58 protein-coding genes and 3 pseudogenes are annotated in these 56745 nt (G+C 63.5%); 26 read left to right on the forward strand and 35 right to left on the reverse strand.

The features are described from left to right. Positions 1-518, reverse strand: a 518-nt coding sequence (locus tag AX703_RS25545) for a MarR family winged helix-turn-helix transcriptional regulator (RefSeq protein ID WP_062348306.1), incomplete at its 3' end; no start/stop codon positions are given. A gap of 104 nt (positions 519-622) precedes the next feature. Here AX703_RS25545 and AX703_RS25550 point away from each other — a divergent pair. The 4 genes and pseudogenes from AX703_RS25550 to AX703_RS25565 form a co-directional block, all read left to right on the forward strand. Continuing rightward, positions 623-1099, forward strand: a complete 477-nt coding sequence (locus tag AX703_RS25550; RefSeq protein ID WP_010339850.1) for a YkgB family protein — start codon at positions 623-625, stop codon at positions 1097-1099. 133 nt (positions 1100-1232) lie between these two features. Then, positions 1233-1817 (forward strand): recombinase family protein, encoded by a 585-nt coding sequence (locus AX703_RS25555; protein WP_010339849.1) that lies wholly within the window; start codon positions 1233-1235, stop codon positions 1815-1817. A gap of 4 nt (positions 1818-1821) precedes the next feature. Continuing rightward, positions 1822-4800 carry a Tn3-like element ISMpo10 family transposase gene (locus tag AX703_RS25560; RefSeq protein ID WP_012449407.1) on the forward strand — a complete coding sequence of 993 codons (2979 nt, stop codon included), beginning with the start codon at positions 1822-1824 and terminating at the stop codon, positions 4798-4800. Between the two features lie 33 nt (positions 4801-4833). Continuing rightward, positions 4834-5886 (forward strand): annotated as a pseudogene (locus AX703_RS25565) (hypothetical protein); the annotation flags it as partial. A gap of 3 nt (positions 5887-5889) precedes the next feature. Here AX703_RS25565 and AX703_RS25570 read toward each other — a convergent pair. Further along, a complete protein-coding gene (locus AX703_RS25570; protein WP_054362420.1) occupies positions 5890-6159 on the reverse strand; it encodes a hypothetical protein in 270 nt (89 codons plus the stop codon). Positions 6160-6393: 234 nt separating this feature from the next. On the opposite strand from AX703_RS25570, the gene AX703_RS25575 reads away from it, so the two are divergent. The 3 genes from AX703_RS25575 to AX703_RS25585 all read left to right on the forward strand — a co-directional run bounded on the left by AX703_RS25575 (position 6394) and on the right by AX703_RS25585 (position 7469). Further along, positions 6394-6645: a hypothetical protein gene (locus AX703_RS25575; RefSeq protein ID WP_058539788.1), complete on the forward strand. Its 252-nt coding sequence runs from the start codon at positions 6394-6396 to the stop codon at positions 6643-6645. 82 nt (positions 6646-6727) lie between these two features. Further along, positions 6728-7114: a hypothetical protein gene (locus tag AX703_RS25580; protein ID WP_200912148.1), complete on the forward strand. Its 387-nt coding sequence runs from the start codon at positions 6728-6730 to the stop codon at positions 7112-7114. A 121-nt stretch (positions 7115-7235) separates the two neighbouring features. Next, positions 7236-7469 (forward strand): hypothetical protein, encoded by a 234-nt coding sequence (locus tag AX703_RS25585; protein WP_054362423.1) that lies wholly within the window; start codon positions 7236-7238, stop codon positions 7467-7469. Here the strand turns inward: AX703_RS25585 and AX703_RS25590 are convergent. Then, positions 7466-7792 carry a hypothetical protein gene (locus AX703_RS25590; protein ID WP_054362424.1) on the reverse strand — a complete coding sequence of 109 codons (327 nt, stop codon included), beginning with the start codon at positions 7790-7792 and terminating at the stop codon, positions 7466-7468. The genes AX703_RS25585 and AX703_RS25590 overlap by 4 nt on opposite strands. Continuing rightward, positions 7789-8475, reverse strand: coding sequence for a ParA family protein (locus tag AX703_RS25595; RefSeq protein WP_054362425.1), 687 nt, complete (start codon positions 8473-8475; stop codon positions 7789-7791). Before AX703_RS25595 ends, AX703_RS25590 begins: the two co-directional genes overlap by 4 nt. Before the next feature lie 358 nt (positions 8476-8833). On the opposite strand from AX703_RS25595, the gene AX703_RS25600 reads away from it, so the two are divergent. The 7 genes from AX703_RS25600 to cynS all read left to right on the forward strand — a co-directional run bounded on the left by AX703_RS25600 (position 8834) and on the right by cynS (position 16111). Then, the gene (locus AX703_RS25600; RefSeq protein WP_058803405.1) at positions 8834-9700 is read left to right on the forward strand and encodes a toprim domain-containing protein; all 867 of its coding nucleotides are present in this window, start codon (positions 8834-8836) and stop codon (positions 9698-9700) included. Positions 9701-9735: 35 nt separating this feature from the next. Next, entirely contained in the window at positions 9736-12192 is a 2457-nt protein-coding gene (locus AX703_RS25605; protein WP_058803406.1) for a strawberry notch-like NTP hydrolase domain-containing protein, read from the forward strand. Between the two features lies 1 nt (position 12193). After that, positions 12194-13027: an SDR family oxidoreductase gene (locus AX703_RS25610; RefSeq protein WP_231728248.1), complete on the forward strand. Its 834-nt coding sequence runs from the start codon at positions 12194-12196 to the stop codon at positions 13025-13027. A 161-nt stretch (positions 13028-13188) separates the two neighbouring features. Further along, positions 13189-14136, forward strand: coding sequence for a LysR family transcriptional regulator (locus AX703_RS25615; protein WP_054362428.1), 948 nt, complete (start codon positions 13189-13191; stop codon positions 14134-14136). A gap of 27 nt (positions 14137-14163) precedes the next feature. Next, positions 14164-14754 (forward strand): TetR/AcrR family transcriptional regulator, encoded by a 591-nt coding sequence (locus AX703_RS25620; RefSeq protein WP_054362429.1) that lies wholly within the window; start codon positions 14164-14166, stop codon positions 14752-14754. A gap of 83 nt (positions 14755-14837) precedes the next feature. Next, a complete protein-coding gene (locus AX703_RS25625) occupies positions 14838-15536 on the forward strand; it encodes a cysteine hydrolase family protein (RefSeq protein WP_054362430.1) in 699 nt (232 codons plus the stop codon). An 89-nt stretch (positions 15537-15625) separates the two neighbouring features. Next, on the forward strand, positions 15626-16111 hold the full coding sequence (gene cynS, locus AX703_RS25630; protein ID WP_054362431.1) for a cyanase: 486 nt from the start codon (positions 15626-15628) through the stop codon (positions 16109-16111). A 35-nt stretch (positions 16112-16146) separates the two neighbouring features. Here the strand turns inward: cynS and AX703_RS25635 are convergent, their stop codons facing one another. The 24 genes and pseudogenes from AX703_RS25635 to AX703_RS25750 form a co-directional block, all read right to left on the reverse strand. After that, entirely contained in the window at positions 16147-16380 is a 234-nt protein-coding gene (locus AX703_RS25635) for a DUF2274 domain-containing protein (protein ID WP_054362432.1), read from the reverse strand. A gap of 1 nt (position 16381) precedes the next feature. Continuing rightward, positions 16382-17515, reverse strand: a complete 1134-nt coding sequence (locus tag AX703_RS25640; protein WP_196490234.1) for a TrbI/VirB10 family protein — start codon at positions 17513-17515, stop codon at positions 16382-16384. A gap of 71 nt (positions 17516-17586) precedes the next feature. Next, the gene (trbG, locus tag AX703_RS25645) at positions 17587-18615 is read right to left on the reverse strand and encodes a P-type conjugative transfer protein TrbG (protein ID WP_196490233.1); all 1029 of its coding nucleotides are present in this window, start codon (positions 18613-18615) and stop codon (positions 17587-17589) included. After that, positions 18612-19295, reverse strand: a complete 684-nt coding sequence (gene trbF, locus AX703_RS25650) for a conjugal transfer protein TrbF (protein ID WP_054362435.1) — start codon at positions 19293-19295, stop codon at positions 18612-18614. The genes trbG and trbF overlap by 4 nt, the downstream gene beginning before the upstream one ends. Then, a pseudogene (gene trbL, locus AX703_RS25655) lies at positions 19295-20650 on the reverse strand (P-type conjugative transfer protein TrbL). The gene trbF and the pseudogene trbL overlap by 1 nt, the downstream one beginning before the upstream one ends. Before the next feature lie 4 nt (positions 20651-20654). Then, positions 20655-21026 carry a putative entry exclusion protein TrbK-alt gene (gene trbK-alt, locus AX703_RS25660; protein ID WP_054362437.1) on the reverse strand — a complete coding sequence of 124 codons (372 nt, stop codon included), beginning with the start codon at positions 21024-21026 and terminating at the stop codon, positions 20655-20657. Between the two features lie 10 nt (positions 21027-21036). Next, entirely contained in the window at positions 21037-21801 is a 765-nt protein-coding gene (gene trbJ, locus AX703_RS25665; RefSeq protein WP_054362438.1) for a P-type conjugative transfer protein TrbJ, read from the reverse strand. After that, a complete protein-coding gene (trbE, locus tag AX703_RS25670) occupies positions 21798-24236 on the reverse strand; it encodes a conjugal transfer protein TrbE (protein WP_062348310.1) in 2439 nt (812 codons plus the stop codon). Before trbE ends, trbJ begins: the two co-directional genes overlap by 4 nt. 8 nt (positions 24237-24244) lie before the next feature. Further along, entirely contained in the window at positions 24245-24526 is a 282-nt protein-coding gene (locus AX703_RS25675) for a VirB3 family type IV secretion system protein (RefSeq protein WP_058457578.1), read from the reverse strand. Then, positions 24526-24858: a TrbC/VirB2 family protein gene (locus tag AX703_RS25680; RefSeq protein WP_058457579.1), complete on the reverse strand. Its 333-nt coding sequence runs from the start codon at positions 24856-24858 to the stop codon at positions 24526-24528. Before AX703_RS25680 ends, AX703_RS25675 begins: the two co-directional genes overlap by 1 nt. Then, the gene (gene trbB / locus AX703_RS25685; RefSeq protein ID WP_058457580.1) at positions 24855-25838 is read right to left on the reverse strand and encodes a P-type conjugative transfer ATPase TrbB; all 984 of its coding nucleotides are present in this window, start codon (positions 25836-25838) and stop codon (positions 24855-24857) included. The genes AX703_RS25680 and trbB overlap by 4 nt, the downstream gene beginning before the upstream one ends. Positions 25839-26007: 169 nt before the next feature. After that, positions 26008-26442 carry a ribbon-helix-helix protein, CopG family gene (locus AX703_RS25690; RefSeq protein ID WP_058457581.1) on the reverse strand — a complete coding sequence of 145 codons (435 nt, stop codon included), beginning with the start codon at positions 26440-26442 and terminating at the stop codon, positions 26008-26010. Positions 26443-26449: 7 nt separating this feature from the next. After that, positions 26450-28441 carry a conjugal transfer protein TraG gene (locus tag AX703_RS25695; RefSeq protein ID WP_058457582.1) on the reverse strand — a complete coding sequence of 664 codons (1992 nt, stop codon included), beginning with the start codon at positions 28439-28441 and terminating at the stop codon, positions 26450-26452. A gap of 137 nt (positions 28442-28578) precedes the next feature. Further along, positions 28579-29319 (reverse strand): SDR family oxidoreductase, encoded by a 741-nt coding sequence (locus AX703_RS25700; RefSeq protein WP_156416661.1) that lies wholly within the window; start codon positions 29317-29319, stop codon positions 28579-28581. Positions 29320-29385: 66 nt separating this feature from the next. Beyond that, positions 29386-29922: a TetR/AcrR family transcriptional regulator gene (locus tag AX703_RS25705; RefSeq protein ID WP_197410198.1), complete on the reverse strand. Its 537-nt coding sequence runs from the start codon at positions 29920-29922 to the stop codon at positions 29386-29388. Between the two features lie 125 nt (positions 29923-30047). After that, a complete protein-coding gene (locus AX703_RS25710) occupies positions 30048-31784 on the reverse strand; it encodes a VirD2 family relaxase/mobilization nuclease (RefSeq protein ID WP_058457584.1) in 1737 nt (578 codons plus the stop codon). 244 nt (positions 31785-32028) lie between these two features. Further along, entirely contained in the window at positions 32029-32808 is a 780-nt protein-coding gene (locus AX703_RS25715; RefSeq protein WP_058457585.1) for a lytic transglycosylase domain-containing protein, read from the reverse strand. 3 nt (positions 32809-32811) lie between these two features. Then, positions 32812-33147, reverse strand: a complete 336-nt coding sequence (locus tag AX703_RS25720) for a DUF736 domain-containing protein (RefSeq protein ID WP_058457586.1) — start codon at positions 33145-33147, stop codon at positions 32812-32814. Positions 33148-33182: 35 nt separating this feature from the next. Continuing rightward, positions 33183-33728 (reverse strand): S26 family signal peptidase, encoded by a 546-nt coding sequence (locus AX703_RS25725; RefSeq protein WP_058457587.1) that lies wholly within the window; start codon positions 33726-33728, stop codon positions 33183-33185. Then, positions 33725-34246, reverse strand: coding sequence for a DUF2840 domain-containing protein (locus AX703_RS25730; protein ID WP_058457588.1), 522 nt, complete (start codon positions 34244-34246; stop codon positions 33725-33727). Before AX703_RS25730 ends, AX703_RS25725 begins: the two co-directional genes overlap by 4 nt. After that, positions 34243-34497 (reverse strand): hypothetical protein, encoded by a 255-nt coding sequence (locus AX703_RS25735; RefSeq protein ID WP_058457589.1) that lies wholly within the window; start codon positions 34495-34497, stop codon positions 34243-34245. Before AX703_RS25735 ends, AX703_RS25730 begins: the two co-directional genes overlap by 4 nt. Then, a complete protein-coding gene (parA, locus tag AX703_RS25740) occupies positions 34494-35132 on the reverse strand; it encodes a ParA family partition ATPase (protein WP_058457590.1) in 639 nt (212 codons plus the stop codon). The genes AX703_RS25735 and parA overlap by 4 nt, the downstream gene beginning before the upstream one ends. A gap of 208 nt (positions 35133-35340) precedes the next feature. Further along, entirely contained in the window at positions 35341-36225 is an 885-nt protein-coding gene (locus AX703_RS25745; RefSeq protein ID WP_058457591.1) for a replication initiator protein A, read from the reverse strand. Positions 36226-36236: 11 nt separating this feature from the next. Then, positions 36237-36518 carry an AlpA family transcriptional regulator gene (locus AX703_RS25750; protein ID WP_058457592.1) on the reverse strand — a complete coding sequence of 94 codons (282 nt, stop codon included), beginning with the start codon at positions 36516-36518 and terminating at the stop codon, positions 36237-36239. A gap of 366 nt (positions 36519-36884) precedes the next feature. Between AX703_RS25750 and AX703_RS25755 the strand changes: the two genes are divergently transcribed. Both AX703_RS25755 and AX703_RS25760 read left to right on the forward strand, forming a co-directional pair. Then, on the forward strand, positions 36885-37460 hold the full coding sequence (locus tag AX703_RS25755; RefSeq protein WP_062348312.1) for a TetR/AcrR family transcriptional regulator: 576 nt from the start codon (positions 36885-36887) through the stop codon (positions 37458-37460). Positions 37461-37719: 259 nt separating this feature from the next. Further along, positions 37720-38646 carry an alpha/beta fold hydrolase gene (locus tag AX703_RS25760; protein WP_231735709.1) on the forward strand — a complete coding sequence of 309 codons (927 nt, stop codon included), beginning with the start codon at positions 37720-37722 and terminating at the stop codon, positions 38644-38646. 115 nt (positions 38647-38761) lie between these two features. Here the strand turns inward: AX703_RS25760 and AX703_RS25765 are convergent, their stop codons facing one another. The 4 genes from AX703_RS25765 to AX703_RS25780 all read right to left on the reverse strand — a co-directional run bounded on the left by AX703_RS25765 (position 38762) and on the right by AX703_RS25780 (position 44016). Further along, a complete protein-coding gene (locus tag AX703_RS25765) occupies positions 38762-41731 on the reverse strand; it encodes a Tn3 family transposase (RefSeq protein WP_014072601.1) in 2970 nt (989 codons plus the stop codon). A 91-nt stretch (positions 41732-41822) separates the two neighbouring features. Beyond that, on the reverse strand, positions 41823-43241 hold the full coding sequence (merA, locus tag AX703_RS25770; protein WP_004213247.1) for a mercury(II) reductase: 1419 nt from the start codon (positions 43239-43241) through the stop codon (positions 41823-41825). A gap of 37 nt (positions 43242-43278) precedes the next feature. Continuing rightward, on the reverse strand, positions 43279-43608 hold the full coding sequence (locus tag AX703_RS27055; protein ID WP_004213249.1) for a heavy-metal-associated domain-containing protein: 330 nt from the start codon (positions 43606-43608) through the stop codon (positions 43279-43281). A 12-nt stretch (positions 43609-43620) separates the two neighbouring features. Beyond that, positions 43621-44016 (reverse strand): mercuric transporter MerT family protein, encoded by a 396-nt coding sequence (locus AX703_RS25780; RefSeq protein ID WP_014072602.1) that lies wholly within the window; start codon positions 44014-44016, stop codon positions 43621-43623. Positions 44017-44092: 76 nt separating this feature from the next. Here AX703_RS25780 and AX703_RS25785 point away from each other — a divergent pair, with 76 nt between their 5' ends. The 3 genes from AX703_RS25785 (at position 44093) to AX703_RS27685 (ending at position 45904) form a co-directional block, all read left to right on the forward strand. Further along, positions 44093-44515: a helix-turn-helix domain-containing protein gene (locus AX703_RS25785; protein ID WP_062348314.1), complete on the forward strand. Its 423-nt coding sequence runs from the start codon at positions 44093-44095 to the stop codon at positions 44513-44515. Positions 44516-44683: 168 nt separating this feature from the next. Next, positions 44684-45244 carry a recombinase family protein gene (locus AX703_RS25790; protein ID WP_062348316.1) on the forward strand — a complete coding sequence of 187 codons (561 nt, stop codon included), beginning with the start codon at positions 44684-44686 and terminating at the stop codon, positions 45242-45244. 465 nt (positions 45245-45709) lie between these two features. After that, positions 45710-45904: a hypothetical protein gene (locus tag AX703_RS27685; protein WP_156452221.1), complete on the forward strand. Its 195-nt coding sequence runs from the start codon at positions 45710-45712 to the stop codon at positions 45902-45904. A 54-nt stretch (positions 45905-45958) separates the two neighbouring features. Here AX703_RS27685 and AX703_RS27060 read toward each other — a convergent pair whose 3' ends face one another. Beyond that, complete coding sequence (locus tag AX703_RS27060; RefSeq protein WP_082734814.1) at positions 45959-46375, reverse strand: MerR family transcriptional regulator; 417 nt, start codon at positions 46373-46375, stop codon at positions 45959-45961. Positions 46376-46415: 40 nt separating this feature from the next. Here AX703_RS27060 and AX703_RS25795 point away from each other — a divergent pair, with 40 nt between their 5' ends. Next, positions 46416-46874, forward strand: coding sequence for an IS5 family transposase (locus AX703_RS25795; RefSeq protein ID WP_197423842.1), 459 nt, complete (start codon positions 46416-46418; stop codon positions 46872-46874). Positions 46875-47062: 188 nt separating this feature from the next. Here AX703_RS25795 and AX703_RS25800 read toward each other — a convergent pair whose 3' ends face one another. Then, on the reverse strand, positions 47063-48439 hold the full coding sequence (locus AX703_RS25800; RefSeq protein WP_231735710.1) for an MBL fold metallo-hydrolase RNA specificity domain-containing protein: 1377 nt from the start codon (positions 48437-48439) through the stop codon (positions 47063-47065). A 429-nt stretch (positions 48440-48868) separates the two neighbouring features. On the opposite strand from AX703_RS25800, the gene AX703_RS25805 reads away from it, so the two are divergent. Further along, positions 48869-49573, forward strand: coding sequence for an LOG family protein (locus AX703_RS25805; protein WP_197423843.1), 705 nt, complete (start codon positions 48869-48871; stop codon positions 49571-49573). Positions 49574-49795: 222 nt separating this feature from the next. Here the strand turns inward: AX703_RS25805 and AX703_RS25810 are convergent. Beyond that, positions 49796-49990: pseudogene (locus tag AX703_RS25810) on the reverse strand (Tn3 family transposase); the annotation flags it as partial. 175 nt (positions 49991-50165) lie between these two features. Here AX703_RS25810 and AX703_RS25815 point away from each other — a divergent pair. From AX703_RS25815 to AX703_RS29035, 5 genes are all read left to right on the forward strand, one after another. Next, positions 50166-51548 carry an NAD-dependent succinate-semialdehyde dehydrogenase gene (locus AX703_RS25815; protein WP_062348335.1) on the forward strand — a complete coding sequence of 461 codons (1383 nt, stop codon included), beginning with the start codon at positions 50166-50168 and terminating at the stop codon, positions 51546-51548. A gap of 75 nt (positions 51549-51623) precedes the next feature. After that, positions 51624-52655, forward strand: a complete 1032-nt coding sequence (gene adhP / locus AX703_RS25820) for an alcohol dehydrogenase AdhP (RefSeq protein WP_062348321.1) — start codon at positions 51624-51626, stop codon at positions 52653-52655. A gap of 5 nt (positions 52656-52660) precedes the next feature. Further along, complete coding sequence (locus AX703_RS25825) at positions 52661-54607, forward strand: copper resistance system multicopper oxidase (protein WP_062348324.1); 1947 nt, start codon at positions 52661-52663, stop codon at positions 54605-54607. 34 nt (positions 54608-54641) lie between these two features. Continuing rightward, on the forward strand, positions 54642-55496 hold the full coding sequence (locus AX703_RS25830) for a copper resistance protein B (RefSeq protein ID WP_062348326.1): 855 nt from the start codon (positions 54642-54644) through the stop codon (positions 55494-55496). A gap of 87 nt (positions 55497-55583) precedes the next feature. Continuing rightward, complete coding sequence (locus tag AX703_RS29035; RefSeq protein ID WP_082734816.1) at positions 55584-55895, forward strand: DUF2933 domain-containing protein; 312 nt, start codon at positions 55584-55586, stop codon at positions 55893-55895. Positions 55896-56745 lie beyond the last annotated feature (850 nt).

Genomic DNA, 56745 nt, shown 5'->3' on the forward strand with positions numbered 1-56745 from the left:
GACCATGCAGCCCGGTGACCACACCCCAAATTACACCTCATTGACGGACGTGACCAGAGCCGGCATATCGTCAGCGCCGAGACAGCGTCGTCAGACATCTGCGCAAGTATTGTCTCGGCAATACGTTCCAGCACGAGGCGGTCAGCATTCGAGACATGGCTAAGGATTTCGGATAAAGTCTCGTTTCTTCGTTGCAGGATCGCAGATAGGCGAGTCTCGCCTGCCTCAGTGAGCATCAGCGCTACTGCACGACGGTCCCGTAGCGCTTTGGATCGAACGGCGAACCCGGCTGCAACCAATCGATCGACAAGCCGCACCGTCCCCGCGTGGGACAAGCCTAGCACCCGTCCTAATTCGTCGATCGAAAGACCGGTCGCGTGACCGATGACGACGATCGCCGCGGTGGTTTCGCCACCGCCGGGTATCGTCGGGTCGAATGCCGCCTTCTTAATTCGATCGGTGATGCCCACTGCGAGGGCGCCGAACAGATTGACGAGCCGGTCCGAGAGTACGTTCAAAGGGTTGCCTCATTCATTGACGGCGTATAGTGTATGCGCAGCGCATATATCACGCCTGTCTAAGCATGAAGGCAGGTCATGCGCCATGATGAAAGCGAGGCACCATGTTTTCGACATTACACATAGCTGAAAAGACGACCGGCTCTCGCGGGTCTCTCGCGTTGCTGCGCTGGGCGCTGGTGGTCATCTTTCTCTGGTTCGGTTGCATGAAATTCACGAGCTATGAAGCGATGGGCATCGCGCCATTGATGAAGAACAGTCCGATCATGAGCTGGATTCCGGCCGTTTTTGGGGTGCAGGGTGGAAGCTATTTTATAGGCACCGTCGAGCTCGCGACGGCCGCTGCGCTGATTATCGGTGCTTTCAACAAGACGGCCTCCGCTCTCGGCGCGGCGATGTCATGCCTGACTTATGCCGTGACACTGACGTTTTTCCTGAGCACGCCTGGCGTCGCCGAGCCGACCGCTGGCGGGTTCCCGGCGATTTCGGCCGGAACCGGACAGTTCCTGTTGAAGGACCTGGTGCTTCTTGCGGCATCAGCGTGCCTTCTACTTGCGTCCATACGGACAGCAGACGCGTGACGGCAAACAGGTGATAGGCGACGCTCCGGACCTGCGCTTTTGCCGAACCATACCCGCCTCAGCCCATAACGATCGACAAACCCTGTCGCTTTGATAGGGTGTTCGAAAACATGCTTTCGAGGGTTTGTCGTACATGCTGGTCGGATATATGCGGGTGTCAACGACCGATGACCGCCAAACGGTCGATCTCCAGCGGGACGCGCTCGTCGCAACCGGGGTCGATCATCGGCATCTCCATACCGACAAGGCATCCGGCGCGCGCGACGACCGACCAGGCCTGAAAGCCTGCCTCGACTATCTGAACGCGGGCGACACACTGATCGTGTGGAAGCTCGACCGGCTCGGACGCTCGCTGCCGCACCTGCTGACGATCGTCACCGATCTGAAGGCGCGCGGCATCGCGTTCCGGTCGCTGACCGAGCAGATGGATACGACCACGCCGCACGGCGAATTGCTGTTCTCGCTGTTCGGTGCATTGGCACAATATGAGCGTGCGCTCACGCGCGAACGGGTGATGGCGGGACTGGCTGCTGCCAAACGCCGGGGACGCCAAGGTGGCCGCCCGCCGATGATCGACGCCGAAACGCTCGAGCGGATCACCGCCGCGCTGGATGGCGGGGCCAGCAAGGCGTCCGTCTGCCGGACCTTCAAGGTGCCGCGTTCGACCCTTCTCGGCACGCTTGCCCGGATCGGCTGGACCGCACCGGCCAAGGTCTAAGCCGATGCCGCGTCGCGCCGTCCTGTCGGACGAGCAACGCGCGGCGTTGCTCGCGCTTCCCGACGACGAAACCCTGCTCGTCCAGCACTGGACATTGAGCCGGGACGACTTGGCCATCATCGTCCGCCGGAGGCGACCGCATAACCGGCTGGGTTTCGCGATCCAGCTTTGCGCGCTGCGCTATCCTGGCCGTTTCCTGCGACCCGGTGAACTGATCCCTGATACGCCGCTCGCGTTCGTCGCAGAGCAATTGCAGGTCGGACCCGAGGTGCTGGCCGACTACGCGACGCGCGGCCCGACCCGGTACGAACAGCTCGATGCACTGCGCGATGCATTCGGCTTCATGCCGCTCAGTCGGCCGCTGCGAACGACGTTGCAGGAATGGCTCCTGCCGATCGCGCTGACGACGACCAGCGGGGCTAGGCTGGCGCGCGTGATGCTGGATGAGTGCCGGCGACGGCGCATCATTGTGCCGGGCATCAGTTCGGTCGAGCGGATGGTCGCACAGGCGTTGCTCGATGCCGAACGCCATGTCGCCGAGCATCTGACCCGAGGACTCGATGCTCGACAGCGCCGGCTGCTCGATGCGCTTCTCCTGCCCCACACAGGCACGAACTTGAGCGATCTGGCCTGGGTGCGGCAGTCACCCGGCAAGCCCGGCCGAAAGACATTCGCCGCCATCATCGAGCGACTGACACTGCTTCGGGCCATCGGGATCGATCCGGATATCGCCGTAGGCGTCCATCCCGAGCGCCTCCGACGCCTGTGCCAGGAAGGCGTGCGGCTGACCGCGCAACATGTTCGGACGCTGCAAGCGACGCGGCGTCGCGCCACATTGGTGGCGACCATCCTCGAAACCATCGTTACCCTCACCGACGATGCGGTGCTGATGTTCGATCGCCTGCTTGGGCAGATGTTCCGGCGCGAACAGAACAGCGCGGACACGACACTCAAGCGCAACCGGCGCACCATCAACGGCAAAATCCGGCTGCTTGCCCAACTCGGCGCTGCCTTGCTCGCCGCCAAGATATCAGGTGGCGATATCGGCGCTGCGGTCGAGGCAGCGATCGGATGGAATGATCTCGGCCGCGAGGTCGATGAAGCCCGCAAGCTGATCCGCCCCGATTCGGTCGATCCCGTCGCGGTCGCCGCGACCAATTACCCCGTCCTCCGACAGGTCGGTCCCTCGTTCATCGCCTCGTTCACATTCGGGGCGGTGCCAGCCTGCCATGCGCTCGCGCGAGCGGTCGCGATCATGCGCGACCTTCATTTTGGTCATCTGCGCAAATTGCCTGCAGGCACGCCAGTCGGCTTCATCCGGCAAGCTTGGCGTCGGGCGATCGGCACCGGCATTCCCGATCGCAGGATCTATGAATTGTGCGTGCTGGTCGAGCTTCGCGACCGGCTTCGCGCCGGCGACATGTGGGTCGAGGGAAGCCGACGCTATCGTGCTGTCGAGCAGCAACTCATTCCTGCCCCCGTATTCGCCAACATGCGCGCGGCCGGCCCCTTGCCGATACCGGCACCGGATACGGCCGATATCTGGCTGGCCGAACGACGCGCCCGCCTCGCCCGTCGATTGGCCGAGGTCGAGCGAAAGGCGGAGACGGACGCGCTGGAAGACGTGCAGCTCAGCTTGGGCAGGCTGCGGATTTCGCCCTTGAAGGCGATTACTCCCGAGGAATCCGATACCGCCCTTGCGCCGCTCTATGCGCATCTGCCCGCGATCCGCATCACCGACCTTCTTGCCGAAGTCGATCGATGGACCGGGTTCAGCCAGTGCTTCACGCATCTGCAAAGTGGCCGTGCCGCGGATGAACCACGTGCGATCCTCACGGCGGTGCTCGCCGATGCCACCAATCTGGGCCATACGCGCATGGCGGAAGCCTGCAATCTCGTGACCCAGCGCCAACTCGGTTGGCTCGCCTCGTGGCATCTGCGCGAGGAAACCTACGGTCGCGCGCTCGCCCGGCTTGTCGACGCCCAACACACCGCGCCGCTGGCCGCGCTGTTCGGGTCCGGCACCTCGTCCAGCTCAGACGGTCAGAACTTTCCGCTCGACCGCCGCGCCCAGGCAACCGGCGCAGTCAATCCGCACAAGGGGACAGAGCCGGCTGTCTCCTTTTACAGCCACGTCTCGGATCGCTACGCGCCGTTCCATTCCACAGTTATCTCCGCTTCGGCGAGCGAGGCGGCACAGGTGCTCGACGGGCTGCTCCACCACGGCGCCGATCTGCACATCGAAGAGCATCACGTCGATGGCGGGGGCGTCTCCGACCATGTGTTCGCGCTATGTCATCTGCTTGGGTTCCGGTTCGCGCCGCGTATCCCGAATATCGCCGCACGCCGTTTGCACCTGTTTAACGGCATCGAACCCGGCCCCGATATTGCGCCGCTGGTCGCGGGCCGCATCGACGAAGGTCTGATCGAGGCACACTGGGACGACGTGCTGCGACTGGGAACCTCGATCCGCACAGGCGTCGTCAGCGCCTCGATCATGCTGGAACGGCTCGGCTCCTATCCACGCGCCAACGGCCTGGCACTGGCGTTGCGCGAGATCGGTCGCGTCGAGCGTACCCTGTTCACGCTCGACTGGATCGAGCAGCCCGAACAGCGTCGCCGCGCCACCCGCGAACTCAACAAGGGAGAAGCGGAAAATGCCCTGAAACGCGCCATCTTCTTCCATCGCATCGGCCGTATCCGCGATCATGCGCTGCAAGCCCAAAGCCATCGGGCGAGCGCGCTGAACCTCGTCGCCGGTGCCATCGTCCTGTGGAACACGACCTACCTGCAAGCCGCCCGGATGCATCTCGCCAACCTCGGCCGGCCGGTCCCGCCGGACCTGCTGCAACACCTATCACCGCTCGGTTGGCAGCATATCAATCTCACCGGCGATTACCTCTGGACCGATCCCGATGCGCCATCCACCGCGCTCAGACCGCTTCGCCAGATGCGCGCCGTCGAAGGCACGGCAAAACCTTAGCGTATATCTGGGTCCGTTCTGTGTACCGACCCCTATCTGCGGAGATTGACGAGCACCAAGCGGCCGGAGCACCGCGAGGACTGCCCCTTCTTCCGCGACCAGGTCACGCACCGCATCACCGAGATCCGCTCTCGCGAGACGCCTGCTGATCCACCCACCGGCTATTTCGAGGTGCTGCGCCCAGCCCCGGAGAAACTGGCGCAGAGGCCCGAGGAAGATGCCAGCGACGATCGCACCCGCCATGCCTCCGTTCCGCGCCTAGCGCGGCTCCTGTGGCGCCTGATCGACGCTGCCGGCACCAACAAGGTGGCCCCCGTCGCGCACGAATACGAAACCGCCTCGATCAAGCTGGAGTTCGAGGCGCTCGGCAGAGCCTCGACCAAGATCGAGATCGCGCCGGGCATCGAGCTCGGCCGAGCGTTCTGGACCCACGCAAATGCGCTTCACAGCCGTAGAGCCTACGCCATGCTGCGCCAGCTCGCGAAATCGTGGCCGAGCGGACACGCGCCACAGGGCTTCATGGCGCTGTTCTCGCCACACGTCCGGGGCCACGTCGTCGACGTCCCCGGGGCCGAGGCGATCCACGTCGCCAACCGCGTGCAGTCGCCCTCCGTGCGCGGCAACCTCATCAAGGGGCCGTTCTTGGTGATGATCGTCGCGGGCGAGTATCCCGAGGCGCACGGCTACGCACCGCTTCGCGCCTACGCTCAACCAATCTTCTCCGGTCAGCGCTTCATCCCGGTCGACTCCGAGTTCGAACGGTCGGTCCTTCGCGAGCTGTTCAAGGCCCGCCGGCTACTGGACGCCGGGGGAGTGGATCTCGCGATCGAGAAGCCCGTCTTTGACCGCCTCACGACCCAGGGCTCATGCCGACCCGACTTCCTCCTCGAGGCACGCTCGCGCCTGACTGGCGAGATCAAACAGCTCGTGGTCGAAGCGATGGGCTTCAGCGACGACGACTACCTGACGTCCAAGGCGACGACGCATCCGCGTATGCGGCTCCTTGGACCACTCCTGACGATCGAGCCCACGGATGTCGAGAAGGACCGCGTGGGCGATCTGATCGCGAGTGCTCTCGATCTCTGAGGCTCAGTTCCAGCTCAGGCTCATGCCGAACGAGACCACGATCCCGAGCGTCACAGGGGTCGACAGAAGGTAGAGCTTCTGCCAGCGCCACCAGGTCTTCGGCAGGAACAGCACGGCGCCACGCACGGACCGCATCTCCTCCCAGGACCGCTCGCGATACAGACGGATTCCGGCGACCGAGACGGAGAGGACCATCGCGATCGCGCAGCACAGCCCCGTGGCGGTGTAGAGTGCTATCCAGTTGATCAACTCGACTTGGGTCAGGTGCGCCATGATCAGCCTCGTAGCCCGCCTCGGGTGATTAATGTCTCCGACCCTTGGCCGGTTCCGAACGGACCCTATCTGTTTACAACAGCATGGTGAGGATATGCTTAACCCCCCACCGCAACGAAAGTGACGCAAGTTCCTCGCATACCGCAAGCTAATGGTCGATAAACGGCTTCGCACGTCCTGCCGATCGGATCGCCGACCCACGTCCGCACGCCGAGCTGCCGAGGCGGTTTGTTGATGAACCCCGGCGTCGTCGTCCTCGTCATCATCTTCGAGGGCGTTCGGAAGGTCACGCTCCACGCGACCGAAGCGCAGGCGTGGCGGCAGCTGATGGAGTTCGTAGACCGACGCTGGGAACGCCGGTTCGGCCGAGCCCCCTCCCCTATCGAGCCCGAGGCGCGCGCGGACCAGTTCTTCCGCAACAACAGCGACGATCTCTACGCCATCATCGACGCCGACCTTTCCGAGCTGCAGGAGGCGCTCAGCTGACGCCGTTCTTCGCTTGGCCTGACGCACCATCCCGTCGTACAATCTAGGCGAGCGGGAGCCTCCTATGTTCGAGTGCCTTATCTTGGGCGACAGCACCGGCGTCGGTGCCGGTCAGGCGATCAACCGGCGCTATGCCCAGCAATGCGACGTGCAGGCCGTCGAGCGTGCTACAGCGGCGCAGATCCTCACCTGGAGGAAAACGGGCAAAGACTATGGCGCCTGTGTTTTCGCCATGGGATCAAACGACCCGGCCGGCGCCGCCCTCGCGACCAAACTCACGAAGATCCGCACCAGCCTCTGCTTTCGCCGAGTCATTTGGCTGCTGCCTTATGCAAGACCCCAGGCTTATACTGTCAGCTCGGTTGCCGCTCGCTTCGGGGACGAGACGGTCGACTTGAACCGTTTTGAGACGCGGGACCGGATACATCCGCGCAACTATTCGCAAGTAGCATCGGTTCTTCTGCGCTGAGCGCAGAATCATAAAAGAGGTGAGAGGGATCGAGAGGATCGGGCAAGCGGGAGTTGCGTCCCGCGGCCCCTGCCCTCACCCGCCGAGGCTCCGGTCCCGGCGCAGCTCGCAGGAGCTTGCGATGTCGCTACACCTCTTGATGATCACCTTCGGCGACAAAGACGAACTGTCGGTCCACCCGGACCACGGCTCCGCATGGGCGGCGCTGCTGGGGTTCGTGGACGATCGCTGGTCAGCCTTGCTCGGAAGCACAGAGGCACCCGATGACGAGAACGCGCGCGTCGACGCCTTCTTCGCACTTCCGGACGCCTTCTACCTGATCGGCGAAGTGGTGGCGTCGCTGCCCGCCGCCTAGCGTTCCTCTCCCTCAGCCAGGTCCATCAGCTTCTCGATGGCCTGCCAGTAAGGCAGCCGCTCCCGGTCGCAGTATTCGACGAAGCGCCCCATCACGCTCACCGGGCCTTTGACGCTGACCTGGTGGAGCTGCTCGCCCGCATAAGCCGACTTCTGCCGGCGCGGCAATGCCGCAGGCGCGGACGGCTTGGAGAACCCGTGTTCGCGCCCGATGTCATCTACCGCAGCCGCGTCTCGGCGCTGATCCGTTCGGCTGCGTTCAGCCCGGGTGTTCGGCCGGATGTCCGAGAGATCGTCCAGCCCAAGTTTGATGCCGTTGCTCATGCCGTCTGCTCCACGACAGCGTTCTGCCGTCTGATTTCCGTCACGACCTCCTGCACGAAGGCGGTGGCATTGATGCGCGCCTTGTCCAGCCCGGTCGCCTGATCGTCGCCGAGGCTCCAGAGCGAGCGGTAGTGTGTGAACATCGCGCGAAACCCCGCGCGATCGTTCAGAGCGGTCTCGAAGGTCGGGATACCCGCGCCCCGAAACTGCGACCTGATTTCCTTCTCGTCGCGCGTCGCGATCGCAGGGTTCACGCGCGTAAACAGCATGCGATACGGGATCTCGCGGCGAAGCGCCCTCCCCTCATCCACCACCAGCTTGATCGCCCGGCTCGCCTGTCGTGCGTCGACCGGCGACGCCTGCAGCGGGATGATGACCAAGTCGGTCCGCGAAATCGCGCGAGACATGGCCAAGTTCGCGGTTCCTTCCAGATCGACGATGACGAACTGGCTGGAGGCTGCCGCCTCCTCGATCTCGTCGATGATCGCGTTGTCTGACGGGAGTGTCCGGCACTCGAATCCAGGATCAGACGTCTCGCTCGCCCACGTCTCAAGCGTTCGGTTCGGGTCGCCGTCGATGACAGTCACCGAGGCCCCGGCTTGGCTGAGACCGCTGGCGAGCACCAACGCCGACGTGCTCTTACCTACCCCGCCCTTGGGGCTTGCAAAGCTGATTACTGGCATGCTCCAGCCTTCCTCGTCATCGCTGCGCTACACTGGCGCAGCCTTCACACGACAGGCGGGGAGATTGCCCGCCCTGACTACGCCATGCCAGACCACACATCGCTTGGCAACGCTATACATGGCAGGGCATGGATAGGATACGCTACTAAGGCGTACTAAATGCTACGCAGGGCTATGCCACCCCAGCCACCGCATGGCAGCGCTACGCTAGAATATGGTAGCCACCGCTATGCACCGCTCGGGCATGCCGAGCATTCCGAGCGGTTCAGCTGCGATGCTTAGGCCTTCTCTTGGTACCATAGTCTACCACTGGCCGGAGCGAGGGGAGGGGGTGCAGAATAGCGAAGGAGCAGAAAAGATGCCCTATACCGCATTGAAACCAAGCCAGGAACTCGTCGACATCGTCGGCTCGCTCGGTGGAGTTTGGCACGGCTATGTTGCGACATGCCGATGCCCAGCCCACGTCGATCGGACCCCGAGCCTGTCGCTACGCCAGGGAGATCGCGGCATCCTCGTGACGTGCTTTGCGGGCTGCGAGGCAGAGGACGTCCTGCGCGAGATTCGTCGCATCCCGGTGACGAGGCGTTTCGAGCCCCCGAAGGCCGACATACGCCGCGGAACCGGGAACGTCGAACGTCTCTGGGAACAGGCCCGCGACGTCATGCAGACGCTCGGCGAGCGCTACTTGCAGCGACGCCACATCGTCGCAGGACCGGCCGATCTCCGCTTCCATCCGCGATGCCCGCTCGGACCCAAGGGACGTACCGTTTTCAAGCCCGCCCTATTGGTCGGCGTGAGGGAGGGACATCGGCTCGTCGCCTTCCAGCGCATCTTCCTCGACCCGGCAACCGCGGACTACGAGTGCAAGGTCATGCTTGGACAACCGGGGCAGGGGGCGTGGCAGGGACGACCGCTGCAAGGTGACACGCTCGCGATCGCGGAGGGGTTCGAGACGGCCGCGGCCTTCACGATCCTGCATGGCGTGCCCTGCTGGGCGACCCTCGGCGCTCGACGGTTCGATCATCTCGGCCTGCCGTCGGCGCTCGCCAATCTTCTACTCGCACAGGATAACGATCCGGAGGGCGAAGCCGCTGCCGTACGCGCAGAGGCTCACTATGCACGTCCCCGGCTCAACATCCGGCGAGCGCCACCACCAGGGCGCATCAAGGACTGGGCGATCGTCCTCGATCGCGAGCAGGAAAGGGGAGGGGGGTCGAGTGGATGATGCTGCCGTTTGGGCGGCCGATCCAGGAGACCCCCATGACCGACCTATTCTCGACGGCCGAGAACGCCGACCGAAGCGCCGCGCTCCTGCTGCAGGATCGACTCCGCGCCGGCGACAGCATCACGCGGGCCGCCCTCAATGAGGCCATGACGAAGGCCTATGGCGGCACCGACGCGCAGGGATGCTGGACCCAGCGCGAGAGCTTCGAGGTGCTGGAGCACGCGCTCGCCGTCCACCTGCGGACGGTCCCCCACGCGCTCCACGCCTTGCCCGATGTTGCCCACGCCATCCGGCTCATGGCGGCGCTACCCACCCAGACTGTCCGGAGCGAGGAGCAGCTCGAATGGCAGCAGTTCTCGACACCGGCAGACATCGCCGCTCTGGCCGTGCTCCTGGCGAACGCACAGGAAGGCGACGTCGTCCTCGAACCCAGCGCCGGCAACGGCCTGCTCGTCGCGCAGCTGCGCCAGGACGTCACGCTTCAGCTGAACGAACTCGACCCGGCTCGACGGGCACGGCTCGCCCACAGCTTTCCCGGCGCGCCGATCACCGGCTACGACGGCGCAGCGCTGACGTCGCTGATGGCATCGTCCGAGCGTCCCACGCTGGTCCTGATGAACCCGCCGTTCTCGCGCTCGCTCGGCCGCGGCGCCGACGACTTCGCGGCCGTGCGCCACCTACAGGCAGCCTTGCGCCGCCTGCGCACCGGAGGACGGCTTGTCGCGATCATGCCCGACTGGTTCGGCCCCAGCGCGCGTCTGCGTGACCTGTTCGACTCCACGCTGCGCGATGTCGCGGTCCGAACCTCGATCCGCCTCGAAAAGTGCTACACGAAGCACGGCACCTCGATCGCGGTCCGCCTCTACGTCATCGACAAGGCACCGGGCACGACGATCCCCTCGACGATCCAGCGCTCGTCGGTCGCCGAGATCCTCGACGCGGTGACGATCGTCGACCGGCTGAAGCCGAAAACGGACGTGCCAATGGCTCCTGTCCGGAAGACCGGCACGACCTCACTGTTCCGTGCCGTGAAGAGCACGCGCCCTGCCGAACCGCGCGCCTATCATGCCCCCGTCCGCAACGAGGTTCTCCCCGTCGATTTCACGCCGCTGGAAACCCCGGCGCCGCTTCTCGGACAGACGGGCGTCTACCTGCCCTATCGGCCGAGCCGCCTCGTGTTCACCACCGCCGGCGAGCATCCGACCGCACTGGTCGAGTCCGTGGCCATGGGCTCGATCCCCGCGCCAATCCCCCATCATGTCCCGCGCTTGCCCGAGCGGACGGTTGCCGAGCGTCTGCTGTCGGCCTCGCAGCTCGAAACAGTCGTCTACGCCGGCGATGCTTGGACCCAGATGATCCCGGGCCGGTTCCGCCCGAGCAAGGAGGGCGTCGGACTGGACCTGTCCGAGGACGGCCGCGAGTATCGCAAGGGTTTCTTCTTGGGCGACGGGACCGGGGCGGGGAAGGGCCGGCAGATCGCCGCCTGCATCCTCGACAACTGGCTGCAGGGCCGCCGCCGCCACATCTGGATCACCAAGAACGAGCCCCTCCTCGAGGATGCCCGACGGGACTGGACCGCGCTGGGCGGCATGACGGCTGACATCCAGCCCCTTACCAGCTGGAAGATCGACGAGGTGGTCAAGCTCGACCAGGGCGTGATCTTCGTCACCTATCCGGCGCTCCGCTCTGCTCGGGGTGATCACACCCGGCTCAAGCAGCTCATCGATTGGGCACGCGAAGACTTCGACGGTGTCATCGCCTTCGACGAGGCACACGAAATGGGCGGCGTCGCAGGCGGGGAGGGCGCTCTCGGCGCGAAAAAGGGTTCCCAGCAGGGCATCTGCGGGGTGCTGCTCCAGAATAACCTGCCCGGCGCGCGCGTGCTCTACGCCTCGGCGACCGGAGCCTCCGACGTCAACAATCTCGCCTACGCCGTCCGGCTCGGCCTCTGGGGACCGGAGACCGCCTTCGCCGACCGCGAGCAGTTCATCAGCGGCATCCGCAAGGGCGGGATCGCCGCCATGGAGCTCGTCGCTCGCGACCTCAAGGCGACCGGCCTCTACATGGCGCGCGCGCTCAGCTTCGCCGGCGTCGAGTACGACATCCTCAAGCATGCGCTGACACCCGACCAGATCAGGATCTACGACACCTATGCGGATGCCTGGGGCATCATCCACCGCAACATGGAACAGGCGCTGGAGCTGACCGCCGTCGTCGACTCCCTCGAGAACGCGACGCTCAACAGCGGCGCCAAGGCGTCCGCCCGCTCGCGCTTCGAGTCGACCAAGCAGCGCTTCTTCGGCCAGGTCCTTCTCAGCCTGAAGATGCCGACCGTCATCGCCGCGGTCGAGGAACACCTCGCCGATGGCAAATCGGTGGTGCTGCAGCTCGTCACGACCGCGGAATCGATCCTCAACCGTCGCCTCGGGGAGCTCAGCCCCGACGAGCGGGCAGACCTCGAAATCGACCTGTCGCCACGCGAATATGTCTAATGTGGAGCTCCACATTATACTGATTACCGGAACTTCCTCAGGCTATGGGAAGGCGACCGCACAGCTCTTTCTCGATCAAGGTTGGAACGTCGTTGCGACAATGCGGGCGCCTGACGAAAGCGTGTTCGACAAGCCCGGGGACCGGCTGAAAGTCCTGCCGCTGGATGTGACCAGCGCTGAAAGCATTTCTAAGGCTCTCGCCGATGCCGTCGCCGCCTTTGGACGGATTGATGTGCTGGTCAACAACGCGGGCATCGGCTTGCTTTCCGCGTTCGAGTTTACGCCTGACACCGTAATTCGGGAGATGTTTGAAACAAACACTTTCGGGGTGATGGCGGTCTGCCGAGCGGCAATCCCGCATATGCGCCAGCATGCGGGTGGTGTGATAATCAATGTGACCTCCAGCACGGCGATCGCCCCGATGCCGTTCGTTGCCGTGTATACGGCCAGCAAGTGTGCTGTTGAAGGGTTCACTGAGGCGCTTTCGTATGAATTGGGCCTGGTTGGCATCCGGGCGCGGATCGTAGAACCAGGCCTTGCACCAACGACCAATTTCAGAACGAACAGCGCCAATCGCATTGAGGGACTGACACCACCGCCATACGACGCCTTTGCGCAACGCTATTTCGCCAAGTTGCAAGACTATCCAACCGCGTTCACGAGTGTGAGCGAAGTCTCCGAGGCTGTTTTCGCTGCTGCGACGGAGGAGGGCGATCGGCTGCGCTTTCCGGCGGGCCCCGATACCGCGTTGTTCGCACAATTGCGATGGATGACCTCGGAGGAACATTATTTGGCACAGATGCGGGCGATGTTCGGGCCTGATCTTTCTGAGTAGTGTTTTCTCTATGCGAGTGTCGCTTCTCCACGAGCATCGTAGCCGCATAATTGGCGCCGTCCCGCGGTTCGCGGCGGCGGAAATGCGCAGTCATTCCCTGTTGCGCAGGTCGCGGCTGAGCGTCGGCCGGCCACTGCATCGGCGGGCAGGCGGAGGGGGACATGCCTGACTTGGCTCTTGACCTCCGCTTTCTCCGCTACGCGATTCTGGTTGCGGAACACGGAAGTTTCCGCCGTGCGGCCGATGCGATGAATCTCTCGCAGTCGACGGTCAGCCGTCGAATTCAGTTGCTCGAACGCAGGGTGGGCGTGCCGCTCTTCGAACGCAGCAGGAGCGGAGTGCGGCCGACGCCAGCCGGCGAGCGCTTCATACGGGAGGCTGCATTTGGCGCTGAACACATTCGCCAAGCTGTCAGCAGCCTAAGCATGGAGAAACGAGGCCAGATTGGGGAGTTGAAAATCGGGCTGATGGCCTCGCTCGCCAGCGGTTTCTTGGCCGACGTGCTCGAGGCGTTCCATTTCCGGTTTCCGAACATCGATATAAAGATCGAAGAGGCGACGGCGCAGGCGACTGCCGCCGGCGTGCTAAGCGGTCGGCTCGACGCGGCATTCATTCCCGGCGAGCCGCGTCTTCCCGGTTGCCAGGCGATGCATCTCTGGGGTGAACCTCTATACGTCGCAGTTTCAAAGCACCATTCCATGGCGGCACGCGTCGGCGTCAATTGGGAGGATCTCCGCGACGAGACATTCCTTGTCGCAGCGGACGTTCACGGGCCTGAGGTCGAGGCGATCATCGTGCGGCAGCTTTCCGGTTTGGGTTTTCATCCGCGGATCTCGGTGCAGCGGGTTGGCCGCGAGAACCTCCTCAACATGGTGGGCATGGGATTCGGCGTGACCTTGGCTGCGACCTCCACTCAGGGCGCCTCCTATCCCGCGGTCATCTTCGTTCCGCTTGCCGAAGGGGGCGAGGTGTTCAACTCAAGCGTTGTTTGGTCGACAAACAACGTCAATCCCGCGCTTAAGCGTCTGCTGGACCTTAGCGCATCGATCGCAAAAACGCACCAGCGGCGGTCCTCAACGGTCCTAGAGGCCATTCAACGGTTGACATAACGAGATGACTGGTCATTTATTAACGTCATGCCACGTCCACCGAATCCAGAAGTTCGTTCGCGCCTCATCGAAAAAGGCGCAGAAATCATCCATCGCCTTGGCTTCAACGGCTGTGGCGTGCAGGATATTACTGCCGCTGCCGGAGTTCCGAAGGGATCGTTTTACAATTACTTCGAAAGCAAGGATGCGTTCGCGGCAGCGATACTCGATGAATACTGGCGCGCAATCGAATCCAATTACGTGTCCATCCTGGAAGACGATTTCGTTAGCCCGTTAAAGCGCGTCGAGAGACACTTTTCGGAGTTGATTGAGTATCATGAGCGACAGAAATTCACGTTTGGCTGTCTGATCGGCAATCTCGCGCTTGAGCTTGCGGCGCAGAGCTCGATTGCACGATCAAAGCTGAAAGCTCTCCTGAGGACTTGGACAGCCGCCCTTGCAAAGTGCCTGTCGGCCGCGAGCGAAGCGGGAGAGCTTCCCCTCGCGCGCGAACCCCAGGACCTTGCGGCGACGCTCATCGAGGCCTTCGAGGGCGCGGTGATGGTGGCCAAGGTCGAGCAAAGCGGAAGAGCTCTGAGGCGATTTGGCACTGTTGCCCTGCCTCGGCTCCTCGCGTGAAAATCGTGTCGTATTAATAGACGACCAGTCACTTTAATACGTCGCCAGCAGATGGCGCCTTCCTCTTCTGAAAGGAGAAGATCATGACTGAACTCTACGCAGATCCCGAAAATCCGGTGCTTCCAAAAAGCACGTTTCAGCTCGACCTGAAGCGAGCTGCCCTCGTGGTGATCGATCCGCAGAACGACTTCTTACATCCCAGCGGTGTGAGCTGGCCGTTCTTCGGCGAGAGCGTTGTCGAGAACAACACCGTGTCGCACATCGGCCAACTGTTCGAAGCCGCGAAGGCAGCGGATATCACCGTCGCCATCTCGCCCCACTTCTACTATCCATGTGACCATCATTGGCAGTTTGGCGGTCCACTGGAAAAGACCATGCATGCGATCAACATGTTTGGTCGCAAAGGCCAGTTTACCGTGGAGGAATTCGAGGGATCGGGCGCGGATTTCCTCGAAGACTACAAAAAGTACATCCACGACGGCAAAACCATCATTGCCTCGCCGCACAAGGTCTACGGCCCCGAGACGAACGACCTCATTCTCCAACTGCGCAAACAAGGTGTGTCACAAGTCATCCTGGCCGGCATGGCCGCCAATCTGTGCATTGAAGCGCATTTGCGGGAACTGATCGAACAGGGCTTCGAAGTGGTGGTCGTTCGCGATGCGACAGCCGGCCCTCGCGTTCCGGAGGGCGACGGCTACCTCGCCGCCCTGGTGAATTTCCGGTTCCTCGCGCACGGCCTTTGGACGACCGCGGAAACCGTCTCACAACTGAAGGGCTGAGACGCCCGCACCTGCGCACATGTCCCTGTGGTCCCGGCATTGCCGGGACCGCATCCCGTTAGCGATCATCAAAGAAGGAGAACGGATCGATGAGGCGTGAGGAACTGACCGAAAAGATATTGGACATCAAGCGCGAGCGAGGCTGGTCGTGGAAACACATCACCGGAGAGATCGGTGGTGTGTCCGAGGTGCTGATCATCGGCGCTTTGCTCGGGCAGATGAAGCTGATCAAACCGCTCGCGAAGAAGGCTGCGGCGCTGTTCGGCCTGTCGGAGGCAGAAGAGCGTATGCTGAACGAGGTGCCATATCGAGGCATGCCCATGCCGCCGACGGACCCCCTGATATATCGCTTCTATGAAATGGTGATGGTCAACGGCCCCGCGTGGAAGGCACTCATCGAGGACGAGTTCGGCGACGGCATTATGTCCGCAATCGATTTCGACATCACGTTCGAGCGTGAGCCGAATCCAAAAGGTGATCGAGTGAAGATCGGAATGTCGGGCAAGTTTCTTCCCTATCGCTACTACGGAAGCGAGCAAGGCATTCCCGAATATGGCTATAAGGAACCCGAATGATCGTTCGCCGGGGCTCCCTTGGGCCCTGCCGACGATCAAGAGGAAGTAACGTGCCGCGCGCGACGTGCCTTGGCGAAGCCGCGATCGGTCGCGATGAAGCGTTCGATCATAGGCGCAATCAGACGTGTTGGATCGGCGACCGGCTGGCCGGTCTCGCGGCCGTGAACCTCAGCGTAAGCGACAAGATCCCGATAGACCGTCGCCGGTAATTCCGCCGTCACCTTCACGGGCTTGTCGTCGGCTATCATGCCGAGTTTCAACTTGGTCACATCAGCCTCCGTAGGGCTCGAGAATAAGATCACGGGTTACGATCACCCGGACCGGGAATCCGGGTCGGATGGTGAGCGTCGGGGCGATGTTGAGCTGCCGCCGGATGATCTGCTGGCCTGCGTCGTTGATCGTGTCTTGGCCGCCGTTGCGGATCGCCTGGATCAGCCGGTCGTCATCATTGGTGGCCAGTTCGGCGCCGACGCTCAGGAGCGTCGAGAGACCGGCGGCCTTGGCGAGATCCCACCAGTGATAGTCGACGCCGTCCTGCAGGCCGGCATAGCCCTCGGCGTCGGCGCCGGGCTGGCGCTCCAGCACGATGCTGCGGCCGTTCGGAAAGATCAGCCGATTCCACACGAGCAGGACGCGGCTCTGCCCGAACTGGACGTTGTTGTCATACTGGCCGATCACGCGCGTGCCCTGCGGGATCAGGAGGATCCGGCCTGTCGGGCTGTCATAAATGTTCTCGGTGACCTGGGCGGTGATCTGGCCCGGAAGGTCCGATCGAACGCCGGTGATGAGAGCGGCCGAGATGACGGCGCCGGCTTGAAGGATATTCGGAGAGGCCGGCGCGGCGATGCGGTCGGCCGCAACAGTGCGTCGGTCGACCGGCGCGTTGAGAAAGGCCTGCTGCCGATCTTGGGCGCTCGGCGTTGCCGGCGGCGGCGCGAGCCCGAGGCTGGCGAGGTCCGGTGGCGCCTGGTTCGGCGTGTTCGCCGTGACCGGCGCGGCATTGCGCGCCTCCGCCGCCGCGAACAGACGGCTGGTGCGGGCGGTCTCGATCTCCTGGAGCCGGCGCTGCTCCTCGGCGCTGAGGCCGGGCTGCGGAGCGGCGACGCCGGGATTGGGCACGGGCTGGCCGCGGTTCTGGGCGCTGACGATCGGCCGGCCGAGGTCGCCCGGCAGCGGCGGGCCGAGCTGCGGCACGCTGCTATAGTCGCGCGGCAGGCCCTGGAGGCCATCCGCCGTGTTGCGGTTGTCGGTTGAATAAAGCTCCTCCGGCGCCCGGCCGCCGTTGCGAGTCTGGAGCGCATAGACCAGCGCACCGCCGATCCCGAGGCTGGCGACCAGGCCGAGCCCGGCGAGCACCTTGCGCGACAGCCGCGTCACGCGCGGCGCATCCGCGCGCAGCCGCATCGGCGCTGCCGCTTCGGGCGCCGATCCGGTCAGCGGCGCGGCCGCATCCTCTCCCTCGTTCCGGTCTTCGCTCACGACGCCGGCCTCCCGTCGGTGCGGGTGATCCGGACACGCTTCTGATTGTCGCCGGAGCCGAACCGCAGCTCGGCGGCGGCGAACAGCCGGTCGACGATCATGTAGTTGGTGCGGACGCGATAGTTGACCAGCTCCGACGTCTTGCCCTCCGGGCCGACGACGAACAGCGGCGGCATCTCGCCCTGGCCGACGCCGCGTGGGAATTCGATGAAGACTTGCCGGCCGTCGTCATAGGCCCGCAGCGGCCGCCATGCAGCACGGTCGCCGGTCACCTCGTAGCGGAAGTTCAGCCGTGCGAGATCGACGCCGGTGGCCACCGGCTGGGTGGCCTGCGCCTCGGCATTCTGCCTGCGGAGCGCGATGAGCTGGTCCTGCGGATACTGCCACGAGACCGAGGCCATATAGGTCCGCTCGGTCGAGCGCAGCTCCATATGGTAGGTGCGTAGATTGGTGTTGATGACCAGGTTGGTCATCAGATCCGCGCGCGTCGGCTTGACGAGGATATGGACCTGCAGCGTCGCGCCGGCGCCGCTCTGCGTGTCGCCGATAATCCAGCGGACCGTATCGCCGGCCGCGACCGGCCCTGAGCCGACGAGCTGCTCGCCGGGTTGGAGCGCAATGTCGGTGATCTGCCCGACGGCGGTGTAGACCTGATAGAGCGCCCCTTGCGTGAAGGGATAGACCTGCATCGAGTTGATGAAGCCGTCGCGCACCGGCTGAATACGGGCGGCGGCGTTGGCCTGGTTGACGCGCGCGGTGGGATCGGCCGGCTCCGGAGCGCGGCGCGATTCCTCGACCGGCTTCATCTGACCGGGCAGCGGCAGCGGTCGCGGCAGCTCGACGACCCGGACCGGCGCGGGAGGATCGACGGTCTGCACGGCGGCCGGAGCGTCGTCGTAGCTGATTTCCGGCGGCGGCGTCGCGGTGGCGCAGCCGGCGAGCGCCGTCGCCGACAGCAGCAAAGCCGCAAATGTCTGAATGCGCAAAGCCGGCCTTCCGGCTTTACGGAAATACGGCTTTGTCATTGCCCCAGCTCCCGTGACCATGAGATTGCGTTGACGTAGATCCCCAAGGGATTGGCCCGCAGCCGGTCGGCATTGCGGGGAATCTGGACGACGATCGTGAGGATCGCGGTCCAGCGCGTGGTGTCGGCGAGCTGGCCGTTCTCATACCGGCGCTCCGTCCAAGCGACGCGGAACGAGTCCGGCGACGCACGGATGACGCTCGAGACATCGACGGCGATCTGCTGGCGGCCGACCTTGGTGAAGGGATCGTTCGAGCGCGCGTAATCGTTGAGTGCGGCCGCGCCGCGATCTGTCGTGAAGTCGTAGGCGCGTAGCCAGTTCTGGCGGACGATGATCGCGTCGGCTGGGATCGAGCGGACCTGCTCGATGAAGCGCGCCAGGTGGAAGGCGATCTGCGGATCGGTCGGCTGGTAGTCGGCGGTCGCAGGCGCAATCGCTTGCGCCTGGCCGAGCCGGTCTGTCTGCACCACCCATGGCACGACGGTTCCCCGAGCTGACTGCCAGACCAGCGCAGCGGCGAAGCCGGCGCTGAGGAACAGCGATCCGAAGGCCATATAGCGCCAGTTCCTCGCCTGGACGCGGGCCGAGCCGATACGGTCGTCCCAAACCTGGGCGGCGCGCTGATAAGGGGTCTCGGGCTCGGGAGCCTTTCCGTAATGCGTAGAGGGTCTTCGGAACATCAGCGGTCGCTTTCAGAGAGGTTGATGGAAGAGCCGCCGCCATGGCTGTCGCCGCTGCGGACGGCATGGACGGTGGTGGAAACGGCGTGGCTCATCTGCTGGGAGCGTTTCATGCGCTGGGCCCAGGCGGGCGGCGTGTTTGAATTGCCGGCGGCGGGCGCGGCCTCGTCTGAGCCGCCGCCGGCAATTCAAACAGTCGAGGAGCCGCCGGTCGCCTCGAAGGCGGACTTGGCGCCCTCCGAGAAACTGGAGCGCATGCTTTCGGTCGAGCGTTCAGCGGCGCGGCGGAGCGGCGATGTTGCAGCGGAACCGGCGGCCCGGGCGACGCCGCCCAGGCCACTGGCCACACCTGAGGCGCCCGACTGCCCTGCGGCGCCCAGGCTGTAGGCGGTGGAAGCGCCGCCCGCGAGGGCGGCGCCCCCGCGAGCGGCGGCGGCCGCGCCTCCTGCCAGCGCGGCTCCTCCGGACGCCACCGCTCCAACCGTGGCGGCGCCTGCGGCGACCATGCCGCCCGCGGCTAGGCCGGTTCCGATGGCGGCGCCCGCGCCGAGCTGGGGTCCGCCAGAGACGAGACCGTTGGCGATGCCCGGACCGAAGATGCCAAGACCGAGCAGCGTCAGCGCCGCGAGCACGATGGCCATGGCCTGATCGATGGTGGGTGTTGCCCCGCCGAAGCCGGCGGTGAATTCGGAAAACAGGCTCGACCCGATGCCGATGATGACGCCGAGGACGAGCACCTTGATACCTGAGGAGATGACGTTGCCAAGCACACGCTCGGCCATGAAGGCGCTCTTGCCGAACAGCCCGAACGGGATGAGCACGAAGCCCGCCAGCGTGGTGAGCTTGAATTCGATCAACGTCACGAAGAGCTGGATGGCCAAAATGAAGAAGGCCAACAGCACCAGCGCCCAGGCGAGCAGCATCACCGCGATCTGGATGAAGTTCTCGAAGAAACTCCAGTAACCCATGAGATCGGATATGGAATCGAGCAGTGGCCGGCCGGCATCGAGGCCGGTCTGGGCGACGCGGCCGGGCCGCATCATGTCGGCGACGGTGAAACCGGTGCCGGAGGCTTTCAGGCCGAGGCCAGCAAAGCTCTCGAAGATGATGCGGGCCAGGTTGTTCCAATTGCCGATGAGGTAGGCAAAGACGCCGACGAACAGCGTCTTCTTCACCAGGCGCGCCATGATGTCTTCGTCGGCGCCCCAGCTCCAGAACAGCGCGGCGAGCGTGACGTCGATCACGATCAACGTCGTGGCGATGAACGCAACTTCGCCGGAGAGAAGCCCGAAGCCGCCGTCGATGTAGCGGGTGAAAACTTCCAGGAAGTGGTCGATGACGCCGGTGCCGCCCATGATCTCAGCGCGCCTCGTTCGTGTGGGAGTCGACGGCCGGCACGGGCTCCTTGACGATGGGCTCGCGCGTGACCGGCGGATTCTGCGGGATGTCCTGCGGACCGGGCGCCTGCGGCGCCGGCTGCGACGGCGTGAGGAAGCGGTCGCGGTTCTCCGCCCAGGTCTGCAGGCACTCGCTGTCGCTGGTGCCGGCCTCGCCGAGCCGCTGGCAGCGGCGCAGCTTTGCCTTCAGCGGATCGGCCGCCGCTTCCGCGGGCACCGCGATGCTGCGGTAGATCGGCGGCTCGTCCTTGCGGGCGAGTTCGATGGCGGTGGCGGTGACGGCGAAGGTCACGAAGAAGATGGCGCCGATGCGCGCGAGGATCTTTCCGTCCATCGTCGCGCCCTCAGTTGCCGTTCTGGAACATCTGCGCGTTGCCGGGCTGGTAGCCCGAGCCCGGCGTCAGGAAACGGCGGCGCTGCTCGCGGCCCTGTTCGGCGGCCGCCGACCGCTCGGCTTCGGCGAGCGCCTGGGAACGGCCGTTCGCCGAGACGACGGCGGTCAGGTCCGCGAGCTGCTGGGCCTGGAGTGCGAGAAGCTGGTTGCCCGCCTGGGTGGCCTGCAGCGCGCCGGTGGCGCCCTGGCTCTGGCCGACCAGCGCCGACATCTGGGTGCGGTTGGTGTCGATGTTGCCGACCACGCCGGCCTGGACGCGCATGGCGTCCTGAAGGCCGGAAACGGTGTTGTTCCAGCGCTCTTTCGCCTGGGCGATGAGCTGCTGATTGGACGCGCTCATCGAGGCGCTTCCGGCCCCGTAATTGGTGCGGAACGCCTGATCGATGTTCTGGACATCGTAGGCGATGCGCTGCGCCTGCTGCAGAAGCTGTTGGGTGCGCTGGACCGATTGCTGGAGCTGTTGCAGCGAGGAGAACGGCAGGCTCGCGAGGTTGCGGGCCTGGTTGATCAGCGAGGTGGCCTGGTTCTGGAGCGAGGTGATCTGGTTGTTGATCTGCTCCAGCGAACGCGCCGCCGTCAGGACGTTTTGAACGTAGTTCGTCGGGTCGTAGACGATCCATTGCGCCGAGGCCGGCGCGACTAGCACCGGCGACGCAGACAAAGGGATGGCGAGGACGGCGGCGGTGATCGCCGCGCGGGGAATGCGCAGTTTCATGGCAGGCTCTCCAGGTTGGTGAGGTCGGGAATGAGGTCGACCGCCCATGTCGCGCCGCGCAGCCGCAGCCAGGCGGCGAGGAATCCCTTGCGGCCATGCTCGGTGACGATGCGGTCTATGGCGGCCTGGTCGGTCTTCGACGAGGCGGCGCAGAGCGCCAGCGCGACGTCGGACAGGCCCAGCTCGAACAGGCGATTGCCTCGGCGGGACTGGCAGTAGTAGTCGCGCTTGGGCATCGCCCGCGCGAGGATCTCGATCTGGCGCGAATTGAGCCCGAAGCGCTGATATATCGCCGTGATCTGCGGTTCGATCGCGCGCTCGTTCGGCAGTAGCAGCCGGGTCTGGCAGCTTTCGATGATGGCTGGCGCGATCGCCGAGCCGTCGATGTCGGAAAGCGACTGCGTGGCGAAAACGACGCTGGCGTTCTTCTTTCTGAGCGTTTTCAGCCACTCGCGGAGCTGGCCGGCGAAGCCCTCATCGTCGAGCGCGAGCCAGCCTTCGTCGACGATGATGAGCGTCGGCTCGCCGTTCAGCCGGTCCTCGATGCGATGGAAGAGATAAGCGAGGACCGCCGGGGCCGCATCGGTCCCGATGAGGCCTTCGGTCTCGAACGCTTGCACCGTGGCGCTGCCGAGATGTTCGCTCTCGGCGTCGAGCAACCGGCCATAAGGCCCGCCGACGCAATAGGGTCTGAGCGCCTGCTTCAGGTCGTTCGACTGGAGCAGCACCGCCAGCCCGGTGATCGTGCGCTCGGCGACCGGCGCCGAGGCGAGCGACGTGAGCGCCGTCCAGATCAGCTCCTTGACGTCCGGTGTGATCGCGACGCTTTCTCGTGCTAGGATTGCGATGATCCAATCGGCAGCCCATGCCCGTTCCGGGGTCTCGTCGATGCGGGCGAGCGGCTGGAGCGAGACGCTGTCGGCCGAGCCTTCGGTAAGCCCGCCGCCAAGATCGTGCCAGTCGCCGCCCATAGCGATGGCGGCGGCGCGGATCGAACCGCCGAAGTCGAAGGCAAAGACCTGTGCTTGGCGGTAGCGGCGGAACTGCAGCGCCATGAGCGCGAGCAGCACCGACTTGCCGGCGCCGGTCGGGCCGACGACCAGCGTGTGGCCGACGTCGCCGACATGGATGGAAAACCGGAACGGGGTGCTTCCCTCGGTCTTGCCAAACAGCAAGGGGGGCGCACCGAGATGGTCATCCCGTTCCGGACCCGCCCACACCGCTGATCGCGGGATCATGTGGGCAAGGTTCAATGTGCTGATGGGAGGTTGGCGGACGTTGGCGTAGACGTGGCCGGGCAGCGAGCCGAGCCAGGCGTCGGCGGCGTTGATGCCTTCGGGCATCGCGGTGAAGTCGCGGCCTTGGATGACCTTCTCGACGAGCCTGAGTTTTTCCGCCGCGATGCGGGGATCGTTGTCCCAGACGGCGATCGTGGCGGTGACATGGGCCTGGCCTGCGAAATCCGCGCCCAGCTCTTGCAGCGCCAGGTCGGCGTCGGCGGCCTTGTTGGCGGCGTCGGTGTCGACGAGCGTCGAGGCCTCGTTGGTCATCACCTCCTTGAGGATCGCGGCGATCGACTTGCGCTTCGAGAACCACTGCCGTCGGATTTTCGTGACGAGCCTGGTGGCGTCGGTCTTGTCGAGCAGGATCGCCCGGGTCGACCAACGGTATGGGAATGCGAGGCGGTTCAACTCGTCCAGGAGCCCTGGCGTCGTGACGGTCGGGAACCCGACGATGGTCAGGATACGCAGATGCGCTTCGCCGAGCCGCGGTTCGAGCCCGCCGGTCAGCGGCTGATCGGCGACCAGGGCATCGAGATACATCGGCGTCTCGGGCACGCGAACGCGGTGGCGCTTGGTCGATACGGTCGAGTGCAGGTAGGTCAGCGTCTCGACGTCATCGAGCCAGGCGCATTCCGGCATGAAGGCTTCGACGAGCTGCAGGATGCGGTCGGTGCGGTCGACGAAGCCGCGCAGCGCCTCCCACGGGTCGACGCCGCGATCGGCCTTGCCCTCGTAGAGCCAGCTTTCGGCGCGCGCGGCGTCCTCGGCCGGCGGCAGGTAGGCGAAGGTGATGAAATAGCTGGACTCGTAGTGGGCCGCGTCCTCCTCGAAATCCGCCTTGCGCTCGGCATCGACCAGAGCGGATGCGGCATCCGGAAACCGGCTCGCGGGATAGGCGCCGACGGCATGGCGCTGTGCCTCGACGAAGATTGCCCATCCGCTGCCGAGGCGGCGGAAGGCGCTGTTGAGGCGGCCGGCGACGGCGACCAGCTCGGCCTGCACGGCGGAATCGAGGTCGGGACCACGGAAGCGCGCCGAGCGCTGGAACGAACCGTCCTTGTTGAGGACGACGCCGGGGGCGACAAGCGCCGCCCAGGGCAGGAAATCCGCAAGGCGGGTCGAGGTGCGGCGATATTCGGCGAGGTTCATCATGGCGGGCCTCAGACTCCGAGATGGCCGGGGATGCGCAGGTGCCGACGTCCGACGTCGACGAACTGCGGGTCGCGCTTGGCCGCCCACACAGCGGCAAAGTGGCCGACGGCCCAGACCGCAAGGCCGACCAGCCAGAGGCGCAGGCCGAGACCGAGGGCTGCGGCGAGCGTGCCATTGAGGATGGCGATGCTCCGGGGTGCGCCGCCGAGCAGGATGTGCTCGGTCAAGGCGCGGTGAACCGGAACGGTGAAGCCAGGCACGTCGCCGCCGCTCTCGATCGGTCCGGCCATCAGACGAGCGCTCCGCCGCCGAAGCTGAAGAAGCTGAGGAAGAACGAACTGGCCGCGAAGGCGATCGACAGACCGAAGACGATCTGGATCAGGCGCCGGAAACCGCCGGACGTATCGCCGAAGGCCAGCGTCAGGCCGGTGACGATGATGACGATGACGGCGAGGATCTTGGCGACCGGTCCCTCGATGGATTCGAGGATCGATTGCAGTGGGGCCTCCCACGGCATCGAGGAGCCGGACGCGTGGGCGGCGGGCGCCAGCGCGAGGCTGACGAACGCGACGGCCGCGAACGTGCGGATGTGGCGCTGAATGCGCAGGACGTGACGGATCATGAGGGGTCTCCTTCGGGGGGCTGGGTTGCGGGGGTGACGCGGTAGTCGCCGCTGGGTCCGAGCCCCTCGACGCGGCCGAGTTCGGCGAGACGTCGGTTCGAGCCGCGTCCGGAGAGGACGGCGACGAGGTCGATCGTCTCGGCGATCAGCGCGCGCGGGACGGTGACGACAGCTTCCTGGATGAGCTGTTCGAGGCGCCGCAGCGCGCCGAGCGCGGTGCCGGCGTGAATCGTCCCGACACCACCCGGATGGCCGGTGCCCCAGGCCTTGAGCAGGTCGAGAGCCTCGGCGCCGCGTACCTCGCCGATCGGGATGCGGTCAGGCCGCAGGCGCAGCGAGGAGCGCACGAGGTCGGACAGCGTCGCGACGCCGTCCTTGGTCCGCATGGCGACGAGGTTCGGCGCGGCGCATTGCAGCTCGCGGGTGTCCTCGATCAGGACGACGCGATCCGAGGTCTTGGCGACCTCGGCGAGCAGCGCGTTGGTGAGCGTGGTCTTTCCGGTCGAGGTGCCCCCGGCGACCAGGATATTGCGGCGGTCGGCGACGGCCTGACGCAGGATCTCGGCCTGCACGGGGGACATGATGCCGGCGGCGACGTAATCCTGCAGCGTGAAGACGGCGACCGCCGGCTTGCGGATGGCGAAGGCCGGGGCCGCCACGACGGGCGGCAGCAGGCCCTCGAACCGCTCCCCCGTTTCCGGCAGCTCGGCCGAGACACGCGGATTGCCGATATGAACCTCGGCGCCGACATGGTGCGCGACCAGGCGCACGATCCGCTCGCCGTCCTCCGGCGACAGCGTCTCGCCGGTGTCCGACAGCCCCTCCGAAAGCCGGTCGATCCAGAGGCGGCCGTCGGGGTTGAGCATCACCTCGACGACGCTGGCGTCGCTCAGGAATCCGGCGATGGCGGGGCCAAGGGCCGTCCGCAGCATGCGGGCGCCTCGAAGTATCGCTTCAGATTTCTGGTGCGAATCGGCCACGTTGTCCCCGTTCTTTGCGGGACCGCGTCAGGCCGCCCCTGGATCGGGGATGAGTAAGAGAACCGGAAATCGGCCCTCGGCAACAGGTGTCAGGGCGTAGTAGCAGTGTAGCGTGCAGAGACAGGGAAACGGAGGAACTGCCGATTACTTGAGTTGCCGCAATCGCTGCTTATTGCGCGTCGCGCGCGGGCTCGATGTCCTCCGAAATCTCCTGACGGAGCTTTGGCCCCTTGGCGAGTCGGCGGCCGAGCGCAGCGACGAAGGCGTCGTAGCGTTCTCCAGCCTGTGCCCGGGCGGCGGCCTGGGCCGGTTCGGGCAGCGGCGGGTTCGAGGTCAGCCAGAAGCGCACGAACACCGCCAGCATCTCGACCGAAATCCCCATGTCGCGCTCCATGCGGGTCATGCGGCGGTCGAGCTGGTCGAGGCGTTTGGTGGTCGCCGCTTCCTGCCGCTCGGCCGCGTCCGGCGACAGGAAGGACGCGATCGCTGCCTCGGCGACCAAAGAGCGCGATTGATCGCGGCGTGCGGCATGGGCGACGAGCGCCTTCATCACCTCGGGTTCGAGATAGACCGACAGGCGCTGTTTCTTCGACGGATCGGCCATGGGCGTCTCACAGCTCCATGCCGTCGTTCGGGTCGAGCGAGACCTGACGCGCGACGCCCTGCATCACCTGGTTGGCGCGGCTGATCCGAGCGGCATCCTCGTCGGCGTCGTCATCGAGCCCCACCTCGAATTCATTGTCGATCGGCGCCTTCTTCTCGACGGGCGCTGCGCGGTTCAGCTCGGGCTGATGGCGTCGCTCGGAGCCGGTCGGATCTTCGTCGCCAGCGTCGGCCGCCGCGTCGGCCCCGGCGAGCGCGGCGACTGGGCGGGCCGGAACCGGCAGCCTGGTCCAATCGTCGGAGCTGGGTCGGTTCGACTTGGCGAGCGTCGGTGGCGCGACGATCCGCTCCTTGAAGCGTCGGTCCTCGAAATAGCGGGCCTTCTTCGCGCGGATCGGCGGCGTGCCCGCGACCATGACGATCTCGTCGGCCGGCGGGAGCTGCATCACCTCGCCGGGGGTCAGGAGCGGTCGCGCCGTTTCCGAGCGCGACACCATCAAGTGGCCGAGCCAGGGCGACAGCCGATGGCCGGCATAGTTGCGCATGGCCCGCATTTCGGTCGCCGTGCCGAGCGCATCGCTGACCCTTTTCGCGGTCCGCTCGTCGTTGGTGGCGAAGCTGACGCGCACATGGCAGTTGTCGAGGATCGAATTGTTCGGCCCATATGCCTTTTCGATCTGGTTGAGCGACTGCGCGATCAGGAATGCCTTCAGGCCGTAGCCGGCCATGAAGGCCAGCGCGGATTCAAAGAAGTCCAGTCGCCCGAGCGCCGGGAATTCGTCGAGCATGAGGAGCAGCCGATGCCGGTTGCCCTTAGCGTGCAAGTCCTCGGTCAGGCGCCGGCCGATCTGGTTCAGGATCAGGCGGATGAGTGGCTTCGTCCTGGCGATGTCGGATGGCGGCACGACGAGGTAGAGGCTGGTCGGATGCTTGGCGCCGACGATGTCTGCGATGCGCCAGTCGCAGCGGCGCGTCACCTCCGCCACCACGGGGTCCCGGTACAGCCCGAGAAACGACATGGCGGTCGACAGCACGCCCGACCGCTCATTGTCTGATTTGTTCAGCAGCTCGCGGGCCGCCGACGCGATGACCGGGTGCGGACCGGCTTCGCCGAGATGGGCCGTCTTCATCATCGCCGCCAGCGTCGACTCGATCGGCCGCTTCGGATCGGAGAGAAAGGCGGCGACGCCGGCGAGCGTCTTGTCCTCCTCGGCATAGAGGACGTGCAGGATGGCGCCGACCAGCAGCGCATGGCTGGTCTTCTCCCAGTGGTTTCGCTTTTCGAGCGAGCCTTCCGGATCGACCAAAATGTCGGCGATGTTCTGGACGTCGCGCACTTCCCATTCGCCGCGGCGCACCTCGAGCAGCGGATTGTAGGCGGCCGATTTCGCGTTGGTCGGATCAAAGAGCAGCACCCGACCGTGGCGGGCGCGGAAGCCGGCGGTGAGCGTCCAGTTCTCGCCCTTGATGTCGTGGACGATGGCCGAGCCCGGCCAGGTCAGCAGCGAGGGCACGACCAGGCCGACGCCCTTGCCCGATCTGGTCGGGGCGAAGCACAGCACATGCTCGGGCCCGTCATGCCTCAGATAGGCGTGGTCGAACTTGCCGAGCACCACGCCATCCTCGCCGAGCAGACCGGCGCCGCGCACCTCGTCGGCGCGGGCCCAGCGAGCCGAGCCGAAGGTCTCGGCGTTCTTCGCCTCACGCGCCCGCCAGACCGACATGCCGATCGCAACCGCGATCGAGATGAACCCTCCGGAGGCGGCGATATAGGCGCCCTCGACGAAGATCGGGGGCGCATACGCATCATAGAAATACCACCACGGGAAGAAGGACCAGGGATAGTAGACCGGCCAGTCGCCGAGCATGAACCAGGCCGGGCCGAGCTGCGGTTGGAAGCCGAGCTTCCAGGCCGTCCATTGTGTGGCGGCCCAGGTCGTCAGCAGGACGATCGCGAAGACGGTGAGGATCTGACCCCAGAGTATTTTCGTAGCAGACATCGACGCTCACCAATTGCATTTTCGCAAATTGGTGAAGAGCTGCGGCGCTATTCAATACGTGTCGTCATCATGTCGTACTGTAGCGCAAGGTAGCGAGAAATTACCGGTCTTCGACCGCCAATACGTGCGATCAACGTTCACAGCACGAACCCGCCATCGATAGTCAGGCTGGCGCCCGTCATATAACCAGCCTGATCGCTCGCAAGGTACGATATGAGGCCCGCAATCTCCGCCGGCTGTCCAACCCGGCGAAGGGGAATCATCTCTCGCAATTGTGGAATCATCCCCGCCGTCATGTCCGTCTCGGTCGGACCAGGCTGGATGTTGTTGACGGTGATTCCACGCGGAGCGAGATCGAGGGCAACGCCCTTTGCCATCGATGCGACAGCCGCCTTGGTCATGGCATAAACGCTGGCGCCCGGTGTGCCTGTGCGGACTGCAGTGTTGCTGCCGATCGTAATGATACGACCTCCGTCGCGCATGTGGCTGGCGGCAGCTTGGATGGCGAGGAAAACGCCCCGAACATTGACGGCCAGCATCAGGTCGAGATCCTCCAAAGTGAAGGCGTCCACCGTTGCTATCCGAATGATCCCGGCATTGACGACGACGACGTCGATCTGTCCAAGAGCCTCCGCGGTTTGCGCCGTGGCAGCTCGGATCGCCGTTGGATCGGCACTGTCAGCCCTTATCGAGAGCGCCGTCCCTCCCGCCGCCTCGATGGCGGAGACGACCTCTGCCGCCTTGTCCGGGCGCGACACATAGGTCAGAGCCACCGCGAATCCGTCTGCGGCCAGTCGCGATGCCGCGGCGGCGCCGATGCCACGCGATCCGCCGAACACCAGCGCTGTCCGGCGTTCCGTCCTTGATCCATTGCTCATGAAGAGTCCTTTCTTGATCGATCAGTGCATAACTAGGTGTGGTTCTACGCAGACCATGCCGATCCCCTAGTGAGATCGCAGGCGGTCGGTGGCGAAGTCGGCCATGCGGCGTAGTTCCTCCAAGCCACCGCCGCCACGCGCGGCAAGCTGAATTCCCGCCATGGTCAACTGAATGAAATTCGCTGCTTCCCCGGGGGTGAAGGTGGGGTCGATCTCTCCATTCGCCTGACCTTCGCTGAGTCGCTCGGCAAGCCGCTTGTTGATGGCCATCCCGACTTTGGTCCTTAGTTCGCGAAGTTCGGGATCGGATGCCCCGAATTCGCCGACCGAATTGACACCCATGCAGCCCATCGTCCTGAGCCTGTCGTCCTCGTCGATGAGTCCGATGAGCAGATCGCGGACGCCGGCTAGTGGTGAAATGGCGCCGTTCAGCCGCTTCAGGTGGCCGCTCGTCGTCTCTCGCTGATAGGTCTCGAGCGCTTCCACATAGAGCCGTCGCTTGTCGCCGAAGGCGTGGTAAAGACTCTGCCGCCCAATTCCCATTGCTTGGATGAGGTCTTCCGTCGACGTGGCGGCATAGCCCTTCGCCCAGAAGGCCTTCATGGCTTCCTTCAGGGCGACTTCCCGATTGAACTCTCGCGGTCTGGCCATGAACGCGGTTTAACCGTTATGCACTGATCAGTCAATAACGGCTCGCATGACTTTCATCGGCGAGCGACGTCAATTCCCTAGAGGCCGATTCCCCGCTGCCGGCCGAAGCTCCAGTCGACGCCGCCGTCGCCGCGGGCGACGCCCGAGACGTGACGGCCGAGCTGCTTTTCAATCGATGGTGTCCAAGGCACAAGGCTGAAGCCCAGGCCATCGTCGATCATGGCGAAGCGGCCGGTCGCGAGCGTGAGGCGCCGCTGATAGGTGCCGGTGACGTACTCGCCGGCCTCCGACTTGACCTGGGGTCGACCGGTCTCGGCGGTGATGCGGGCGGCAACTGCCTCCAGCTCGCGCCGGCGCAGCGTGTCGATCAGTCCGGGCTGGAAGCTGACGCCGCGCTTCTGGCGCTCGGCGAGGCCCTGACCGACGAGATGCTCGGCGCGGCGATCCATGGCGTCGCGCACCTCGGCGCCGAAGCCGCCGCCGAGCGCCACGGGCTCGCGGGCGATGGCCTGCCGGTCGAGCCAGGTCGCACCGGTCGCGGTGACCTGCCGCTCGATGTCGATATCGGAGCGCACGGCGATCGCGACGCGACGACGGCCCTGCGCATCGTCGAACTTGCGCAGCTCGACGATCGAGCCCGGCGCGCTGTCGCCGGCCGCGTCGAGGTCGGGCAGCTTGATATGATGGGTGCGGCCGTCGATGCCGTCGACAACGGCGAACGCCGTGCCCTTCAGCTCGTCGTCGAGCCCGCGCGCGACCAGGCGGCCGATGACGGGATCGTTGAGGCTTTCCGACGCGAGCACGTAGCTCGCGGTGCCGCGTGCGATGCCGCGCTCGGTCAGGCCATGATGGATGCGCTTGATGATGTCGCCGCGCTCGCCCAGCTCGCGCAGCGTCGCCTCGGCCTTCTCGGAGATCGTCCACTGGCCGGGGCCGATTTCATCGGCGAGGCCGAGCCCTTCGAGCTTGCGCAGCCGCCCGACTTTGAGCGCGCGGAATTCGTCTGGCCGGCGATCGGCATGCGGTGCGAGATCGATGACGCCGGTGCGATAGGCATCGCGGGCGAACTGGCGATCGAGATTGGTCCAACGATCGGCGTCGATCTGACGTTCGAGGGTGCGCCGGATCTCCTGATCGGTGCGCGGCCCCAACTCGTGGGTGATGAGGTCGCGCGCCCGGTCGCGCATGCCCTCTTTTATGTAGTCGCGCGAGATGACCAGGTCCGAACCGTCGTCGCGCACGCCGCGCACGATCAGGTGGACATGGGGATGCTCGGTGTTCCAGTGATCGACCGCCGCCCATTCGAGCTTGGTGCCGAGATCCTTCTCCATCTGCCCGACCAGCTCGCGCGCGAAGCCTCTGAGGTCGGACATCTCCACGGCGTCGTCCGGCGAGACGATGAAGCGGAAGTGATGGCGGTCGCCCTCGGCGCGCTCGGCGAACGCCTTGGCGTCGACATCGTCGCCGCCGGGACCGAACATTTGGGCCTTCTCCCCGTCACGGGTGACGCCGTCGCGCTGGAGATAATTGAGATGGGTGGCGAGCGGCGCGTTGCGGCCGCCATGGCGGAGCACACGCGCCTTGATCACCGCGCCGCGCGAGCGCGCCGTGATCAAACGGTTCGCCTGGATCGAGGCGCGTTGGCCGCGCCCGAATCGGGAGCGCGCGCCGGGCCCGATCTTCCCTTGCCGGGATACGCTGCCGCCAGCCCGCTGCGCCGCCGCCAGCGCCTGGGCGATGAAGGGCCGCACCCGCTGGGCGCTGGTTGAACGGATGCGGCCGGGCCGGATGCGGAATTCGTTCTCGTCGGTCACGGCTGAGGCCCCGCACATCGCGCGAAGCCGATGATTTTGTTGATGAAAGCGCCGGAGCGCAGGCTGCGCCGATCAGGCGCACCTCGCGAAATCGCGGCATAAGTCCTTGAAAAAGCACAACCGAACCAAGGCGCACATCGCGCCCTTTTATCCTGCCATCGTGCGGTTGTGCTTGCGGCTTCCCCTCCCGACACCCTCCAAGATGCGCCGTGGTTCGCCGTTGTGCGATGGAGTGCAAACCGGCTCATCGGGGACCTGCAGGGTCTCGCCGGGAGACGAAGAGGCCGCCGGCCGGTGCTGCCTCTGCCGCAGCGTCACGCGGCCGGACTGCGGTGTCGGTGTCGCGCGGTTGTTGTTCGGACTGCGCTGGAGCCGCCGCCGAGACGCGTTCGGCCGCACCGATGAAGAGCGGTGCGCGCGTCCAGGCCAGTGGATCGGCGACGGCAACAGTGACGGTGGCCGCCGTTGGTTCGCCGCCTGCAAGGGGGGCGAGCTGGGCGGCGTAGGCGCGCGTTTCCGCAGGCAATGCGCGACCGCCGGCGAGGAATTCCTCGTAGCGTCCTGGCCCGGCGTTGTAGGCCGAGAGGAAGCCCGGCGAGCCGTATTTGTCGTAGAGTTCGCGCAGATACGCCGTGCCCGCGAGAATGTTGTCGCGCGGGTCGAAGGCGTCCGTGCCGAGGCGATACCGGGTGCGCAGCTCTGCCCAGGTATCGGGCATGATCTGCATCAGCCCCATCGCGCCCTTGGGCGAGATGGCACGCACTTCGTTGGCGCTTTCGACCCGCATGACGGCGCGAATCCAGGCGACCGGAATGCCGAAACGCTGCGAGGCCTCCGCGACGAAGGCAGCGAACGGGCCGCCTGCCTCGGGCTGCGATAGCGGCACCGACTGCGCGAAGCCGTGCGACGTCAGCCCGGCGGCCAGGGACAGGCCGGAAAGGAGAAGGAGGAGCAGCCGGTGAGCGGCGCGGGTTCGCCGCGCGCCGCCCTGGTGCTGCCCCCGCTGCTGCTGCGGAGCGCGCACCGATCAGTCCTCCCTCTGCGGCTTGGTCGGGCGCGTCCAGTGCAGGCCCCAGGCGGAACCTTCGTCGTTCGAACGGAAGAGGTTGGCGCGCAACGGCCGGGGGAAAAGCGGGCTGTCGAACTGCGCGGAGACGTAGTCGCCGGCACGTTCGCCGACGTGTTTCCAGCCGGCGCCGACCTCGACGCCTTCCTCGCTGCCGAGCAGGATTCGGAAGTCCGGCGCGTTCTCGGCGTCCGAGGGTTCGGCGGGAACGAAGACGGCTTCGACGTCGATGCCGAGCGCGAGGATGCGCCCGGCATAACCGCTCCGGGTGCGTGTGAATTGTCCGATCTGGGTCATGGTGGTCTCCTTTGGTTTGGGGTGGACGCGGAAACTCAGTGGGTCGGCGCGCCCCAGACGTAGCGGCCGTCGCCGTCTTCATCGGTCCAGACCGGGAGCGCCCGGCCGATGACGGCGCCGACGGGCATTGGCCCGAAATAGCGCCCGTCCAGGCTGTCGCGGACGGCCCAGTTCATCAGGAAGAGTTCGCCCCCGGCGATGCGGCGGCAGCCCTGCCAGTCGGGCAGCGGACGGCCGAGATGATCGCGGTCGAGCGCGTCGCCCATCGGCGCGCCATCGACCGTGATGGCGTGATCGCGGCGGCAGACTTCTTGTCCCGGAAGGCCCGCGACGCGCTTCATCAGCGGGACGCCGCGGCCGATATAGCCGCGCTCCACCATGAAGTCGGCGAATGCCTCGGGCGCGCGGACGGCGACCAGATCGGTCACCGCGAGGTGACGCGGGTGGTCGATGCGATAGAGCCCGATCGGTGTGCTCGCCGAGGCGTTCCAGATGAAGGTCTTGGGGAACTCGACGAACGAAGCGATCGCGATCCCCATGGTCATGAAATAGGTGACCATAACGTAGCCGAAGCGGCTCATGACCCGACCCTCCGACGCAGGAGGAACGCCCGGTGATGGTCGTGCGTGTAGGTGCGCGGCTGATGGCCGGCGGCCATGCGGTTGTGGATGTGGCGCCAGTGATCCATCGAGACCTCGGCGGGATCGACGCCGATCGCCTCGATGGCGTCGATCATCTGCAGCACGCGCTCGACCTTCGGCCAGCCTTCGACCTTCAGCAGCACATCGGCGCCGGGACGGACGAAGGGAACGGTCTGGCGCGGCTCCACCGGCAGCGTGGCGCGCAGCACGTCGAGAGTGGACGCGACGGTGCCGAAGTCGTTGGCGGCCCAGCGCACGAAGGCGAACACGCTGTCCGGCGCGAAGCGCAGCACGCGCCGCCGACGGTCGAGGATCTGCTCGCCGGCCTCGCGGCCGAACCTGATCCAGTTCTCGACGCGCTTTTCGATCCAGGTGAGTTCGACTTCGGTGAGGATGTTTGGCGGCGGCGTGGTCGGTCTCGGTTCGCCGCGCGCATGGGTGGCGCCGGGGCCGGTCATGTCGCGTCTCCTTCGGTGGCTGGAAATTCGCGCGCGAGCAGCTCGCGCAGCATGTCGGCCACGGTGACGCCGCGCTGGAAGGCGGCGATCTTGATCCGCGCCCGCTGTTCGGTGGTCACGTCGATGGTGAGCCTGGCCGTGAACGCGTTGGCGTCGGTGACGCGGGCGGCGGGCGTGTCGGCTGACTTGATCCAGCTTTCCGGATCGCCCGGTCGGCTGGCGAAGCCGCGCTTCGGAGAGGACACGGTCACGGCGCGATCCTCGCGATCTCGGTGGCGAGTGCGGCGATCTCACGCGCGGCCGGGCTGTCGGCGTCCAGCTCACTGACGAGCCGTCCAGTCTGTGCGGTGTCGGCGAAGGCGACCCGCTGGCCGATCGTCGATGCGAGCAGCGGCGGATCATGGTCGGCAAGCGTTTCGGCCGTCTCACGGGCGATGACGGTGCGCGCAGCGCAGCGGTTCAGCACGAAGCGCGCGGCGAGCTGCGGCCGGTAGATGCGGGCCTCGCTGAGGAGCGAGAGCATTTCGGCGCTCGCCCATCCGTCGAACGGCGACGGCTGCACCGGGATCAGCACTAGGTCGGCGGCGAGCAGCGCCGAGCGCATCAGCCCGGCGACGCGCGGCGGACCGTCTATGATGACGTGGTCGACATCACGCGCCAGCTCGGGCGCTTCCCGATGCAGAGTGTCGCGCGCCAGGCCGACGACGCCGAAGAGCCGCGGCAGGTTCTCGCGCGTCCGCTGCTGCGACCAGTCGAGCGCAGAGCCTTGCGGGTCGGCGTCGATGACCGTGACGCGCTGCCCTCGCTGTGCCCATTCACCGGCAAGATGGAGCGCCAGCGTCGTCTTTCCCACGCCGCCCTTCTGGTTGAGGAGCGCGACGATCATGACGGTCTCCCGGTGATCGGGGACTCGTCCACAACTGCGCAAAAAGCGGTTTGCGTTAGAAAGATTCCGAAGGAATCTAGGTTAGAGAAGTTACGAGGCTCGCAAGTTGCTGATTCAGCGAGCGGATTCGACGATTCCGGTCCCCGATAGCACGAGGATCGGGTCCTCGATGGCACGATGAGTCCGGTCCCTGATAGCACGAGACGATTCACAGCTTATCCCCAGGGTGCATGGTCGAGCGGCGGCGCTGGCGAGAGATGCCGAGCGCGTGCGGGTCGATGGGTTTGAAGGAGAGGATTTCGGGCGCGCCGAGGCACTGCTCGATGGTCAGGCGGTAGCCCGGCAGCGGCTGGCGGCGGACGATGTCGCGCAGGTCGTAGGCGAAGTGCTTGAGCGGCGAGAGCGAACCGGACTTGGCGTGCAGATGCGGGAAATCGAAGCTCCAGCCGAACTCCTGTTTGCCGCCGTGCTTGCGCACGAGGCGGTAAAGCCAGCGCTCCAGTCCGCCCGTCAGGCCGAAATAGTCGCGGTCGATCGTGAGCACGAGCGCGTCGTCAAGGACGGCGGCGTAGAACCAGTCCGGCACGATCAGTTCGAGCCCAAGCGGACGTCCGCGTGCGTCAGCGCGCTCTTTCCACTCGTTGATCCAGGAGAAGCGGTGCAGTCGCCGTTCGGTCGGCTGGCGGATCGACGTCGCCACTGTTGTCGACTGGAGACGGTCGAGCGCGGCCTTGAGCCGGTCATAGTCCCGCAGGCTGACGCCGCGGCCGATGAACTGCAGAATCTCGTAGGGTGTGGTCGCCATCAGACGCGACGGCCGAAGACCGTGGTCGCGCGCCTCAACGATCTGCGAGGCCGCCCAGATCAGCACGTCGGCGTCCCAGATGGTGGCCATGCCGTGCTCGGGGACGGCCTCGACGCGGATGACGATGGAGCCGGCCTTGAAGTTGATCGGCGCCAGCCGCTTCGACTTGCCGAGCGCAAAGAACGGGTACGCCATCAGGTCCTGCGCGTCGCGCGGCGCGAGATCGCCAGGCAGCGCCCGGAAGAGATCGAGCTGCTCGCGTTCACTTCTGTGATGGCGCGCCGACATCCGCTGGCTGCTCAGCGCTGTGGCGCGTGGCTGCCTGCCGCGCCGGTCGGTTCGTGACGCTTCGCCGGCAGGATCGCGTCGCTGTCAGCGGTCGAGTTCTTGGTGCCGCGGTTGGCCCAGGCCTGTAGGTCGGCGATCGCGTAGACGACGCGGCCGCCGAGCTTCTTGAAGGCCGGGCCGGTGCCGTAGGTGCGGTGCTTTTCGAGGGTGCGGCCGGACAGACCGAGGAAACGTGCTGCCTCGGGCGTGCGCAAATAGCGGGGAGGGACTTGGACGGTTGTGCTTTCGGCCATGATCGAAGCTCCGTGCGGTGCTGGGGGGCCGCCGGATGTCGGCGGCGGTTCCAGCGCACGGTCGTTCGCTCAGGCGAGATTCACGATGTCGAAGATTTCCGGGAATAATCGACACCCCTTCGCGCTCTTGGTCAGTATCTGACGAATCACGGATAAAAGTCGCCCATCGGGATCTCGTCGGATCTGCGAACGTGTCGGATGCCAAAGCCGGGCCCAGCCCGCCACTCAGCGGGAAGCTACGATTGATCATCACAAGCGGGGATAGCTGCCCAATAAATCGAATAAAAAGATAATGCGCTGTGAATCGAAACCGAAGACTATCTGCCGGAACTTGATCTATCGGAAGATAGGTAGTATCACATCCTTATGAGTTCCGATGGACCTACCGACACCCGCAACGCCATCATGAAATTTGGCCGTGCCCTGGTTCAGGCGCACGGTTACAACGCGCTGAGCTTTCGGGAAATTGCTAAAGAGGTTGGCGTCAAAAGTGCGAGCGTTCACTACCATTTCCCGACAAAAGGCGATTTGGCAGCGGCTCTCGCGAAAGAATATACCGATCAGGCCGTGAGTTTTTTCCAGTCGTTGGAAGCGTCGGAGAGCGATCACGATCGTATGATCGACGCGTATATCAGTGTCTATCGGGCAGCTCTCGAGCAAGACAACCGGATGTGTCTCTGCGGGATGATGGCTGCTGAATCGGCCGATCTTCCGGCGTTTGTGCTGACTGAAGTCAACCGCTTCGGAGAAGTGAACGCGCGGTGGCTGACGAAAATGCTGTCGAAGAGACACCCCAAAACCTCTCACGAGAAGCTCGAAGCGCAAGCACTGTCAATCTACGCCGCGATAGAAGGCGCCCAACTCGTTGCCCGTGGTCGCGGGGACGTGGCGGTCTTCGATCGTATCATTGCCGCCTACAAGGCCCTGGGCTTGTTCTCTTAAGCGCGCCCTCCAAGATAACCAATCTATCGATTGATAGGCTTGACAGGTGACCAGCCACCCAAATAGAACGTGATCACCTATCTATCGATAGGTAATCATGCGATCAAGCACTCTATAGAGAGGGACGAATGTCTCGGGTTTTCGAACGCCTGACCTCGCTCCGCCGCTCACATCCTCAACTCAACGGAATTTAACAAGGACAGGTCCGATGCATCCTACATTATCAAAAAACTTGGTTCGTCTTGCGGTCGCTCTCGGCTTGGCAGCCGCGACCGTTCTCACGTCTCAGATCGCGCCCACCGCTGCTCTCGCCAAGTCGACCAAGACGAGTGTCGTCGGCGGCTCGTTACATCAATTCGCTAAAACGCAGTTTGTAACGGTCGATGGCACCCGTCTCGCCTATCGACGCTTTGGCAAACAGGGCGGCGTTCCGCTGGTCTTCTTCCAGCACTTCCTGGGCAATATGGACAACTGGGATCCGATGATCACGGACGGTTTTTCCAAGAACCGCGAGGTCGTCATCTTTGACAATGCAGGCGTTGCCGGCTCGGAGGGCCAGGTTCCTCACACGGTTCAAGGCATGGCGAAGTATGGTATCGGCCTGATTGAAGCGCTGCACATCAAGCAGACCGACATCCTGGGCTTCTCGTTGGGCAGCCTCGTCGCGCAGGAGGTCGCCTTTCAGCGTCCGGATCTCGTCCGCAAGGTGATCCTTATCGGTAGCGCGCCGCGCGGCGGCGACGGCATGGCAACTTTGACGCCGGAGTTCCAGGCGATGCTGACGAAGAAATACGAACCGGCAGACACCATCCTGCTGACGACGTTCTTCAACCCGACGCTGGCAAGCCAGGCAGCAGGTCAGAAATTCCTAGACCGCATTCGTCTGCGCACGGTCGATCGCGATGCAAATCCCGGTCCCGATGTATACGGTGCGCAGGTCGCCGCCTTCGCAGCCTGGGGCACACCGTCGGCAAATTCGAACGATTATCTGAAGAGCATCAAGCAGCCGGTTCTGATCGTCAGTGGCAGCAAGGATCTGATCCACTACACCAGCAATTCATATAAGCTGGAGGACAATCTGCCGAATGCCGAACTCGTAGTCTATCCGGACACCAATCACGGTTCCTTCTACCAGTATCCGGAGCTATTCCTGCAACAAGCAACGACGTTTCTTGATCAGAAATAAGCCCTGAATCAGCATGGGCCGGTATTCTCCCGGCTCATGCGCTTTCTTCCTAGATGGCGTCACCTCAAGCTTTGTTCGCCAGACAACGATTTCTCGGACATAAGCGGAACATGGGCTACGCTACACGCTTCAACCGCGCCATTGGCTCGTTGAGTGGGTGGAATTCACCTGCTGGAAGTCGCCTGGCCTGCTCCCAGAGGTAATCGCCGGTCAGACTGATGTGCGCCCAGCCCATCGGAGAAAGGTGCGCAAGCAGTGCCGCATCGAACGTCGTGCCGACAGCGTTGAGGTGCTGGGCGGCCCGGTCGAGATAGACCGTGTTCCAGTAGGAAATCGCCGCAATCAGCAGGTTCAGCCCAGATGCGCGAAATTCCTGATTTTCCAGCGAGCGATCGGTGAACCGACCCTGCCGGTTGGTATAGATGGCGGCGGCAAGCGTGTGCCTCGCCTCGCCTTTGTTGAGACCGGCCTGACAGGCACGTCGCAGTTCCGGTTGTTCAAGCCAATCGAGCGTGAACAAAGTGCGCTCGATACGGCCCAGTTCAGCCAATGCAAAATCCAGCCTGTTCTGGCGTTTGTAGGCGGCAAGTTTTCGCAAGATTACTGACGGCGCCACCGTGCCATCCTTGATTGAGGCGACAATCCTGACGATGTCATCCCAATCGGCCTCGATCGCTGCCGTTTTGATGGTGCGGCCCATCAGATTTTCGATGCCCTTGTATGTCGATGGCGCAGCGATCGAACCCAGCTTGCGGTCGCCAATATCGCGCAGCCGGGGCGCGAAGCGGAACCCGAGTAGGTGGCAGAGTGCGAAAACATGATCGGTGGCGCCGCCGGTATCGGTATAGTGCTCATGCAACGGAAGGTTGCCGGCGCCCAGGACAAGCCCGTCGAGCACGTAAGGCGCTTCACCTGCCGTCGCGGACATGATCCGTGATCCGAATGATGCGAAGTGATCGGAAAGGTGAGAATAGATTTTCACGCCAGGTTCGGCGCCATATTTGGCATTGACGTCCGCCGCCCCTGAACGGCTCCGCCCCGACCGGAAGAACTGGCCATCGGACGACGAACTGGTGCCAGCGCCCCAATGCCGCGCGAAGGGTAATTCGTGATGGGCTGAGATGATCATGGCCAGCGCGGCCTGATAGTTCTCGGGTGAAAGATACCAGTTGTGGGTCCATGCGAGTTGGGCATAGCTGACGCCTTCGCTGGCATTGGCCATCCGCTCCAGCCCGAGGTTGGTGCCATCAGCCAGAATTGCGGCGAGTACCGTGCTGGGGTTGTCGTGCTCCTTGCCTGAGCGCAGGTCACGGAATGCGTTCAAAAAACCAGTGCGTTCGGCGACTTCAAGCAGCAGCTCGGTGATGCGCACGCGGGGAAGCAGGGTATCGAGCTTGCGATCGAGGGCTTCAGCTTCCGGTGGGGTGACAGGCGGCATTTGCTGAAGCTTGAGCCGGTCTCGTTCGAGCGACACTCCCTCAAGCTTGTTTGTTTTCAACTGCTTGGCAAATCGGCGCAGCCGCCAGTCAAGATTTCGTGCCCGGTCAGCGAGGTAGGATGCAGCATTTGAATCGAACGGAAGCACATCCGCCACTTTGGCGGCGTCGCGCCGACCCAGCAAATAGGCATCGAAGCGCTGATAGTTGCGGGTTCCCTCGATCCATACATCACCGGCGCGCAAACGATCACGCAAGGTTGCCATGATCGCAATTTCATAACGTCGGCGGTCGATACGGCCGCTTTCGGTGATGAGACGCTTCCACTGCCGATTGGGGAATGGCAGTGGAACGCCATCGGGAAGGTCGCGCGACTTTCGTGTGTTCGCATCGCGAATGACATCGATGGCTTTGATCAGTGCCGTCCCTGTTCCAGACGCCTTGAAGGTGAAGGCGTCCAGAAATGCCGGGCTGAAACGCCGTAGCGTGGCGTAACGCTCGGTTGCCGTTACCAGTGCGTCCTCGCCGGCAAGATCAGCAAGGGCATCTACTTGGGCCTTTGCCGCAACAAGCCGGTGCCAGCCCACCGCTTCGTCAATCAATTCGAGCGGATCGCCGCCATTCTGGACAGCCTCATCAAGTGCTGTAATCGTGGCGCCAAACAGCCGCATGAGTTGCCCCACCGACTGAATACTATCTTGGTAGCGACGCTCGCGCCCACGCCGCGCGCGCGTGAACATGCCGCCGATAAGTCGGTCAAACATTTGGATCGCGGCATCGGCAAGTCTGGCCTCAAGGTCGATCACTGCGGCCGTCAACGTCGCCCGCCTGCGATTGACGCTGTAATCCGAAAGCAGGAATGCCGGTGCCACGCCGCCCTCGCGGACAAATTGGGCAAAGCGGAATTCCGGAATGGCGCCCCCAACTACCGGGTGGATACCTATGCCGCGAACATAGCGCAGGCGCTCAAGCAAGCCATTGATATTGGCCGCAGTCGGGGCTTCTTCGAAATTACGCAACCACGCCAGCGGTGTCATGCCGAAATCCGGGTTGTTGATTACGAGTTCGTCTAGCCGTGTCAGTTCAGCAGAGCTGAGGCCTTCGACGATTGCGGCTGCGGCAGCTTTGCGTGCGCGTGCCCGGCCAGCAAGACCGGCGCGTTCCAGTGTGTCGCCTGACGGAAGAATGAACCGCTCACCCTTCAGGCCAACCATGAGGGCGCGAACAATCGGTTCACCTCTGTCTGTATACTCGGCGGCTTGCGCGGCAAGATTCAGGGCAAGTGCCAGGTCGCCGCGTCGAAACGGGCGTATGCCAAGATAACGCGCCACGAGATCGGCATGATCGGTACGGGTTTGCGCGCGCTGACCATATGCAGAGAAGGAGGAAGGATCGACGAATAACTGTGCCGCGAGGTACTGAAGAATGACGTCGGGAAGCCCGATCTCGGGTTGCAGACCAAAGCCGGGATGTCGCATCAAAGCGATTTGTGCAGCCAGACCGAGGCGATTTGCTGGACCATAGCGGCGCCCAACCAATTCAACATCTTCCGCAGAAAGGGTATAATGCCCAATGATCGCGGTTTCTTGGACAGGAGGATCGAACAGGCGCCGGCGCTCGTCTCCGGTCAGAAGTCGGCGTCGTGCCATTTTGCTCTCCCGCTGAGGCGAATAACAAAATTGACACCAAAGCGGCTTGCACTGGAGGGAGGCCATTCGTTGCCGGTTGATCCCCGAGCAATCACCCGGCGCAGCAAGACAGTTTGGCGACATCCTTATCAAACGTTTGGGCCGCCAGTTTGAGGCCTTCCACAGTGGTCAGGTAAGGAAATATCGTTGCACCCAATTCCAGGGTGGTCATGCCGTGTTTGATCGCCAGCACCAGTGTCTGGATCGAATCCGCGCCTTCGGGTGCCATGATCTGGCCGCCCAGCAAACGGTCGTTCGCCTTGTCGGCAATCAGTTTGATGAGACCCCGCGTATCGCGTGCTGCCAGTGCCCTTGGCACAGCATCGAGCGGGAGCAGCGAAACCTTGATGTCCAGGCCTTGCGCCCGTGCTGTCGTTTCAGTGAGGCCGGCGCTGGCGACTTGCGGGTCGGTGAAGACGACGGATGGCATGGAGGAATTGTCGTAGCGGTATTGGTTGCCCGTCACCGCGTTGCGCGCGGCCAGTTTTGCGCCATAGGCGGCCATGTAGACGAACTGGTCCCGTCCCGTTACATCGCCCGCCGCGTAAATGCCTGGAACCGACGTTTCGAGGTGGTCATCGACGACGATTCCACCATTACGGGCAAGCACTATGCCGCGCTCCTCCAGCCCAAGCCCGTCGCTATTGGGTCGGCGTCCGGTGGCGATGAGCACCTGTTCCGCCGCGACGGTGTCACAATGCCCCTCGCAGGTCAATTCGACCCCGCTCTGTGTTTGGGCGATACGCTGATAGCCGACACCTGCGCAAACCCGCACGCCCTCGGCTTCCAAATAGTTTTTCAGCGCGGCACTCACTTCCGGGTCCATTTCGGGGAGCAGGCGGCTTCGGCAGCAGATGGTGACATCAACGCCCAGACGCGAAAACATCTGTCCCAGTTCTACCCCGATCACCCCGCCACCGATCACCAGCAGCGATTTGGGCAAGCGATCCAGCGCCAGCGCCGATGTGCTGGTTAGGTAGGGCACGCTGTCCATCCCCGGAATCGGCGGCACGGCGGCGTGCGCACCCATCGCCAATATGACCTTGCCGACCTTCATGGGCGCATCGCCGACAATCAGCGCACCATCGGCAAAGCGTGCCTTGCCCTCGATATAGCTCACACCGTCATAGGCGGGCAGCAGATCGACATATTTTTTTTGGCGCAGCGTCGTGACAAGATCGTCCTTCGACGCCGCCAATACGGACCAGTCATCCATCTGGACAGCGCCCCCAAGGCCGGGAAAGCGCGCGGCGGCAAGCCCACCATGCACCGCTTCGGCGGCGCGGATCAGCGTCTTGGAAGGAACGCAGCCAACATTGACACAGGTGCCGCCAATCGTGCCGTGACCGACGAGCGCCACTTTCGCGCCCAGATCGGCAGCGGCGATCGCGGCGGAGAACCCGGCAGAACCCGCGCCGATGACGGCCACGTCAAATCCTTCCTGCCCGGGGCGGTTGCAACAGTCGTTCATTGCTTATCGCTTTCTTGAGGCGCTGGCGGCGCCCCGCTCAGTTTTGAATAGCGCGCGCCGGATAACCCGCGTTGGTTGATGCAGCGGCAATCGCAGCAGCATTGGTGCGGCGCGGGTTATAGGTTGCGCGCGCGGTCTTGGCTGCGAAATCGACCGTGACCGCCGTTACCCCGGCGACGCCTTCCATCGCCTTCTTCACGGTGATCGGGCAGGTGGCGCAGGTCATGTTCTCTATGGCAAAGGTGGTTTGCTTCTGAGCGGTTGCGGTAGCCGCGGGGCGATCTTGCGCCGTGCCACTAACTGCATAGGCGACCCCGCCGCCAGCCATAGCCAGCACGGCCATAGCGATACATACTGTCTTTTTCATGGGTATTTCCTTTCAATAGAACCAGGGTGCCCACCAGTCGATGGTGAGCGCCAGGATGGCGACGGCAAGGCCCAGCCACAGCACCGCCTTGGTGGTCCAAGCCGATTGTGGACGAGCGCAGTAGGAACCGTCTTCACAGGGCGGTTTCGGCTTGAAATAGACATGCCAGAAGCCGTAGCCGAGCAGCGCGAGCGTTACGCCTGCGACATAGGGCTTGTAAGGTTCGAGCGCCGTCAGGTTGGCGATCCACGCGCCGGAAATTCCGAGCATAACCAACAGTAGCGGGACAACGCAGCAAGCCGAGGCGAGCCCCGCGCCGATCAATGCGCCCGCCGCAACCCAGTTTGCCTGCTTCGGCTCGTGGTTTTCGGTGAGGGCTGGCTGTCCCGCTTCCGGCGTTGAGACCATGGCTTGAATCCCTTGTTCCAACTGAGTGATTCGCAATGTAGGCTCTGTAGCCACTACAGACTCAAGAGGTATTTTCATGGAGCAACAGGTCGGCATCTTGCGTGCCCAGCTTGCCCGGAAAACAGGCTGCAATCTCGAAACCATCCGCTATTACGAGAAGGTGGGATTGCTGCCGGGGCCGCCTCGCAGTTCCAACGGCTACCGCGTCTATTCGCCGGAACTGGTGCAAAGGTTGCAGTTCATCCTGCGCGCGCGCGACCTTGGCTATGCAATGGATGAGATACGGTCATTGTTGTCGCTCACCGATACCGGTGCACAAACCTGCGCGGAGGTTATGGCGAGAACCGAACTCCACCTTGAAGATGTCCGCCGCCGCATTGCAGATTTGCAGAAGATAGCGGTGACGCTGGCGACCACGTTAGCCAGATGCACTGGAGATGACGTTGCCGAATGTCCCATCCTGGAAGCACTCCAGTTTTTACCCCATCAAGGCAATTGACGCCATCTTTGAGGGATTTGATTTTGTGATGTCAGCTTGGAGTATAGTCTACCTGGACGTCAGGATGCTTGCGGTAATTGTGTCAGATAAGAACGCCGAATCACATTTCTTGACATATGCGTACCAAGTTTATAGAGTCCAACCTGACATATTGGCCAGGAGCGGACGATGAATGGGCAAAAGATCGGATACGTCCGGGTCAGTGCATTCGATCAGAATGTCGATCGCCAACTGGATGGTGTCGCACTCGACAAGATTTTCACCGACAAGGCATCGGGCAAGGACGTCGACAGGCCACAGCTTGAAGCCATGCTATCGTTCATCCGCGAGGGGGACACGGTGGTCGTGCATAGCATGGACCGCCTCGCGCGCAACCTCGACGACCTGCGCAAGCTGGTCCAGTCCCTCACCAAGCGGGGCATCCGGATCGAATTCGTCAAGGAAAGCCTGGCGTTCACGGGTGAAGATTCGCCGATGGCCAATTTGATGCTGTCGGTGATGGGGGCATTTGCCGAATTCGAGCGGGCCTTGATCCGCGAACGACAGCGCGAAGGGATTGCTGTCGCCAAACAGCGCGGCGCCTATCGCGGAAGGAAGAAGTCGCTTTCCGATGACAGGGTGGCCGAGTTGAAGCAACGGGTTGCAGCTGGCGAGCAGAAGGCTACCATCGCTCGCGATCTTGGGATCAGCCGGGAAACCCTCTATCAGTACCTTCGATCAGCGACATGAAAAGCCTTTCCCGCCTTTGTCCATGAAATCGTTGTCTGACGCACAAACCTTGAGGCGACGCCAATGATGCGCATGCATGAGCATCATGACCAACTGGGTTGGAACCAAACGCCAGTTCAGTCTGCTGACTGATCCGCCAGCTGTCTCATCTGAACTTTGGTTCCCATGCTCGAATGTCCCGGCCGCGGTCGTACTTATATTGCCACGTGGTACACTACGATAACGCTCTGGCCAGCGCGGCATGCGTGTGTGCTGACATTTGGCAGCACACACGCCGTGATCCTCCGCAGAACTATTGAACTTGCACTGCGCAAGCTCACATATCCTTCATCCCGCCACCCTGATCGGTCGGCTGCGGGCTAGGGGGTCGGCGAGGCAGGATTGTTCATCCAAGGTCCTGTGGGATGATTCCCGGGGCCCATGCGCATGCTGTCGTGATCTCTCGCTTGACGCTGATCGTTGTGCATGTCGTCTGCCGCATTCGCTTCGCTCGGGGCTGCTGCGGGATCATCAACCGCGCTTCCAGAAGCACTGGCGGATGTGCTGGCCGTTGCTGTGGGCGTGCTCGCCTTATCCTTGTTGTTGCACGCCGAAAGTGACAACGCACCGACAAGCGCCAAGCTGGCCCCTATCAACGACATCGCCTTGCTATTATTGTAAGTCATTGAAGTTTCCTTTCAAATTTGAGGTAAACCCCTCACGCCGCAAATAATACTATATAACACACTCTGCTGCGGCTCTTTCAGAGCGAAGATACGTCCAAATAGGCTTGGTGCTGCATGACATCGATCCCTTTGATAGATTGACCAAGGCATGCTCGACTTGCGAGAGACGATCGACATTGTCCTTCGCCTCCTTAAGCTTCGTCTGTGCGACATGAAGAATTTCGGAAGGTTCTGCGGGACCTGCCGTGGAGACCTCAAGTAATGTCCGAACTTGCTCAAGATTGAAGCCTAGTTCTTGCGCGGAGCGGATAAATTTCAGGCGCTCCAGCTCATTATCCCCATAAATCCGATAACCAGCGCTATTCCTGGTCGCAACTTCAAGCAGACCCATGCGCTCGTAATAACGGATCGTATCACGACCCACTCCAGCCGCAGCAGCAAGTTCGCCAACTTTGAAACTGGCCATAACATCCCTCTCCAGTCAGCCGGTCGATCCTTCATCTTTGTTGACGAAGCCCCGCATCCAGCGTGGAACACCGATTGTCGGTCGCCGCTTTACGAGCAAAATCCACGCCCGCTGCGACAATCAAGGACTGCCTCTCGGCTTCATCCTGACCGGCGGGGAGGCTTCCGATTACACCGCTGCCGAGCCGCTGATGGAGATCCCCGTCGCCGCGCCCAAGGCGCTGCTGGCGGACAAAGGCTATGACGGTGATCGCTTCCGGGAAAGCCTGCTGATCCGGGGCATCCTGCCCATCATCCCGCCCCGCTCAAACCGCAAGGTGCCCGACCATCCCGACTATCGCCGCTACCGGGACCGCAATCGCGTCGAGCGCATGTTCGGAAAGCTCAAGCAACAGCGCCGAATCGCCACCCGCTACGACAAGACCATCCTATCCTTCGAGAGTTTCCTCAACCTCGCCGCCACTCGCCTATGGCTGAAGTCTTTTGTCAACACAGCCTAGGCGAGAACGGGGGTGGCACCAAGCATGGAAATGCCGGCAATCGCAACCACGAGAGACTTCTCGATCATGTTCGACTCCATTGTGAAATTTACAATGCCGCCCCCCAGGCCTCTTGTGGGGAAGAGCTACTCTTCAAAGTCCGGAGTAAGGAACAAGCTCCAAGCTCAACATACGTAATGGTCACATTATCATGAGACTTGGGCCCGGGAGGTGAGATCACCCCAGCTTCCAAGAGCCGGCGTGGTACATTTCCAATCTAGCTCGTGCCGAATCCGTTCGGCCAGACTGGCAGAAGCACTCGCTTCTCCGTGCGTGACGAACGTCATTTTCGGTGCTTGCGGCATGCCAGAAAGCCAACGCAAGATCTCGTTGCAATCAGCATGGGCAGACAGCATCGAAAGATTGGTTACTTCGGCAAAAACTGGCACAACCTCACCGTAGATCTTTACCGAGGTCGCGCCGGCGACAAGCGCTGCGCCTCGGGTACCGGCTGCCTGGAAACCTGCAAAGAGCAGCAGGTTCTTCGGATCCGGAGCAAACTGTGCAAGGTGGTGAAGGACACGTCCGCCAGTCGCCATGCCACTTGCCGAAATGATGACCTTGGGATTGCAATCCGCTGTCAGCGCCTTCGACTCTTCGGCATCGCGTAAATAGTGCGCTACGGCGCACGCAGCTTTGCATTCATCATGCGACAAGCGATGATCCCCTGCGTTTGCGCACATGATGCCGCTGGCGTCGATTGCCATCGGGCTGTCGAGGTAGACAGGCACGCCCTGAAGGCGGCCGGCCTTCTTCAAGAGGGACAGGTAATAGAGGAGCGATTGGGCCCGACCCACCGCGAAGGCCGGGATTACGACCGTCCCACCACGCGCAACGCATCGCTCAATACACTCACCCAAGGCCACTTCAGGCGAAACAGCGTCATGCTCCCGATCGCCATAGGTAGACTCGACGACCAGAAAGTCAGCCAATGGCGGAGGTGCGGGATCGAACATCACAGCGTCGTCGTAACGCCCGAGGTCGCCCGAAAAAACGACCTTGGTTCCTTTCCAGTCGATCTCGATCGAAGCTGCGCCGAGAATATGCCCGGCCCGGTGGAAGCGGGCCGAAACGCCAGGGGCAACTTCGATGAACTCATCGAATCCCACTCCCTGGAAGTGCTCCAGCGCGTTCAACGCATCGTTCTGGGTATATAGTGGCAGCGCAGGTTGATGCCGCGAATAGCCTCGGCGGTTTGCGAACTGGGCATCCTTTTCCTGCAGGTGGCCGCTGTCCGGTAGAAGTAATTCACAAAGCTCAGCTGTTGCCCGGGTGGTGAGAACCCGGCCTCGCCAACCATCACGGACCAAACGCGGAATTGCACCGGAATGATCGAGATGCGCGTGCGTCAGCAGGATCGTCTCTACCCCTGCAATTTCTGGCGGAGGGGGAGCCCAGTTGAGGTTGCGCAAATCGCGGCCTCCTTGGAACAGCCCACTATCCACCAACAGGCGCGTGCTGTCGTCCTCGAGGAGATAGCGCGATCCGGTGACGGTGCCGCTCGCCCCAAAGAACCCGATCGCCAATCCTCCGCCAGCAGGTCTTGGCTCCACCTCAAACGAGGCTTGAGGTGTCCCGCTTGGCACGAAATGCCCCCGAGTTTTGTCCTTTTGGTGTCGATTCTTGTGCCCGTGCATGGACATCACTACCGCGCTTGTGGATTTCTGCATGGATTGGCCAGCCCATTGGTCTGCGGCCATACGTAATGATCGCAGACGGACGCAGGCGGGAGCATGTGATGTTTACATATGGCGCGGCATTCGTGGCGCCAGCACTGAGACAGTCTCGCGAACGCAGCCTGAAAAAACCGATGACCACAAGATATATGCTTTGAACGGGACAAAAATGTGACTTCAGATGACACCCCTTTTTGCAGCGCTCTAACGCCACATCCCTGTGAGCATTGCTTCCCCAGCCACCACGCAGCGGACTTGCCATCTTACAGACTCGCGGCCTTGGATCAGGACTTCATTCTTGGGGACTCAATGCGCGGCGTTCGCTTCATGCTCGAATACGAGAAGGTGGAGGAAGCGTTGCGCGAATGGGGCGTCCTTTCAACCATTGTCGTATTTGGAAGTGCTCGCGTCAGAGAAGCGCAGCCAGGCAGGAGGGGCTTCTGGTATGACGAAGCCCGCAAGTTCGGCCGGCTCGCCTCCGAGCAGGGGGGGGCGCTGACCCGCAACGGTGGCAAGCGCATGAACGTGATCGCTACCGGAGGAGGACCGGGGATTATGGAGGCAGCCAACCGCGGGGCCCACGACGTCTGCGCGCCTTCGATCGGCTTCAATATCACGCTCCCTCGCGAACAGGTCCCAAATCCCTACACGACCCCCGAACTCACATTCCGTTTTCACTATTTCGCGATCCGCAAGATGCATCTGGCCATGCGCGCCAGTGCTCTGGTGGTCTTCCCAGGGGGATTTGGAACCCTGGACGAGATGTTCGAAATTCTGACGTTGCGGCAGACCGGCAAGGCTCCCAAGGTCCCTATCATCCTGTTTGATCGAGACTATTGGCAAAGCGCCATCAATTTGGATGTTTTCGCCGAGAACGGCATGATCGACAGCGAAGACCGCGACTTGTTTTCGTATGCCGATAGCGCCGAGGCACTATGGGCAACGCTGATCGACCAGGGGCTCAGCCCGGCTATTGCAGACTAAGCCCCTGCCCGTCCCTACCCGACCTGCAGGGGATTCGGCTCTGGCTTCGAAGCATTCGTTATATACGTATATCGATGCCAATCTTGATCGCCACATAAGGCCCCTAAGGGTTTGCCTAACCAAGGCTGGCCAAGGAAAGGACCGCTGTATGCGCAAGACCACCATGGGGTGACTACACGAAAGTGACGTATCTGCACGGAAAGGGCGAACGGATAGCGAACGTCACGCGGCAAGTAGGGAGTTGACGGCGCGCAGCGGTCGCAAGGCGTCCGGATCGGGTTGATCTTCAACATTCCAGCTATAGTCACCGGTCAGCGAGATATGCTCCCAGCCCAATGGCGCGATGTGGCGTGCGATTTCGTCGGCTGTGCCGATGTCCGCCAGCGCCATTTCGAGATAGCGAGTGTTCCACAAGATGAAGCGGCCGTTAGCCTCCGGAGCGACTCATCCGCTCTTGGAAGCGACACGATGTTCAGCACGCGCGGCGCAGTGGCAGCCGCTCTGCCGAAATGAGACGCGCCGGAATCAAACGATGTTTTGCTTGGCGTTGGCGAGCAAACTCCACAGGCGCGATCCGGATGGAGACGAGACGATGACCTACCAGAGCATCAACCCCTACGACGGCAAGCTTCTGCAAAGCTTCGACGATCTTACCGACGAGAGCCTTGAGACAAAGATTGCGACGGCCAACGCGTGCTTCGAAAGCTGGCGGCAGACGACGTTCGCGGAACGGGCGGCCATCGCCGCAAAAGCCGCCGCCATCATGCGGACCCGCGCCGATGAGTTCGCGCGGCCGGTAACGCTCGAAATGGGCAAGCGCATCGCCGAGGCGCGGGGCGAAGTGGCGCTCAGCGCGGACATCATCGATTACTATGCGCAGAACGCCGAACGCTTCCTCGCTCCCGAGCGCCTTAATCCGACTTCTGGCGAGGCGGAGATAGTGAGCAGCCCGTTCGGCGTGCTCTTCGGCGTCCAGCCCTGGAACTTCCCCTATTATCAGCTCGCACGCTTCGCCGCGCCCAATTTGATGGCGGGCAACGTCGTGATGGTGAAACACGCGGGGAACGTTCCGCAATGCGCGATCGCCTTTGAGGAGTTGTGGCTGGAGGCCGGGGCGCCGAAGGGCGCCTACACCAACCTGCTGATCTCCCACGACCAGGTGAACCGCGTCATCGACGACCCCCGGATCAAGGGTGTGGCGCTGACGGGCAGCGTTGACGCCGGGAAGTCCGTCGCTGCGCGGGCGGGGCAGAACCTGAAGAAATCGACGATGGAGCTTGGCGGTAGCGACGCCTTCATCGTCCTCGATGACGCCGATCTGGAGAAGACCGTCGAGTGGGCGGTCTGGGCCAAGATGAACAATACGGGCCAGTGCTGCGTCGCGGGCAAGCGCTACATCGTCGTCGAGGAGTTGGCCGATCGGTTCCTCGACAAGTTTCGCACCGCGCTGGCGAAGCTGAAACCGGGGGACCCGATGGACGAGGCGACGACGCTCGGTCCCTTGTCCACCGAAGGAGCCCTGGTGAACCTCTTGGATCAGGTCGACCGGGCGGTCGGCGATGGCGCAACGGTCGTGATGGGCGGCAAGAGGATCGACCGTCCGGGCTCCTTCATGCAGCCTACGATCCTGACCGACATCGCGCCCGATAGCGCCGCGTTCCGGGAGGAGTTCTTCGGGCCGGTCGCGCTCTTCTTCCGGGTCAAAGACGAAGACGCAGCGGTGGCGCTCGCCAACGACTCGGCTTTCGGGCTTGGCGGCTCGGTCTTCACCGGCGACGTCGCGCGCGGCAAACGCGTCGCGAGCCGCATCGATACGGGCATGATGTTCGTCAATCACCCAACTTGGACGACGCCCGACCTGCCGTTCGGTGGGGTCAAGGACTCAGGCTACGGCCGCGAGCTTTCGAACATGGGCATCCAGGAATTCGTCAACAAGAAACTGGTTCGCGTTGACGCGATCGATGCGCCAGCCTAGATCGCAAGGCGCGGATTTCGAACAAGTGCGGCGGCAACAGCGCGATTTCGCTGCCTTAAAAAGAGGAAAACAGCCATGGCTACAATGCAGGCCGCAGTTGTCGAAACGTTCGGCCAGCCTTTGATCCTTCGCGAATGGGACATGCCCACGCCCGGCCCAGGTCAGATCGTCGTCAAAACCGAAGCCTGCGGCGTGTGTCACACCGATCTCCATGCCGCGAACGGCGATTGGCCGGTCAAGCCAACCCCCCCGTTCATTCCAGGTCACGAGGCGATCGGTCCGGTCGTTGCTGTCGGAGCGGGCGTGACGATCGTCAAGGAAGGTGACCGGGTCGGAGTGCCCTGGCTCTATTCGGCTTGCGGCCGCTGCGAATATTGCCTGAAGGCTCAGGAGACGGTTTGCGCCAAGGCGCAGTTCGGCGGCTACACGAAGAATGGCGGTTTCGCCGAATACATTCTGGCTGATCCCAATTACGTCGCCCACATCCCCGACGGCTTGTCGTCGATCGAGGCCGCGCCGCTCGTCTGCGCGGGCATCACTACCTACAAGGGCATCAAGGAAACCGGAGCGAGGCCCGGCGAATGGATCGCCGTTTCGGGTGCCGGAGGGCTCGGCCATCTCGCCATCCAGTATGCCAAAGCCATGGGACTGTCCGTCGCGGCGATCGACATCGACGAAACAAAGCTCGAACATGCCAAACGCCTCGGTGCCGATCTTGCGATCAACGCCAAGGCGGGCGACCCGGCAGAGACCTTGAAAAAGGCGACGGGCGGCGGTGCGCACGGCGTCCTGATCACGGCGCCCTCCCTCCCCGCGTTCAAGCAGGGAGTCGCCATGACGCGTAAGCGCGGAACCTGCGTGCTGGTCGGACTGCCGCCCGGCGAGTTTCCGGTCTCGCTTTTCGACGTAGTCGTTGACTGCATCACCATTCGCGGATCGTTCGTCGGCACGCGCCAGGACATGGCCGAAGCCCTCGCATTTGCCGCCGAGGGCAAGATCAAGGCGAACATCGAGCTGCAGCCACTGTCGGCGATCAACGAGGTTCTGGGCCGGCTGCAACGCGGCGATGTGGCCGCGCGCGTCGTCCTTGATTTCGCGGGAAACTGAGCATTATGACAAGGTCTCTTGATCGCATCGGCCGACGCGAGGTGATGGCGGGCGCGGGCCTGCTTGGCCTGTCGGCGGTGCTCGCGCGCTCGGCGCCGGCTTATGCCTGGACACAGGACAGCCAGGCCTTGCCTGACCCGCGCCCCTCCCCCGCGAGCGTGCGCAGCTACGATCTGGAGATCGACGACTATCGACTGATGGTCGACGGACGTCCCGGCAAGGCGATGGCGATCAACGGAACCGTGCCGGGGCCGCTGCTGCGTTTCCGCGAGGGCGAAGAGGCCGTCATACGGGTCACGAACCGCTTGAAGGAGATCGCCTCGATCCACTGGCACGGGATCCTCCTGCCCCCGGGCATGGACGGGGTTCCCGGCGTGAGCTTCGCCGGCATCGCGCCGGGCGAGACGTTCACCTACCGCTTTCCGCTGCTTCAGAGCGGCACCTACTGGTGCCACAGCCATTCGGGCGGGCAGGAGCTGCTCGGCGTCTACGCGCCCTTCGTCATCGATCCGGCCGGTCGCGATCCCGTCGCCTTCGACCGGGACTATGTCGTGTTGATGTCCGACTGGAGCTTCGAGGCTCCAGAAAAGATTATCGCCAATCTCAAGAAGCAGTCCGGATATTACAATTATCAGAAGCGCACGCTGGCCGATCTCGTGCGCGATGTCAGCGCGAACGGCTGGTCGGCGACGCTCATGGAACGGCTCAACTGGTCCAAGATGCGCATGGACCCGACCGATTTCGCCGACGTCACCGGATATACCTACACCTACCTCATCAACGGGCTGACCAGCGATGCCAATTGGACCGGGCTGTTCAGGCCGGGAGAGCGCGTACGCCTGCGTTTCATCGCGGCCGGCGCGATGACCTATTTCGATATCCGCATCCCCGGGCTCAAGATGACCGTGGTCCAGGCCGACGGGCAGGACATCCAGCCGCTGGAGGTAGACGAGTTCCGGATCGCGCCCGGCGAAACATTCGACGTCATCGTCGTGCCCGAGGACCGCGCCTACACGCTGATGGCGGAGACGATGGACCGCAGCGGGTTCGCGCGCGGCACCCTGGCCCCGCGCGCTGGCATGACCGCCCCGATCCCGCCGCGCCGACCGCGGCCGATCCGCACCATGGCCGACATGGGGATGGACATGGGCGGCATGGACATGGGCGCGGGCAAGGCCGGGATGGGGAGCATGTCCGGGATGCCGGGCGCCGTCGCTCCCTCGTCACCGCCAGTCATGGACATGAGCGGCCACCAGATGCAGAACATGGGCGCGGCCGAGCGGGTTCGCGCGGACGCCGCCGGAAAACTGAAGACGGCGCACCAATCGGGCATGGCCGACATGCCGACGACCGGCGGCGCGATGGGCGCCATGGGTGCGATGCCGGGCATGAGCGGCGAAGGCGCCTCGGTCAAAGATCAGCGCTTCGCTCACGGCCCCGACACGCACGGGGTCGGCAATTCCTCGATCGCCATGGTCGCGAAGAACCGTCTCGGCGAACCGGGCTCGGGGTTCGACACCGAGAATTCGCGCGTCCTGGTCTACGCCGATCTTCGCAGCGTGATCCCGCAAACCGATCTGCGTGCGCCGGCGCGCGACATCGAACTGCACATCACGGGGAACATGGACCGCTACAGCTGGTCCTTCGACGGCAAGAAATACTCCGAAGCGCGCACCCCGATTGCCTTCAAATATGGCGAACGGCTGCGCATGGTGTTCGTCAACGACACCATGATGGAACATCCCATCCACCTCCACGGCATGTGGATGGAGCTCGAGAACGGCGGCGGAGCGAACCAGCCGCGCAAGCATACGATCAGCGTCAAACCCGCCGAGCGCTTGACGGTTGCTGTGACTGCCGACGCACCTGGGTTGTGGGCGATGCACTGCCACCTGCTGCTCCACATGGAGATGGGCATGTTCCGCGTCGTCGAAGTCTCCTCCCCCGTCTGACCGGAGAAAACCGTTGCGCTTAGCACCTCCATTATTGACCGTCCTGATTGTGCTGCCGACCGGTCTTCAAGCACAAGAGACGGGCGCGCAGGGAGCCGGCGAACCGATGTCCATGCCGATGCCAGCTCCAAGCCAAGCCGCGGAGGCCCAATCGGTCGCGGCACCTGCCACGACAGGCCCAAAGTCAGCGACGCTGCCCAACCTTGAGGATCGCTCCGGCTGGCCGGAGCCGACCGCCGACAGCGCGAATTTTAGCTTCTTGGTAACAGAATTGCTCGAGTATCGCGAAAGTCGCGCCGCGGGAGCGATCCGGTGGGATATTTACGGCTGGTACGGCGGCGACGTGAACCGGCTGTGGGTCAAGACCGAAGGGCTGCAAGACGTATCGGGGCCAGGCGGAGGCGAGCAGGAGGCCCAGCTTCTTTACGGCCGCTTGATCTCGCCTTTCTTCGACCTTCAAGCCGGCATCCGCTTCGCGCACCGCTCGGGGCCTGGACCCAATCAATCGCGAACCTATGCTGCGATCGGCGTGCAGGGAATCGCCCCGTACCGCTACTCGCTCGAACCGACGTTGTTCATCAGCCAGGACGGCAAGGTCTCCTTAAGGGCGACCGCCACCTATGATCAGCAGCTGACACAGCGGCTCATCCTGCAACCGCGCTTCGAGTTCGACGTCGCAGTCCAAAAGGATCGGTCGTTCGGCGTCGGTTCCGGGCTGAACAAAACGGAACTCGGTCTCAGGCTGCGTTACGAAGTCAAGCGCGAGTTCGCTCCCTATGTGGGTGTGTCGTGGACACAGAGCTACGGGAGCACGAAACGACTGGCGCGCGCGGAAGGTGAAGACACCAGTCTCGTATCCATCGTCGCGGGAGTCCGGATGTGGTTCTGAAAAGGTCTCGCGCCTCGATTGACCTAAACCAACTCTCGTCCGGCAGTCGAGGTGTGAAGAGTATTACGACGGCAATGGGAAGTCGATATGAGTAGTTTCAGACAGCGATTTGCGCATCTTCTCCGAGCGCGCTGGCTAACTTCCGTCGTCGCTGGCATTCTCTTCATTGTGGCACTATATTTGGTGTGCCAGCACCGCGCCTCCCCGCTTGCGATGCTCCCCTACCTGCTCCTGCTGGCTTGTCCGCTGACGCATCTTTTCATGCATGGCGGTCATCGCCGACGAACCAGAGGATATGATGAGGACTCGGCAGGTCCAGCGGAGACGATCGGGAACCACCTTGTGTTAGCCGCGAAGCAGAGGGTGGGCAGTGATATGCAACTGCGGGGCAGCCATTGACTCCGCGGACTCGCTCTGATGGCATTTACAGCCGGTGCGTCCACTACGAGCGTCTCGCAAGCAGCGACGGCCCAGGCGGAGGCGAGCCTTGTCGGAACTTGGTCGTTCGACGGCCGCCGAGGCTGCAAGTCCGGACCAGCCTGGGTCTTCAGCCCTGACGGTTCGTATTCGGAGGTGATGCTCCCCGAGAGAACGCCGCGCGGGACCGGGGGGTGGCGCGAGCAGGAGGGAAGTATCTTCTATTCGCTGGCCGTTCCTGCTTCGAGAATGCAGCGCCGGCCACGACTTGAACGCCGCATGACGATCATCGAGCGCTCACCGGACCGGATTGTTGCGGTGACACAGCGGCGGGTCCGCCATGTGATGTACCGGTGCCGGTAGGAACTTCGTGCTCGTGCCGCCATGGCGGCTGGCGGGACACTCATCCCGCCCGATCGGTGCAAGGCGCCGCGTTCACACCCAGCGGGCCAGGGCGAAGATGGCCCGCGTGGCGATCATGGCCCAGTGCGGCCAGTATCCCAACCGTCCCCACCGAGCGGGTCTTTAGTCCCGCTGCCGTTCATGGCTTCGAGCAAACTCCCTGCGCGTTTGGTATGATCTCATACGACAGTCGCTTGGTGGTAGCCGGCTTGGCGCGCCAGCGAAGCTCGGATTCCGCGTAACAGCCGGCGCAGACCACTTTATCTAGCGATCCGCACGCAGAACATGCCAGTGCTTCTGAGCCTGCCGACGACCCCCATGCAGGACACGAGATGCAGCCCGCGCAGGAGGCACCCGATCCGCACGCCGGCCACAGCATGCCGGTGTCACAGCCCAATTCAGGTTGAAGCGCCCCGGGTTTTCAGGAGGC

This window comes from Novosphingobium sp. CCH12-A3 (genome assembly GCF_001556015.1).
In the GTDB taxonomy this organism is placed as follows: Bacteria; Pseudomonadota; Alphaproteobacteria; order Sphingomonadales; family Sphingomonadaceae; genus Novosphingobium; species Novosphingobium subterraneum.

Coding starts and splice junctions, on each gene's coding strand:
- AX703_RS25550 (WP_010339850.1), top strand. CDS start 623: ATGTTTTCGACATTACACATAGCTGAAAAGACGACCGGCTCTCGCGGG.
- AX703_RS25555 (WP_010339849.1), top strand. CDS start 1,233: ATGCTGGTCGGATATATGCGGGTGTCAACGACCGATGACCGCCAAACG.
- AX703_RS25560 (WP_012449407.1), top strand. CDS start 1,822: ATGCCGCGTCGCGCCGTCCTGTCGGACGAGCAACGCGCGGCGTTGCTC.
- AX703_RS25570 (WP_054362420.1), bottom strand. CDS start 6,159: ATGGCGCACCTGACCCAAGTCGAGTTGATCAACTGGATAGCACTCTAC.
- AX703_RS25575 (WP_058539788.1), top strand. CDS start 6,394: ATGAACCCCGGCGTCGTCGTCCTCGTCATCATCTTCGAGGGCGTTCGG.
- AX703_RS25585 (WP_054362423.1), top strand. CDS start 7,236: ATGTCGCTACACCTCTTGATGATCACCTTCGGCGACAAAGACGAACTG.
- AX703_RS25590 (WP_054362424.1), bottom strand. CDS start 7,792: ATGAGCAACGGCATCAAACTTGGGCTGGACGATCTCTCGGACATCCGG.
- AX703_RS25595 (WP_054362425.1), bottom strand. CDS start 8,475: ATGCCAGTAATCAGCTTTGCAAGCCCCAAGGGCGGGGTAGGTAAGAGC.
- AX703_RS25600 (WP_058803405.1), top strand. CDS start 8,834: ATGCCCTATACCGCATTGAAACCAAGCCAGGAACTCGTCGACATCGTC.
- AX703_RS25605 (WP_058803406.1), top strand. CDS start 9,736: ATGACCGACCTATTCTCGACGGCCGAGAACGCCGACCGAAGCGCCGCG.
- AX703_RS25615 (WP_054362428.1), top strand. CDS start 13,189: ATGCCTGACTTGGCTCTTGACCTCCGCTTTCTCCGCTACGCGATTCTG.
- AX703_RS25620 (WP_054362429.1), top strand. CDS start 14,164: ATGCCACGTCCACCGAATCCAGAAGTTCGTTCGCGCCTCATCGAAAAA.
- AX703_RS25625 (WP_054362430.1), top strand. CDS start 14,838: ATGACTGAACTCTACGCAGATCCCGAAAATCCGGTGCTTCCAAAAAGC.
- cynS (WP_054362431.1), top strand. CDS start 15,626: ATGAGGCGTGAGGAACTGACCGAAAAGATATTGGACATCAAGCGCGAG.
- AX703_RS25640 (WP_196490234.1), bottom strand. CDS start 17,515: ATGCGGCTGCGCGCGGATGCGCCGCGCGTGACGCGGCTGTCGCGCAAG.
- trbG (WP_196490233.1), bottom strand. CDS start 18,615: ATGACAAAGCCGTATTTCCGTAAAGCCGGAAGGCCGGCTTTGCGCATT.
- trbF (WP_054362435.1), bottom strand. CDS start 19,295: ATGTTCCGAAGACCCTCTACGCATTACGGAAAGGCTCCCGAGCCCGAG.
- trbK-alt (WP_054362437.1), bottom strand. CDS start 21,026: ATGGACGGAAAGATCCTCGCGCGCATCGGCGCCATCTTCTTCGTGACC.
- trbJ (WP_054362438.1), bottom strand. CDS start 21,801: ATGAAACTGCGCATTCCCCGCGCGGCGATCACCGCCGCCGTCCTCGCC.
- trbE (WP_062348310.1), bottom strand. CDS start 24,236: ATGATGAACCTCGCCGAATATCGCCGCACCTCGACCCGCCTTGCGGAT.
- AX703_RS25675 (WP_058457578.1), bottom strand. CDS start 24,526: ATGGCCGGACCGATCGAGAGCGGCGGCGACGTGCCTGGCTTCACCGTT.
- AX703_RS25680 (WP_058457579.1), bottom strand. CDS start 24,858: ATGATCCGTCACGTCCTGCGCATTCAGCGCCACATCCGCACGTTCGCG.
- AX703_RS25690 (WP_058457581.1), bottom strand. CDS start 26,442: ATGGCCGATCCGTCGAAGAAACAGCGCCTGTCGGTCTATCTCGAACCC.
- AX703_RS25695 (WP_058457582.1), bottom strand. CDS start 28,441: ATGTCTGCTACGAAAATACTCTGGGGTCAGATCCTCACCGTCTTCGCG.
- AX703_RS25700 (WP_156416661.1), bottom strand. CDS start 29,319: ATGAGCAATGGATCAAGGACGGAACGCCGGACAGCGCTGGTGTTCGGC.
- AX703_RS25705 (WP_197410198.1), bottom strand. CDS start 29,922: ATGAAGGCCTTCTGGGCGAAGGGCTATGCCGCCACGTCGACGGAAGAC.
- AX703_RS25720 (WP_058457586.1), bottom strand. CDS start 33,147: ATGACCCAGATCGGACAATTCACACGCACCCGGAGCGGTTATGCCGGG.
- AX703_RS25725 (WP_058457587.1), bottom strand. CDS start 33,728: ATGAGCCGCTTCGGCTACGTTATGGTCACCTATTTCATGACCATGGGG.
- AX703_RS25730 (WP_058457588.1), bottom strand. CDS start 34,246: ATGACCGGCCCCGGCGCCACCCATGCGCGCGGCGAACCGAGACCGACC.
- parA (WP_058457590.1), bottom strand. CDS start 35,132: ATGATCGTCGCGCTCCTCAACCAGAAGGGCGGCGTGGGAAAGACGACG.
- AX703_RS25745 (WP_058457591.1), bottom strand. CDS start 36,225: ATGTCGGCGCGCCATCACAGAAGTGAACGCGAGCAGCTCGATCTCTTC.
- AX703_RS25750 (WP_058457592.1), bottom strand. CDS start 36,518: ATGGCCGAAAGCACAACCGTCCAAGTCCCTCCCCGCTATTTGCGCACG.
- AX703_RS25755 (WP_062348312.1), top strand. CDS start 36,885: ATGAGTTCCGATGGACCTACCGACACCCGCAACGCCATCATGAAATTT.
- AX703_RS25765 (WP_014072601.1), bottom strand. CDS start 41,731: ATGGCACGACGCCGACTTCTGACCGGAGACGAGCGCCGGCGCCTGTTC.
- merA (WP_004213247.1), bottom strand. CDS start 43,241: ATGAACGACTGTTGCAACCGCCCCGGGCAGGAAGGATTTGACGTGGCC.
- AX703_RS27055 (WP_004213249.1), bottom strand. CDS start 43,608: ATGAAAAAGACAGTATGTATCGCTATGGCCGTGCTGGCTATGGCTGGC.
- AX703_RS25780 (WP_014072602.1), bottom strand. CDS start 44,016: ATGGTCTCAACGCCGGAAGCGGGACAGCCAGCCCTCACCGAAAACCAC.
- AX703_RS25785 (WP_062348314.1), top strand. CDS start 44,093: ATGGAGCAACAGGTCGGCATCTTGCGTGCCCAGCTTGCCCGGAAAACA.
- AX703_RS25790 (WP_062348316.1), top strand. CDS start 44,684: ATGAATGGGCAAAAGATCGGATACGTCCGGGTCAGTGCATTCGATCAG.
- AX703_RS27685 (WP_156452221.1), top strand. CDS start 45,710: ATGTCGTCTGCCGCATTCGCTTCGCTCGGGGCTGCTGCGGGATCATCA.
- AX703_RS27060 (WP_082734814.1), bottom strand. CDS start 46,375: ATGGCCAGTTTCAAAGTTGGCGAACTTGCTGCTGCGGCTGGAGTGGGT.
- AX703_RS25815 (WP_062348335.1), top strand. CDS start 50,166: ATGACCTACCAGAGCATCAACCCCTACGACGGCAAGCTTCTGCAAAGC.
- adhP (WP_062348321.1), top strand. CDS start 51,624: ATGGCTACAATGCAGGCCGCAGTTGTCGAAACGTTCGGCCAGCCTTTG.
- AX703_RS25825 (WP_062348324.1), top strand. CDS start 52,661: ATGACAAGGTCTCTTGATCGCATCGGCCGACGCGAGGTGATGGCGGGC.
- AX703_RS29035 (WP_082734816.1), top strand. CDS start 55,584: ATGAGTAGTTTCAGACAGCGATTTGCGCATCTTCTCCGAGCGCGCTGG.